This is a genomic window from Pseudomonas sp. B16120, assembly GCF_044218845.1.
Lineage (GTDB): Bacteria > Pseudomonadota > Gammaproteobacteria > Pseudomonadales > Pseudomonadaceae > Aquipseudomonas > Aquipseudomonas paracarnis.
On sequence record NZ_CP162588.1, the window covers coordinates 2966285 to 3023955 of the forward strand.

Annotated in this window: 45 protein-coding genes and 1 pseudogene (2 of these 46 running past the window's edge); 29 read left to right on the top strand and 17 right to left on the bottom strand. The window is 59.7% G+C overall.

Features of this window, described 5'->3' with window-relative positions:
- A protein-coding gene (locus AB4P90_RS13840; RefSeq protein ID WP_395606013.1) for a response regulator crosses the window boundary here: on the top strand, window positions 1–501 show its 3' portion. It extends 189 nt beyond the left edge of the window; only the last 501 of its 690 coding nucleotides appear in the window; its start codon lies beyond the left edge, outside the window; the stop codon is at window positions 499–501.
- A gap of 5 nt (window positions 502–506) precedes the next feature.
- Window positions 507–1392 (top strand): annotated as a pseudogene (locus AB4P90_RS13845) (sensor histidine kinase).
- Here AB4P90_RS13845 and AB4P90_RS13850 read toward each other — a convergent pair.
- From AB4P90_RS13850 to AB4P90_RS13895, 10 genes are all read right to left on the bottom strand, one after another.
- Window positions 1373–2218, bottom strand: a complete 846-nt coding sequence (locus AB4P90_RS13850) for a hypothetical protein (protein WP_395606014.1) — start codon at window positions 2216–2218, stop codon at window positions 1373–1375. The pseudogene AB4P90_RS13845 and the gene AB4P90_RS13850 overlap by 20 nt on opposite strands.
- A gap of 5 nt (window positions 2219–2223) precedes the next feature.
- Window positions 2224–2760: a fimbrial protein gene (locus AB4P90_RS13855; RefSeq protein WP_395606015.1), complete on the bottom strand. Its 537-nt coding sequence runs from the start codon at window positions 2758–2760 to the stop codon at window positions 2224–2226.
- Between the two features lie 9 nt (window positions 2761–2769).
- Entirely contained in the window at window positions 2770–3273 is a 504-nt protein-coding gene (locus tag AB4P90_RS13860; protein ID WP_395606016.1) for a fimbrial protein, read from the bottom strand.
- Window positions 3270–3755 (bottom strand): fimbrial protein, encoded by a 486-nt coding sequence (locus tag AB4P90_RS13865; protein WP_395606017.1) that lies wholly within the window; start codon window positions 3753–3755, stop codon window positions 3270–3272. Before AB4P90_RS13865 ends, AB4P90_RS13860 begins: the two co-directional genes overlap by 4 nt.
- 10 nt (window positions 3756–3765) lie before the next feature.
- Window positions 3766–4338, bottom strand: coding sequence for a fimbrial protein (locus tag AB4P90_RS13870; protein WP_395606018.1), 573 nt, complete (start codon window positions 4336–4338; stop codon window positions 3766–3768).
- A gap of 36 nt (window positions 4339–4374) precedes the next feature.
- Window positions 4375–5130 carry a fimbria/pilus periplasmic chaperone gene (locus AB4P90_RS13875; protein ID WP_395606019.1) on the bottom strand — a complete coding sequence of 252 codons (756 nt, stop codon included), beginning with the start codon at window positions 5128–5130 and terminating at the stop codon, window positions 4375–4377.
- A 24-nt stretch (window positions 5131–5154) separates the two neighbouring features.
- Entirely contained in the window at window positions 5155–7644 is a 2490-nt protein-coding gene (locus tag AB4P90_RS13880) for an outer membrane usher protein (RefSeq protein WP_395606020.1), read from the bottom strand.
- A 44-nt stretch (window positions 7645–7688) separates the two neighbouring features.
- Window positions 7689–8261 carry a fimbrial protein gene (locus AB4P90_RS13885; protein ID WP_395606021.1) on the bottom strand — a complete coding sequence of 191 codons (573 nt, stop codon included), beginning with the start codon at window positions 8259–8261 and terminating at the stop codon, window positions 7689–7691.
- A gap of 36 nt (window positions 8262–8297) precedes the next feature.
- On the bottom strand, window positions 8298–8852 hold the full coding sequence (locus AB4P90_RS13890) for a fimbrial protein (protein WP_395606022.1): 555 nt from the start codon (window positions 8850–8852) through the stop codon (window positions 8298–8300).
- A 175-nt stretch (window positions 8853–9027) separates the two neighbouring features.
- On the bottom strand, window positions 9028–9654 hold the full coding sequence (locus tag AB4P90_RS13895) for a response regulator (protein ID WP_395606023.1): 627 nt from the start codon (window positions 9652–9654) through the stop codon (window positions 9028–9030).
- A gap of 205 nt (window positions 9655–9859) precedes the next feature.
- Between AB4P90_RS13895 and AB4P90_RS13900 the strand changes: the two genes are divergently transcribed.
- From AB4P90_RS13900 to AB4P90_RS13910, 3 genes are all read left to right on the top strand, one after another.
- Window positions 9860–11071, top strand: a complete 1212-nt coding sequence (locus tag AB4P90_RS13900; protein ID WP_395606024.1) for an EAL domain-containing protein — start codon at window positions 9860–9862, stop codon at window positions 11069–11071.
- 124 nt (window positions 11072–11195) lie between these two features.
- Entirely contained in the window at window positions 11196–14846 is a 3651-nt protein-coding gene (locus AB4P90_RS13905; RefSeq protein ID WP_395606025.1) for a transporter substrate-binding domain-containing protein, read from the top strand.
- A 504-nt stretch (window positions 14847–15350) separates the two neighbouring features.
- Window positions 15351–15743, top strand: a complete 393-nt coding sequence (locus AB4P90_RS13910) for a hypothetical protein (protein ID WP_395606118.1) — start codon at window positions 15351–15353, stop codon at window positions 15741–15743.
- A 355-nt stretch (window positions 15744–16098) separates the two neighbouring features.
- Here AB4P90_RS13910 and AB4P90_RS13915 read toward each other — a convergent pair whose 3' ends face one another.
- A complete protein-coding gene (locus tag AB4P90_RS13915) occupies window positions 16099–16455 on the bottom strand; it encodes a type II toxin-antitoxin system RelE/ParE family toxin (RefSeq protein ID WP_102666174.1) in 357 nt (118 codons plus the stop codon).
- A 2-nt stretch (window positions 16456–16457) separates the two neighbouring features.
- The gene (locus AB4P90_RS13920; RefSeq protein ID WP_032891975.1) at window positions 16458–16748 is read right to left on the bottom strand and encodes a type II toxin-antitoxin system ParD family antitoxin; all 291 of its coding nucleotides are present in this window, start codon (window positions 16746–16748) and stop codon (window positions 16458–16460) included.
- 302 nt (window positions 16749–17050) lie between these two features.
- On the opposite strand from AB4P90_RS13920, the gene AB4P90_RS13925 reads away from it, so the two are divergent.
- Entirely contained in the window at window positions 17051–18034 is a 984-nt protein-coding gene (locus AB4P90_RS13925; RefSeq protein WP_395606099.1) for a 5'-nucleotidase, read from the top strand.
- A gap of 313 nt (window positions 18035–18347) precedes the next feature.
- On the opposite strand, the gene AB4P90_RS13930 is transcribed toward AB4P90_RS13925, so the two are convergent.
- Window positions 18348–18611 (bottom strand): hypothetical protein, encoded by a 264-nt coding sequence (locus tag AB4P90_RS13930; protein WP_395606026.1) that lies wholly within the window; start codon window positions 18609–18611, stop codon window positions 18348–18350.
- 287 nt (window positions 18612–18898) lie between these two features.
- Between AB4P90_RS13930 and AB4P90_RS13935 the strand changes: the two genes are divergently transcribed.
- The 3 genes from AB4P90_RS13935 to AB4P90_RS13945 are packed head-to-tail and all read left to right on the top strand — an operon-like array spanning window position 18899 to window position 26086.
- Entirely contained in the window at window positions 18899–24055 is a 5157-nt protein-coding gene (locus AB4P90_RS13935) for an AAA domain-containing protein (RefSeq protein WP_395606027.1), read from the top strand.
- Entirely contained in the window at window positions 23997–25070 is a 1074-nt protein-coding gene (locus AB4P90_RS13940) for a hypothetical protein (RefSeq protein WP_395606028.1), read from the top strand. Before AB4P90_RS13935 ends, AB4P90_RS13940 begins: the two co-directional genes overlap by 59 nt.
- Window positions 25067–26086 (top strand): hypothetical protein, encoded by a 1020-nt coding sequence (locus AB4P90_RS13945; RefSeq protein ID WP_102666178.1) that lies wholly within the window; start codon window positions 25067–25069, stop codon window positions 26084–26086. The genes AB4P90_RS13940 and AB4P90_RS13945 overlap by 4 nt, the downstream gene beginning before the upstream one ends.
- Before the next feature lie 327 nt (window positions 26087–26413).
- On the opposite strand, the gene AB4P90_RS13950 is transcribed toward AB4P90_RS13945, so the two are convergent.
- Window positions 26414–27328, bottom strand: coding sequence for a LysR family transcriptional regulator (locus AB4P90_RS13950; protein WP_032903409.1), 915 nt, complete (start codon window positions 27326–27328; stop codon window positions 26414–26416).
- 268 nt (window positions 27329–27596) lie between these two features.
- Here AB4P90_RS13950 and AB4P90_RS13955 point away from each other — a divergent pair, with 268 nt between their 5' ends.
- The 5 genes from AB4P90_RS13955 (at window position 27597) to pgm (ending at window position 35006) form a co-directional block, all read left to right on the top strand.
- Window positions 27597–28619, top strand: coding sequence for a zinc-dependent alcohol dehydrogenase family protein (locus AB4P90_RS13955; RefSeq protein WP_014718390.1), 1023 nt, complete (start codon window positions 27597–27599; stop codon window positions 28617–28619).
- A gap of 546 nt (window positions 28620–29165) precedes the next feature.
- A complete protein-coding gene (locus AB4P90_RS13960) occupies window positions 29166–30128 on the top strand; it encodes an IS30-like element ISPpu17 family transposase (protein ID WP_004577240.1) in 963 nt (320 codons plus the stop codon).
- 265 nt (window positions 30129–30393) lie between these two features.
- Complete coding sequence (locus tag AB4P90_RS13965) at window positions 30394–31818, top strand: hypothetical protein (RefSeq protein WP_172832665.1); 1425 nt, start codon at window positions 30394–30396, stop codon at window positions 31816–31818.
- A gap of 36 nt (window positions 31819–31854) precedes the next feature.
- Window positions 31855–33258, top strand: a complete 1404-nt coding sequence (locus tag AB4P90_RS13970; RefSeq protein WP_058410512.1) for a PLP-dependent aminotransferase family protein — start codon at window positions 31855–31857, stop codon at window positions 33256–33258.
- Between the two features lie 104 nt (window positions 33259–33362).
- Complete coding sequence (pgm, locus tag AB4P90_RS13975) at window positions 33363–35006, top strand: phosphoglucomutase (alpha-D-glucose-1,6-bisphosphate-dependent) (RefSeq protein ID WP_014718392.1); 1644 nt, start codon at window positions 33363–33365, stop codon at window positions 35004–35006.
- A gap of 72 nt (window positions 35007–35078) precedes the next feature.
- Here pgm and AB4P90_RS13980 read toward each other — a convergent pair whose 3' ends face one another.
- Entirely contained in the window at window positions 35079–35774 is a 696-nt protein-coding gene (locus AB4P90_RS13980; RefSeq protein WP_014718393.1) for a pirin family protein, read from the bottom strand.
- Between the two features lie 217 nt (window positions 35775–35991).
- On the opposite strand from AB4P90_RS13980, the gene AB4P90_RS13985 reads away from it, so the two are divergent.
- Entirely contained in the window at window positions 35992–38454 is a 2463-nt protein-coding gene (locus AB4P90_RS13985; protein ID WP_395606029.1) for a UvrD-helicase domain-containing protein, read from the top strand.
- 264 nt (window positions 38455–38718) lie between these two features.
- Here the strand turns inward: AB4P90_RS13985 and AB4P90_RS13990 are convergent, their stop codons facing one another.
- Window positions 38719–38991: a DUF1652 domain-containing protein gene (locus AB4P90_RS13990; protein WP_014718395.1), complete on the bottom strand. Its 273-nt coding sequence runs from the start codon at window positions 38989–38991 to the stop codon at window positions 38719–38721.
- A gap of 257 nt (window positions 38992–39248) precedes the next feature.
- On the opposite strand from AB4P90_RS13990, the gene AB4P90_RS13995 reads away from it, so the two are divergent.
- The 5 genes from AB4P90_RS13995 (at window position 39249) to AB4P90_RS14015 (ending at window position 43679) form a co-directional block, all read left to right on the top strand.
- Complete coding sequence (locus AB4P90_RS13995) at window positions 39249–40058, top strand: AraC family transcriptional regulator (protein WP_014718396.1); 810 nt, start codon at window positions 39249–39251, stop codon at window positions 40056–40058.
- A gap of 49 nt (window positions 40059–40107) precedes the next feature.
- Window positions 40108–41514 (top strand): NAD(P)/FAD-dependent oxidoreductase, encoded by a 1407-nt coding sequence (locus AB4P90_RS14000; protein ID WP_395606030.1) that lies wholly within the window; start codon window positions 40108–40110, stop codon window positions 41512–41514.
- Between the two features lie 26 nt (window positions 41515–41540).
- Window positions 41541–41882: a cupin domain-containing protein gene (locus tag AB4P90_RS14005; protein WP_014718398.1), complete on the top strand. Its 342-nt coding sequence runs from the start codon at window positions 41541–41543 to the stop codon at window positions 41880–41882.
- A gap of 60 nt (window positions 41883–41942) precedes the next feature.
- Entirely contained in the window at window positions 41943–43022 is a 1080-nt protein-coding gene (locus AB4P90_RS14010; RefSeq protein WP_395606031.1) for a polyamine ABC transporter substrate-binding protein, read from the top strand.
- A 189-nt stretch (window positions 43023–43211) separates the two neighbouring features.
- Complete coding sequence (locus AB4P90_RS14015; RefSeq protein WP_395606032.1) at window positions 43212–43679, top strand: M10 family metallopeptidase C-terminal domain-containing protein; 468 nt, start codon at window positions 43212–43214, stop codon at window positions 43677–43679.
- 2 nt (window positions 43680–43681) lie between these two features.
- Here the strand turns inward: AB4P90_RS14015 and AB4P90_RS14020 are convergent, their stop codons facing one another.
- Window positions 43682–44467 carry a helix-turn-helix transcriptional regulator gene (locus AB4P90_RS14020; protein ID WP_014718401.1) on the bottom strand — a complete coding sequence of 262 codons (786 nt, stop codon included), beginning with the start codon at window positions 44465–44467 and terminating at the stop codon, window positions 43682–43684.
- A 199-nt stretch (window positions 44468–44666) separates the two neighbouring features.
- Between AB4P90_RS14020 and AB4P90_RS14025 the strand changes: the two genes are divergently transcribed.
- The 9 genes from AB4P90_RS14025 to AB4P90_RS14065 all read left to right on the top strand — a co-directional run.
- Complete coding sequence (locus AB4P90_RS14025; protein ID WP_014718402.1) at window positions 44667–46031, top strand: APC family permease; 1365 nt, start codon at window positions 44667–44669, stop codon at window positions 46029–46031.
- Window positions 46032–46040: 9 nt separating this feature from the next.
- Window positions 46041–47144 carry a P1 family peptidase gene (locus tag AB4P90_RS14030; RefSeq protein WP_395606033.1) on the top strand — a complete coding sequence of 368 codons (1104 nt, stop codon included), beginning with the start codon at window positions 46041–46043 and terminating at the stop codon, window positions 47142–47144.
- 369 nt (window positions 47145–47513) lie between these two features.
- Window positions 47514–48947: a serralysin family metalloprotease gene (locus tag AB4P90_RS14035; protein ID WP_014718404.1), complete on the top strand. Its 1434-nt coding sequence runs from the start codon at window positions 47514–47516 to the stop codon at window positions 48945–48947.
- 48 nt (window positions 48948–48995) lie between these two features.
- The gene (locus tag AB4P90_RS14040) at window positions 48996–49364 is read left to right on the top strand and encodes an AprI/Inh family metalloprotease inhibitor (RefSeq protein ID WP_014718405.1); all 369 of its coding nucleotides are present in this window, start codon (window positions 48996–48998) and stop codon (window positions 49362–49364) included.
- A 100-nt stretch (window positions 49365–49464) separates the two neighbouring features.
- Window positions 49465–51216, top strand: coding sequence for a type I secretion system permease/ATPase (locus AB4P90_RS14045; protein WP_161906735.1), 1752 nt, complete (start codon window positions 49465–49467; stop codon window positions 51214–51216).
- A complete protein-coding gene (locus tag AB4P90_RS14050) occupies window positions 51213–52526 on the top strand; it encodes an HlyD family type I secretion periplasmic adaptor subunit (protein ID WP_014718407.1) in 1314 nt (437 codons plus the stop codon). The genes AB4P90_RS14045 and AB4P90_RS14050 overlap by 4 nt, the downstream gene beginning before the upstream one ends.
- Before the next feature lie 2 nt (window positions 52527–52528).
- Window positions 52529–53869, top strand: a complete 1341-nt coding sequence (locus tag AB4P90_RS14055; RefSeq protein WP_395606034.1) for a TolC family outer membrane protein — start codon at window positions 52529–52531, stop codon at window positions 53867–53869.
- A 125-nt stretch (window positions 53870–53994) separates the two neighbouring features.
- Entirely contained in the window at window positions 53995–56952 is a 2958-nt protein-coding gene (locus tag AB4P90_RS14060) for an autotransporter domain-containing protein (protein ID WP_395606035.1), read from the top strand.
- A 205-nt stretch (window positions 56953–57157) separates the two neighbouring features.
- On the top strand, window positions 57158–57671 hold the beginning of the coding sequence (locus tag AB4P90_RS14065) for an autotransporter domain-containing protein (RefSeq protein WP_395606036.1). Its footprint extends 2594 nt past the window's final position; the window shows 514 of its 3108 coding nt (coding positions 1–514); the start codon lies at window positions 57158–57160; the stop codon falls past the right edge of the window.

The window sequence follows — 57671 nt, forward strand, 5'->3', positions numbered from 1 at the left end:
GAGGTGTTGTCGGCCGCGTGCCGCAGTAGTGACACGCCGGTGATCATGGTCACGGCCATGGGCGACGAACCGGAAAAGCTCGGTGCCTTGCGTTATGGCGCGGACGACTATGTGGTCAAGCCCTACAGCCCGCGCGAAGTGCTGGCGCGGGTGCACGCGGTGTTGCGGCGCACCACCGGCAACCAACCGGTCGAACACCTGCTGCGCCATGAAAACCTGCGGGTGGACCTTGTTGCGTTTACCGCGGCCATTGAGCAGGGCGAAGCACCCCCGCAATGGCTGGACCTGACCCCAACGAAATTCAAGCTGCTGGTGACGTTGTTCAAGACGCCGTCCAAGGCCTTCACCCGTGATGAGTTGCTGGAAATCTGCCTGCCGGAAAGCGAAGCCCTGGCACGCGTCGTCGACACCCACGTGCACAACCTGCGCCGCAAGCTGGAAAACCACGGCATCACCGGCGTTCTGGTCACGGTGCGCTCCATTGGCTATCGATTCAGGTAACGCACATGCTTGAGCAACCGCGGGTCAACGACAAACCCATGTGGCGCTGGATCGGCCGGCGTAAGAGCCTGCTGGCGATCGGCGCGGTGGTGGTGATCTCGGTGTGCATGTGGATCAACGTCACACTGTCGGACTGGTATTTTGTGCAGCATCTGCCGCCGGGGCCGCGTTAGGAGCTGCTGGCGTTACGCGTCGAGCACGAACTGCGCACACCCTTGAACGCCGCCATGGGTCGCGTGCAGGGTATGCTCGATGAGGTATTCCCCAGCGATGCCACACAGTTGGGCATGGTCAAGCGTCAGCTCGATCAACTGAGAAAACTGGTGGATGACTTGCACCTGTTGTCGATGGCTCGTGCCGGCCGGCCGGCTGGTGCTGGAGTGCAGCGAGTCTTCTCTGGCGGCCCTGGTGGCAGAGCGGCTTGCGTGGTTCCAGCCGCAATTGGATGAGGCCGGCGTGCGTACGCAGGTCAGTATTACCGATGGGGTTCGTCTCCAGGCTGATCGCGATCGTTTGGGCCAGGTACTCAACATTCTGCTGGATAACCTGGTGCGCTATGCGGCCGGGGGAGGCCAGCTGAATATTACGGCGCGCCGGCTTCACGGTTTGGTGGTGATTGAGGTCGGTGACCGAGGGCCGGGTATCGAAGCGCAACACCTGTACAGCGTGTTTGATCGTTTCTGGCGGGCAGAGCGCTCCCGAGCGCGTTACTCGGGTGGCAGCGGGCTAGGCTTGTCCATCGCCCGCGCGATCTGCCAGGCCCATGGCGGGGCCATTACTGCAAGCAACCTGGCGGAGGGTGGGACGCTGATCAGGGCGCAGTTTCCGGTGTCCTCGCTGCAGTCGCCCGGCAATCCGTATCCATCGGCCCTCAAGGCGGTGAAATGGTGATGACCGTAGAGCCGGAAAAGCTGCCCGGGGCAACAGTGCCGTGCGTGATCAGGGTTGACGTGATGTCGACGAGAGTGGCCTGGTTGTCGCCGACCGGTAGGTATATGCCATAGCTGGCGTCCCTGCCGTTGACGGTGATCCTGGAGTAAAGACTGCCGTCGCTTCTGAGTTTTACGCCAAAGTAGTCTGTGGGTGTGGCCGTGACAGTGACGCTGGACTGACCCTTGCACATTACCTTCAACTGAAGCGAGGCCGTTGCACCATCAAGTTGGGTGTCAGGCAGATTCTTGTGATCAATGGTGTTATCGCCGCTGATCTCGCACTGCAACATGGGCGTCATAATCCGTGCGCAGGGGCCGAAGAGGTTGATAATACCACCTATCGCGGCCCCGATGGTTGACGCGCTGAAGCTGATACACATGTCACTGCTGGCAGTGCTTTGTTTGCCTACTAGAATCGATCCTTTGAACGGCATCGAAAAACCATAGCCGTTGAGAGTCGTAAGCATGTCGCCCATTGTGGCTTTGCCACGGCCAATCGGTACTCTCCATTCGTATCCTTTCCCTGTTGTCTGCGCAGTGGTGGGGTTCAGGCGCATGGCGAGTGCAACAACGCAAGTGGAGATCCCCGGGTTTTCGCTCCTGCACTGGCTGGGCGCGGGATCAGAAGTCGACCAATTCTCTACGGTGAAGTAATAGCGGATGCCAGATGACTCATAGCGGCTTTCAGTAGAGGTGATAGTTATGGCGCCTGCCTGACCCGTCACGGCGCACAACAGCACGCAAGACACCAGGCAGTGGCGCAGGGCGATCAACAAACAGTTCATGGCGATTACTCGTAACTCAAGGCAAAGGTAAGGGATGCATCAAAGGCGCCCAGGCCGAGGGTGCGCTTGGCCAGGGCCTCGGGCTCGCCTTGCAGGTAGGCGTTGAAGCTGACCAGGTTGTCGCCGCTGGCAAGCACCTTCATGGGGTGAGTCTTGTTCAGCGGCAAGGCGTCGCCGCTGGTGCTTTCCAAACCCACCAGCAGGCCGTGGACCGTGGCGCTCTGTAGCATCAATAGCCCGGGCAGCTCGGTACTTTCGGCGCTGCTGCTGAAGGTGATGCTGACCATCCGCTTGCCGACTTCCAGGTCGCAGTTGCGCAGGTGCAAATTGATCGGGCGCCCGCGTGTTCTGCCGTTCAGGTAGAGGTCCTTGTCGATGACTGTAGTGAAGTCCAACTCCACGTTCTCGTCCTCCACCGCCAGCACGCAGGGTTCATCCACCAGGACGCCGGAGAAGTGCAGGTTGTCCTCTGCTGCCTGCGCCGCGGACCACCAAACGGCGGTAGCGACCCAAACGCTGAGGGTCATGGCCCATTTGCTCATAGAGGTTCCTTAGTTGAGTTCGGCCATCAATAACGCCGAAGCGGTGAATTCGATGCTGCGCAACGCCGCGCCGGCGTGTTTCACCGGCACGGCTTCCAGCGTCGGGAGCGCCGCGGTGTTGAAGTCAATGTCCCTGGGTTCGCCGGGAATCAGCGCAGTGCCACCGAGCAATACCTTGATACCCAGGTCAAGCTCCGAGGTCTTCAGGGCGGTGGGATCGAAATGGGCGTACGCCCCTTTGAGGGTCAGGCGCATATGCCAGGTGACAGGCGCGTTGCTGGCACCGGGGCATTCGATCTGGTAAGGAATTGCCTGGCGATAGCGTTCGCCATCAATCCGGCTGATCGCGATATTGCCTTTGAAACGCACCTCCAGCCGTCCGCCCTGATCGCTGACCTGGCACACAGGAGGCGCCAGCAAGGTGCCGGAAAATTGCAGGTTGTCTGCGCCCAGACACGGCAGCGCCAAGGTCGCCACGCACAGGGTTGCCAGCCAACGATCAAACTGTCTCATCGGTAGTCCACCATCAAGGTTGCGCCTGCGCTGAAACTGCCGGCCTTGACTTCACCAGCGTTGCCCTTGACCAGGACGGCCTGCAGCAGCGGCTGCTTGTCGGTATCGAAGTCGCTCCAGGTATTGATCGCCAGCGGCGTGCCGTCTTTCGTGAGGGCGATCCCCAGGTTGTCAAACCCTTGCACCTGCAGTGACGCGGGATCGAACCCTGCGCTGTTACCGCGAACCTGCATCTGTAGCTCACGGGACGCCGACCGCGCGCAATCGAGCGTGTAGTTCAAGGTGATGGTTTTGTAATGACCGTCGATAGCGGCGATCAGCACGTCGCCAAAAGCGGCCGTAATGGGTTTGTTGTCATTGATCACGCAGGGGATCGCGGCATACACGACACCCTTGATCGTCACCACCTTCGGTTCAACAGCCTGTACAGACCCTGCACAGGTGAGCAGCGTGGCCAGAAGAACCCTGCACATACGCGTCATGCTGCAATCCTCAGTCATACGCCAGGTTTACATTCAGGCTGGCGTGAAAGCTGCCCGGGCGCAAAGGCGCTGCCGTGCGTTGCGGGCGGATGTAATAAGTCAGGTGGTTGTCGCCCGGCGAGACGAACCAGGCCGGGGCTTCACGCCCCAGATGCACGTCGTTGCCCTGTACATCGAGCAGGCGCAGACCGAAACCTTCTGCACCGCTGACCTTGATCAACTCGGGGCTGTCGGCGTCGGCCACGGCGCTGAAGGTCAGGGTGGCGACGGGCTCGATCGCGCTCCACACCAGCACACCATGGGCTTGGTCCCGTCGACCGCCTTCGCTGCGCATGCACCCCTGTAACTTGAGTTGCAGCGCCAGGGGGGCGCCCTGATCGCCGATGCGTGCCATCCGGACGGTGCTCAAATCGCCCATCTGCAAGGTCTGGTAGGCCGAGACTGGGTCCAGGTAGCAAGCGCTTTCAAGCAAGGTACCGGTGACCTGGATTTCGGCGGTCTGCGCGAGCCCATCCGCGGCTTGCGCCAGGATTGAAGCGCCGCACAGCAACACGCCGAGGCAACTGCGGATTGCAAACTTCATCGTTTCCACTCACGTGAGTACGTCATGGCTTTGGGGTCAGCGTTGACTGGTGACGGGCTTGGCGGTGCAGGTGTCTGCACGGCAGTGAAATTGCAACTGTGGTCTGCCGCCGTAGTCGTTGACGTAGGTCAGCACGGGCTTGTCGCCCAACGCCTTGGCGCTTACGCCCAGGTCGACCTGGGCCTTGGGGGCAATCATTAATGGCTTGAAGTCGCTGGTGCTGGCCGATTCCAAAGATTTCGTAGCGTCGATCAGCGTGACAAAGTACGGGGTAGGGTTATTGGCCAGGTAGCGGTCGCCCTGGCGGGTCAGGGTCAGCGCTTCCTGCCACGGCGTCTGGTTTGCTCCGGTTTTTGCGGCAATGGCCGCGGGCCGGTAGAACAGCTTTACACGGGTTTGCAGGGCGATCTGCAAGGTGTTCGGTTTATCGCTGCGCGGCGGAATTTCGCGCAGGTTGAAATAGAACAGCGATTCGCGATCCTGGGCCAAAAGGCTCAGCTCGGGCAGGCCCTGGATTTTAATCTGGCTGGTGGCGCCGGCTTCCAGACGCTGAATGGGCGGTAATACCACCAGCGGGCTGGTGATCTTTTCGGCTTGCTCGTTTTCGATCCAGGCCTGGGCCAGGTAGGGCAGTTGGGCATTCTGGTTACTGATGCCGAGGCTGACCGATTTTTCGCCACCAGGGAAAACCACTCGGGTGCGATCCAGCGATACCGCGGCCTGGCTCAAGGGCGCCGCGCAGGCGCTCAGCAGGGCGAGCAAGGGCAGGGTGTTGCGTGTTAAACGGGTCATACGTGGGCGTACCTGTGCAATGGGTTAAACGGCGGTTTCGTCCGCTGCGGGGATGGGCTGGCAAAGCAGCTCCAGTGGTTGGTCGGGTGAAACGACCTGCTCGGGGAGGGTGAATGTGCACTGGGCGCGGCCATCCCAATGCAGCGACATGCGTTCACCCGGCTTCATGCCGCTCAAGTATGTCGAGCCTTCCTCACCCACGATGCCGGTGGCCTGGCCCAGAGGGTTCTGGGCATTCGCGCCAAACGGCGGGGCGCTGCGGTCGGCCATGCGAATCACGACCATGGCCTTGCTGCCGGCGATGACATCGAAGCGGCGATAGCCGATGGCGCCTTCCGTCAGGGTCGCCTGGGTGGTGGACTGGGTGGCTTCGACATCGTCCGGCAGGCTGTCCAGTTCGATGCTTGCGTAGTTGCGGTAGTAGCTGTTGACGTCGGTGATCACCGCCTTGCCAAAGCGGTTGGTACGGGTGGTGCCGCCATTGCCGCGCACCGGTACATCCGCCACGCCCTGGGTATCCACCAGAAGACGAGTGCCGCCCATGACGTTGCTGCGGTGCAAGGCGGCGCCTTCGCCCGTCAACGTCGCGCCACCTTGCAACGATAGGCCGGCCGAGGTGTATTGCGCAGCCTGGTAGCTGGCGCTGGCCACTAACTGCGCCTGGTCGCCGTCATGGGCGATAAAACCGCTGGCCGTCTCGCCGCTGGAGGCTTTGCCGGCACTGAGCATGTAGTGGTTACGCTCATCGAGCCGGTCGTAATAACTCACGCTGTGGGTGCTTTCACCACGACTGACGGAGGAGCTGTAGCTGATCGAGCCGGTGCCGTCCCATGGAATACTGACCGACAAGTAGGCACCGTCATCGGATGTGCCGTTGGCCTGGTTCTGGTAGGCGGTCAATGACAGGCTGAGGTTTTTCAAACGGCCCACATCGAAGTAGCGTGACAGCGACAGGCTGTAGCGATCGCTGGCGCGGCTGTTCCAGTAGGTCTGGTGGTTGTAGTTGAAGTAGACGCTGAGGTCGGATCCGCGAAACTGTTTGCTCAGGCTTGCGGTATACAATTCCTTGCTCTGGTTCAGCGGCAGGGCACCACGCCGGGTTTCGATGAATTCGTTCATGCTCATGTAGTTCTTCTCGGAGAAGCGATAGCCGGCGAATGTCACCTGGCTGTCGTACTCGTCGAAGCGCTTGGAGTAACTGGCACGGTAGGATTTGCCGCTCAACGTGTCCTGGCCCGGCAATGTGGCCCTGGACTGGGTGACATCCACTGACAGCGCACCCAACTGCATCAGATCGCGGCCTACGCCGACGGCCAGGGAGCCATAATCCTTGGCACCCAGCCCCCCGCCATACAGTGACCAGCCATTGCTCACGCCCCAGGAAAACTCACCTGTGGCGAAGGCCGGGCTATTGCGCTGGTGGTCCCAGTCCGAAGGTTTGCCGACGGCCAGCTTGTAGCGCACCGTACCGGGACGAGTCAGGTAGGGAATGCTTGCGGTGTCGACCTGAAATTCCTGAACACTGCCGCCCTGTTCTTCGACGCGCACGTCCAGCTGGCCACTGACCGCGTTGTTGAGGTCCTGGATACGGAAGGCGCCCTGGGGCACCTGGGTGTCGTAGAGCACGCGGCCCTGTTGGCGAATCACCACCCGTGCGTTGCTGCGCGCCACGCCAGTGACTTCGGGAGCGTAACCCCTGAGGTTGGGTGGCAGCATATTATCGTTGCTGCTCAGGTTGGCGCCGGTATAGCGAAAACTGCCGAACAGGTTCGAATCCAGATAGTCCTCGCCCAGTATCAGGTTTGAACGCAACGAGGGCACCGCTCGCAGCGCATACAGGCGGCTCCAGGCAAACTGTGGTTGGGAGGGTTGGTCGCCACTGCGTTGCAGCTGGGTTTGCCAGTCGCCGCGCAGGCGCCAGGCACCCAGGTTGATCCCTGCGGTACCGTTGCCGCTCAGGTTGTCAGTGCGCCCTTGGCCACGCTGACGCTGGGTGGTCTGGGCGTTGAAGTTGTAATCCAGCAATACCCCCGAAACGCCTTCGTCCCAGCGCGAAGGTGGGTCCCAGTTGGGTGCTGTGTATTCCAGTTGATCCTGGGGAATACTCAAGTACAGGCCGGAACTGCTCAGGTCAGCACGCGCCTGCATACCGGCCACACTGTTGAGATCCAGGCAAGCGCCGTCGTGCCACCAGGTCAGGGCGTCGAGCACCGGTTGTTTCAAGCCCAACTGCTTGACCAGCGCCGGCGACAGGCAGGCCAGGCTGCTCTTGGTATCGTTCGGCGCCGGCATGAATGCGATGGGAAATTCCACCAACGTATCGCGATTGACGTGTACCAGCAGGTTGTACTCGCCAGGCATGATGAAATTGGCCGAGGCAAATACGCCCAGGTCCAGGTTCTGGCGATCCTTGAGGTCCAGTACATCCGTATTGAATTGGAATTCTTCGGCTGCACTTGCCCACGTCGCAACGCAGCACAATGCAGTGGCAGCCAGTACCTTTGCGTGATCCACGTGACTAAATCCTTGAGTGACACAGCACGAAGCGTGTCTGCAGTTCAGAAGTGCTGAATGCTCAGCTTGATCGTGGCGTGATAGTCGCCCGCTTCCAGCGCATGCCCGGTTCCGACCAGGGTCAGTGAGTAACTGAGCATCAGCAGATCGCTGGATGCGAAGTTGTGCTCAAGCAACATGCCGGGGGACACCGACTTGCCTTCCTTGTCCTTTATCTGCAGTGCGACGCCATGGGCGCTGCCTTGCATACTGAAGTACTGGCCTTCACCGTCACCTTCGAAGGTCAGTTTGAAACGCTTTGACGGATCGGAGTTACGCTGCGCAGTTGAAGCCAGGCAATCACCGATATAGAGCTTCAGCGATTGTTGAGAGGCGTTATTGCCATGTATCAATCCATTGAGTGCCGTGGGTTTGAAGGTGACTGTTTGACTGTCGCTGCTCATGGATAAAGTGCAGGCGCTGTCAACAATACTTCCGGTCAATTGCACCCGACCCTCGAGCGCATTACTGGTCGACGGCTCGGTTGCACAAGCGGGTTGACCCAGGGCGCAAAGCATCACCAACACTGCGGTTGTGCGGGTCATCCAAACCTCCGCAAGCTCCCCGGGAGCGCGCATGGGTGCGCACTCCGGGGGCCTGAGTGACGATGCGTGTTATTGGTAATCGAGGGTGAAGTTGGCGAAGGTCTCGAAGCTGCCCGGAACAACCGCTGCCGCAACTGCTTCGCCACCGCCTGCAGGGGCGCTCATGTCACCTTGCAGGTAAGCGTTGAACAGCAGGTAGTTATTGCCGTCAGCCAAGGTTTGGGCGGCCGATTCAGTGCCCAGGTCAAGCAGTTCGCCGTTGTGGTCGGCAATGGCGAGGCTTGCACCTTTAGCGCTGCCTTTGAGGGCGAGCAACTTGGGGTTGGAGGCAGGCGAACCGGTGAATTTGGCGGTTGCGGACTTCAATGTGCCCATGTCGCAGCCCAGCAGCTCAATCTTGAAGGGGGTCAGTTGGGATTTGCCGCCGTTCTTCAGGGCGACGTTGGCAACCTGGTCCATCTCGACCGTCTGGTACTGCGAGTTCTGGGCGATAGAGCAGGGTGCGTCGATGATCGAGCCTTTGAAGGTGATGGTGCCGTGCCCCTTGTCTGCCGCCACGCTCACAGCCGAAGTTGCTGCGAGGGTGATTGCCATGATCGCGCCAGCCAACGTACTTACTTTCATTTTCTTACTCCTGATTAGATGTTCAAGTCTTGGAAGTGGACTTAACGAAACGCTCTTTCAGCTCTGGCCTCTGTGTGCCGTTGAGCTGGAGCGAGTCTAGGAGTGAGAGGGGTGAAAGGGAGTGGGACGTTGCCTACGTATCCATCGGACGTTTCCTACGTTTGCTGCAACGGTATCAAGAGGTCAAGGCGTTGCGCTTGGCAAATTCGGCCAGATCCACCAGGGAAGTGGCGCCCAACTTTTGCAGCAGGCGGGTTTTATAAGTACTGATGGTCTTGTTGCTGAGAAACAGCATGTCGCTGATCTGTTTATTGGAATAACCCTGCGCCAGGTATTGCAGCACCGTGACTTCTCGATCGGTCAATGAATGTATCTGCTCAAGTTCAGTCAATTGTTCTGCCGAATTGACACTGTCAAAGGTAAGTGCCGGAAAAAACGTATAACCGGCGTCCACCGCCTTGATGGCCGTCACCAGGCTGGACAGGTCTTCTTCCTTGTTGACGAAACCACGGGCGCCCAGCTGGATACAGCGTCGGCACGCGGCGTCCGCAGGCTGAGACGTCAGTATGAGGATCTCGCTGCGAACATTCAGCGCCTTGATACGGGTGATAACGCTGAAACCATCGAGTTTTGGGATGCCGATATCAAGAATAACCACTTGGGGGGTCAGCTCGCGAACCAGTCGAACGGCATCCAGCCCGTTGTCGGCTTCACCTACCACCCGCATTCCGTGCTTTTCCAGGACCACTTTGACGGCGAGCCGAATCACCGGGTGATCGTCGACTATAAGGACACTGTGCATAGTTTTAATTAACCTTCAGAACGCGTGTATTACCGGGGGGTATAAGCAGATGTGTAAAAGATTAACACCATCTGCAGGTTAGGGTAGGGATGCGTAACCGGATAGTCCGGCTTCGGAAATTTCTCTTTTGATGTAGGAAATTTCTCATAGAGGTGTCAGAGCCGGCTCTTCCACACTGGTCCTCCCCTTTGTGTGTAGAACTGCGATGCAAGACTTGATTGTGCTGGTGTTGGAGGACGAGCCCTTCCAGCGCCTGGTGACTGTGACTGCATTGGAAAAAAACCTGGCGCAGCCCATTCTGCAAGCGGCGGATGGCGAGGAAGCCGTGGCCATCCTGGCAGCCAGCAGTCATGTGGACATCCTCCTCTGTGATCTGAAAATGTCGGGCATGGATGGCCTGGCTTTCCTGCGTCATGCCAGTAGCAGCGGCAAGGTGCGTGCAGTGGTGTTGTGCAGCGAGCTGGACGCGGTGCTGCGCCAAACCGCCATATCGATGATCCATTGCCTGGGACTGAACTTGCTCGGGGACCTGGGCAAGCCCTTTAACCTGGGTGACTTCAGCCAGTTGGTCAAACGCTACCGTGCACAGGACAGCGTCGTGCCCAAGCTGTTGGAGCCTGCGGAGTTGGCAAGCTTTGCGCAGGTGCAACGCGCCCTGAACAACGGCGAATTTGAAGCCTATTACCAGCCTAAGGTCACCCTGCAAGGGCAACGCTTGGTGGGCGCCGAAGTGCTCGCGCGCTGGGCGCACCCGCAGTGGGGCGTGCTGGCCCCCGCGCACTTTCTGCCGGTGATGGAGGCGCATGGCCTGATTGACCAGATGTTCTGGCAGTTGTTCGAACAGGGCCTCGCACTGCGCCAGCGTTTGATGTCACAGGGCGTGACGATTGAACTGGCATTCAACCTGCACCCGGCACAGTTAGCGTGTGGCAAGCTCACGGAAAAAATCCCCGAGCTGCTCAAGCGTTACCAGGTGCCTGCGCACAGCGTCATGTTTGAAATTACCGAGTCCGGCCTGATCAGCGTACCTGCCAGCAGCCTGGAAAACCTGGCGCGCCTGCGCATGCTTGGATGCGGCCTGGCGATGGACGACTTCGGCGCCGGTTATTCGTCACTGGGGCGGCTCAGCGATTTGCCGTTCAATCAGATTAAGCTTGATCGCGCCTTCGTTCTTCAGATGCAAAACCGGCCTCGAAGCACCGCGATCATCAGCTGCGCGGTGGCCCTGGCAAAGGCGCTGGAGATGTCGCTGGTTATTGAGGGGGTGGAAACCGCCGAGCAACAGGCGTGTCTGATTGAGTTGGGAGGCACCGTGGCACAAGGCTTCTTGTTTGCCCGACCCATGCCCGAAAGTCACTTTATCGCGTACTGCACGCACCAGGCCGTTCGAGAAGGCGCGACCCTGGCCGATGGATGACTGCCGGGAAATCAACGGCTTTGAACTATCATGCCTACCATCCCCACTTAACACATTGAGTGCCTGCGCAGCTGCACCTGCCAGCGTTTTTCCAGTGCGCCCACACTTTCGGTCCTGATTTCCCATGCTTTTACGTTATTTCTGGTTGCCCTTATGCCTGTCGCTGATCAGCACCCACATTGGGGCTGTATCGCTGCCGTTGGCGCCGCAGGTGCTGTCCAGCCAACTGCGCATCGACCGTCACGACATCGAGATTTCAACTGAGGACTGGCACTGGCTCAGGCACAAGACCGAGCTTCGGGTGGGCATTTCAGCCGACGAGTCGGCGCCGTTTTCCGTGAACGCAGAGGACCATCAGTACGAAGGCATCAGTGCTGATGTAACGGCGTTGGTGGCGCAGTTGCTGGGCGTGAAAGTCAAGATTGTGCCCTTTGCCAGCGCCCGTGACGCCGAGCAGGCGGTGCAAGCAGGCAGTGTAGATATGATCAGCAGCCATGGGGCGATGTCGCCAAACAAGAACCTGATCTTCAGTGCGCCTTATGCGCGTGATCGGCTGGCGTTGTTCAAGCGCAGCGCCGAGCCGCGCTATTCACCGACCGATCTGGTGGGGTTGCGCGTGGCGGTCACCGAGGAGCACAGCGGCGAACTGATCAGGCGTTTTCCGCGCGCCGACTTCAGGGTTTACAGCGATCATGACAAAGCCATCGCTGCCGCGGCATTCGGTCAAGCCGATGTCTACGTCGACGACTTGTACAGTGCTTACTATCGCATCAACCGCGCGTTTTATGGCTTCGTGCGCTATGAGCGTTTTATCGACTTGCCTGTTGGTGGCTATAGCTATGCCATGCGCGTCGACAACACGCAGTTGCAGCGGCTGGTCAACGTTGCAATCAAGGCCATCGGCGAAGATCAGTTGATCAACCTGGCCAAGCGCTGGGTCGGTAACAGCTTCATCCCCAGCGAAGAACCTATCGACCTGACTTCGGAGCAGCGGCGCTGGATAGAACGTCACCCGGTCGTGCGCCTGGTGATCAACGATGACCTGGCGCCCGGGGCGTACTTTGATGCCAACGGGGTTTTTTCGGGCGGGGTGGCCGATCTGCTGGAAGTCATCACGCTTAGCACCGGGTTGAATTTTCAGGTCGTGGTCAATAGCGGTAGTTACCCGCAGATCATTCAGGCACTGCAAAACGGCGAGGCTGAGCTGGCGCTGATGACGGCAAGCCCCGAGCGTGAGGAACTCCTGCGTTTTTCCAGGCCGCTGGTGGGCGGCCCTTTTGTACTGCTGAGCAATCTGGACCAGCAAGGCAAGCTGGGCAACCTGGCGGACAAACGCGTGACCATACCTGCCGGCCATGTGGCGTTGACGCAATTGCGCAAGCACTACCCTGAGGCCATCGTGATCGAGGTGGGCGGCTCGCTGGATGCGATGAACAAGGTGTATCAAGGCGAGGCGGACGCAGCGGTGGTGTCACTGCCGGCGGCACGCTATTACATTGAACGTCTGTTCCGAGAGAAGCTGGCCATCAACCAGGCACTGGATGTAGGGCCTGCGAACCTCAATTTTGCCCTGCGCCGTAGCGATGCGGAGCTGCAATCGATTATCGACAAAGTTCTGCAAAGCATCTCGCCGGATGAGTTCAACGCGATCTCCAATCGCTGGCGCTCGCCGCCCGGCATGAGCGGCCAGACGTGGGTCGACTATCAACGAGTGATTATCGAAGTGGTTGCCGGTGCTGCGCTGCTGTTATTGCTGTCGTTGATCTGGGTGGTTTATTTGCGACGCCAGATCCACGCCAGGCTCAAAGCCGAGCGCATGTTGAACGACCAGCTGCAGTTCGTGGAAACCCTCACTGATTGCATGCCGCCTGCGCTCTACGTGCGCGATATCAACGGGCGTATGTTGTCTTGCAACCGCAGCTACCTGAGCAGCACGGGGCTGCGTGCCGAGCAGGTGCTGAACAAAACCGTCAGCGAGTTGCCCAGCGAATGCTTCGAGGCCATCCCCGACCTGCATCGCCAGTACCTGCAAGCCATGAGTGAAGGCCAGACGCTGGAGTCGGTGCATGCCATCGTGCTGCAAGGTCGCGAAGTCTGGATCAATCACTGGGTACAACCTTTCCAGGATTCGCAGGGTGTCACCAAAGGCGTGATCTGCGGCTGGATGGATATCACCGAGCATCGCCAACTGGTAGATCAGCTGCAGGAAGCCAAAAACCTGGCCGACGAAGCCAGCCGGGCCAAGACCCATTTCCTCGCGACCATGAGCCATGAGATTCGCACGCCCATGAACGCGGTGATCGGCATTCTTGAACTGGCGCTCAAGCGTGTCGACAGCGAACCCATCAACCGGGCCAACATTGAAATTGCCCATGTTTCAGCCAAAAGCCTGTTGGAGCTGATTGGCGACATTCTTGATATTGCGCGTATTGAATCCGGACGTCTGAGCCTCTCGCCCAAGCGCTCCAACCTGCGTGAGCTGGTTGAGTCAGTTGCGCGCGTATTTGAAGGGTTGGCGCGACAGAAACGCCTGAACCTGCTGCTGGACATTGAATCGAGCATCAGTTGCGATGTGCTGGTCGATGCTCTGCGCTTCAAGCAGATCCTGTCCAACCTGGTCAGCAACGCGATCAAGTTCACGGAGGAGGGCACGGTCAAAATCAGTATTGCGGGAGTATTGAGCGACGACAAGCTGCTGAGTGTCAGGCTCGGGGTCGAAGACACCGGTGTAGGTATCAGCGCCGCCGACCAGGCGCGACTGTTCCGTCCATTTGTCCAGGTGCAGCGTAATGTGCAGAGCGGTGAAGGCACTGGCCTGGGCCTGGTGATCTGTCGATCACTGTGCGAAATGATGGGCGGCCGGGTTGGCATGAGCAGTGAGCTTGGTCGTGGCACGCGTGTGGATGTTGAGTTGCGCCTGCAAGTACTGGAGCGTATCAGTGCAATCCAGCCGGCCGCGATACCGCCACCCCGGCAGCGTTATCGACTGCAGGTGTTGGTGGTGGATGATCATCAGATCAATCGGCAAGTGCTGCGTCAGCAACTGGCCTTTCTGGGGCACGATGTGCGCGAGGCGGCCGATGGCGAGTCGGCGCTGGCAGTGTGGCGTGAGCAAGCGTTCGACGTGGTCATCACCGACTGCCACATGCCTGTCATGAGTGGCATCGCCCTGGCCCAGGCGATTCGCCGGATCGAAACCGAACAGACGATCGAACCCACCGTCATCCTTGGCCTCACGGCCGATGCCCAGCCGGAAGAAATCGAGCTGTGCATCCAGGCGGGCATGAACGACTGCCTGATCAAACCGATTGGTCTGGATGAGCTGGACACGCGGTTGATGGCCTATCAGCACAGTCACCACAGCGAGGAAGAAGCTACGCTACCGACGGCGCAGCAATTGATCGCAGCGCCCGAACCAGCCCGTCTGCTGGACCTTGGCCCGCTGGAACTGCTGATCAGTAGCGAACCGGTAAAATTCCGCCAGATTCTGAATGAGTTGATCAACAACAATCGCAAGGATCGCCAGCGCCTCGGCGCGTTATTACAGGTGGGGGATACCGACAAGCTGATCGAACTGGCCCACCGGATCAAGGGCGCTGCCCGTGTGGTTAAAGGTGAGCAACTGGTGGAGCGGTGCCGGGCCCTGGAGGTTGCCGGTGCAGGTCCCGATGTCTCGGGCATTGCTCTTGGCGCAAGCGTGGCCGGGGTCGAAGACGCGATAGATGATCTTGAGCAGGCGTTGTTGAGTTTTCAGCAGGGTGGGGCGGAGGGCTGAACGGTGCTCCTGCCGGTTTTGGTGCGCTCAAGGGATCCGGGGCGGCGTCTGTTTGCCGATAGACGCACCAGTGCGTCATTAGTATGTGGCTAGATTCCTGATTAGTTTAGGTAGGCGAAGGACAGGCCTAATTAGAGAGTCGAGATGTTTTAAAGATATGAAGTCGAACGATGATGAGTCGTCAGTATTTGGGGGGCGTTAATGGGGTGTTTTGCTCGGAAATTTCCTACACAAATTCTGCTTAGGGTTTGCTACGCGCTATATAACGACAGTATGTCGTTGGTTGTGCTACTGCCATCAATGTTGGGGGCGTCTGAGCCAGTTTAATATAGATCTCGATTGGCGAGAGTGCGCGTACCCAGTGTCTTAAATGATTTCGGCAAAGGCTCGGAGAGGTAGGGTTGTGCGCTGGGAGATGATCGATGCCGTGTGCCGGGCAGGGGGCGGTGTGTGGCCTCCCAGGGTGTCGGCACGCCTGGATATATTGGGTTGGCTGTTCGGCCAATGGCAGAGATACTGCGCAGCCTGGAAGTCCCACGCTCGGCGTTAGCCGCTCTGGCCAGCATGGACAAAAAGTTGGAGGGGCTGGCACGGCTGTTGGTTAGCCAGAGGCATGAGCCTCCGGTCATGCTGCAAGCGTTACGTCAGCAGCTCGGTGGATTGATGCAGCGCTTGGCGCGTCGTACCCAACCGGATGGGCGACCGCCAGTCACCAGCCCAACGCCGGCGTTGACGCCTTCAGTGCCCGTGGTGATTGTGCCAATTGAACCGTCGCCTGAGAGGACTCCTGAATGCCTACCTGCGGGTGCGCTTGTGCGTAAGCGCACCCTGTTCTGGTGGCTGCTGGGAGTGGGCGCGGTCATTGCCCTGACGTGTGGGGGCTGGTGGTGGGTATAGCCGGTATCCACCGTTCTTCTTTTCGTGTTTGAACCCGTAATAAACAAGTACACCCTCAAGAGCAATTGAGCCCGTGCGTACACTGCCCCGAGCGCACCCAGCATTCGGTGGGATGAAGACAGTTCAAGCACGATAGGATCTGGTCTTATCGGACTTAATGGAATTCCATTACAGGCTATCGGGATCCCCAAAAAACATTTGACTAGGCCCTGGGACAATATTTTCAGGTCGATAACACGTTTGTTTGCCCCCACTTTTGCCCCCATTCATACCGAGTGTGCGAGTGATCGCAAGTGGCGATCTCCGACGGACTTCGCTATTCCTGGCCAGTTAAGCCGTTGGGCCAGGTCGCTGATCAGTCGTTAGGCAAGTGCAACTGCACTTCCATGGCGTCATGAAGGAGTCTGACGACCTCGATCACGTCGTCGTTTGTCACACGATAGAACACGATATGGCGTGGGCTTTTGACTGTTCCATGGGGGTGTTTGGTCTGCTGGCGTGAATAGATGAGGTGATAGCTGCGAAGGCCCGGTGCAAGTTCATCGCGGTCGTGGCTGCCAATGGGATAAGGCGTGTCGGCAAGCGCTTGCAGCGCCGCGAGGATCAGCGCCTGGTAGCGCTGGCGTGCTTGATCGCCGAACTGCGTCTGGGAGAGCCTAAGGATGTCGACAATGTCGGCACGAGCCGCGTTGGAGATCCTATACTGCGGCATGCTCAGTGTTTCTCTCTCGCTGGGAGGGTTGCCTCCAGGCTCAAGCTCTCGAGGTAGTGCTCCAGATCACCCTCGTTCACCTGAGTAAAGCGCCCGTGCTCAAGATCCATGATGCCGATCGAGGTCGCCTGACGCAGTGCCTCAATTTTGGCGGTGTCTTCGGCGACGCGCTGCTCCAATAAACGTAAACCTTCTCGCATCACTTCGCTGGCATTCTGATAACGGCCGGACTGCACCAAGTCATGGATAACCTGTTCCTGGTGAGGGGTGAGCACAACGTTTCGCGTCGCCATAACTAGCTCCAGTTCTGTGCAAACAGGTACTTTTGATGTTGGCATATTATGCCAATTTCGCTCAGGAGAATAGCTTGGGGCCGACATCCGGCGATCAGGTGACGGCTGACTCGGCGCCAATCAGCAAGGTTCAAAGTCATCCTTCCATAATGAAAGCAACCGGCAGATTGATTTGAAGATTGATATGCCTGACTGTGCGTGGGAGGAGGCGTGCGATGTGTGCTTCTCGATCCGCCCTGAAATCGATCGGCATGTTCGATGCCCATCAATATTTGCGTTTAGAGGCATCAAGAGAGGTTCCAATGCCCTACGAGTTAGAAAATCGCCTAGTGATCGGCGTCGCTTCCAGCGCTGTGTTTGATTTGCTGGCATCGGACGCAGTGTTTCAGAGTCAGGGGGAGGAGGAATACCGCAAGTTTCAGCAAAAAAATCTTCACGTCCCGCTTCCTAAGGGGATAGCGTTCCCCTTCATCAAGCGCTTGCTGTCAGTGAATGACCTGAGCGTCGATCCTACGGATCCGCTCGTCGAGGTGATACTTCTTTCGCGCAATGATCCCGACACTGGGCTGCGCGTACTGAAGACTATCGAGCACTACGGGCTTGGGATGACAAGGGCGATTTTCATGCAGGGAAAATCTCCTTATGAATACATACCAGCACTGAATATCGCTTTATTTTTGTCGGGTGACAAAAAAGACGTGGAAGCGGCTATCAGGGCCGGGTATCCGGCTGGCCAAGTTCTCGATTCAAAATTTGAAGACGACGAGACTGATAAAACCCTACGCATCGCATTCGACTTTGACGGCGTGCTCGCTGGCGATGAGTCCGAAACAATCATGCAGGCCTCTGGATTGTCTGAATTCCATGCGCACGAAGTGACGAATGTCATGCAGCCCCATAACCCTGGGCCGCTGAAGGAATTCATGGTGCGGATATCCAAAATCCAGTCGGTCGAGGAGAAGCACAAAAAGCTCAATCCTGAATACGAAAACCGCATACGCGTCTCGATCGTCACAGCCCGCAATGCTCCGTCTCATGAGCGTGCGATGAATACACTCAAGAGTTGGGGGGTCATGGCCAATGACGCATTCTTCCTAGGCGGCATCGAGAAAGGAAAAATTTTAGGTGTATTGAAACCACACATCTTTTTCGATGACCAATCAGGGCACCTTAGATCGACTAGCGCAGTTGCTCCATCCGTGCACATTCCTTTCGGTATCACCAACAATGTCGCTACTGTGGATGCGCTAGAGCCTGAAGCGGATCAGGTCCAGCAGGTGGTGTAACACGGTGGCTTGAGCGCGTAGTGCCACAGGAATTCGTATCGGTTCTGTGCTTGAACTGGCCTAATGATCCCGGACACCTCTTACGGGCGATATGATTCGCCCAATCAGGAGGTTTGCAAGAGCGATAGACCTACACCCGCGAGTTCAAGCAACGTGCTGCAAGCATGGTGCTTGATGATAGCTGCTCAGTTCCGACGTCTGTGCATCTATGGACGTTGGGCCTACGGCTCTGCGCCGCTGGAGTGGTCAGGTCCAATCGTTGTGTAGATACCTATGCCGATCAATGGGCCGATCAATGGGTTAAAACACGTGGCTACCAGCCACCGGGAAACCATTGCCGGGCGAGCTGCACCGTTACGCGCAAGGTGTGCTGGCTTTGTTCGCACGCAAGCGCCTGTTCTTCAGGCGACGCCGGTTTGCTCCACTTTGGCAGGGTTGCCAAGCGCTGTGCATAGCTAGCTTTAAACGCAGGGCTGGCCTCGCCAGTCAGCCGCATCGCTTTAGCATAGTCCGCCTCGAGATCGTCGGGGAGCGAACCACAGGCCAGTTTGGCTTGCTGATAGCGCACGGCATACATGAAGCCATCGGTGGGGGGGGACGTCGTAGGAGTAGAGGGAGGGTTCTGCGGCCATGGCAGTACCGGTGAAGAATAGCGCGATGAGGAGGGGGCGTCCGTGCATGGGCGGGAAAGTCTCGGGTGATTGACAGTGCGTTTGACCTAAACACGTGTTGTATAGCATTGAACAGGTCACTCGTTAACTATACGTACCCGGCTTGAATTGCAGTGATCAAGGCAAGCGGCCATCATTGTTGGCCGCTACGAGCCATTCTTCGTATGCCGTTCGGATTTAAAGGGTGTAAGAAATGTTTAGGCGTCTCATGGACTTGAGCAAGCGGTTGCGCAAGGATTTTGCTGCTGTAGCGGTCTCCAAGGAACAGGTTCTGCACTCGATGGAGGTGGACCCTCAGGCAGGACCCGTCGGGAGTTTGCCCGCGAATGTGCTGGACTACTGGCACAGAGCGTTGATTGCCGATGACTTGGGTGGCCTCCAAGCCACTGATGTCCGCATCCCGGTGACAAATTTCGCGGGGCTGGCCTGGCCCAACTTCAATCTCGGTTTCGGCAAGCGTCGGGCGCTGGCACTGGGCATTCTCACTGAGCGTGCCGCAGAGGCCCGGCGAAAACAGCAGGCGCAGGCGCTTGAGGCCTCAGAGGACGACGCAGAGGGTGCGCAGGAGGCGGACGAGCCGGATGACGATCCGCGTATTCCTATGGCGCTGGTGTTCCATCAAACCACCTCATCAAGCGAAGAGGTCCAGGTCACGTGGCCCGACCCGGATAAAAAGCCTGCGCCGGGCGCGAAAAAAAACCGCCTCAAGCCCGACCGGCTGAATATCGCGTTCTGGTTTCCTTTCGACCTGAACGACAAAAACCAAATATGCCTACCACGCGACCCCAACGATTGCCGGCCGCGTGTGGTCCGCCAATGGCTTGAACCGCAGCCATTGATGGCGGCCAACGACCTGCCGCCGGCCATTGGCCACTTCGATTGCTATCGCGACGAGCTCAAGCTATTTCTCGCGACGTTGAGCCAAAGCGCCAATTTGAGCAGTTATGTCGACGCCTGTTTTGCCTTGTTCGCCCGCGTTCAAGCGGATGGGGTTGAGACGGGAATGGCGCCGATCACGGGGCAATGGGTTGCGGTGCCGCGACAGCCTGGCTATGCAACACGTGCGCTCGCCAACGTGTATGAAGCGATCCCCAATGCGCCGTCCATCGGCGCACTGGAGCAGCTTATAGGCGCCGGACGACACCGTTCGGCTGTCCAGGCAGGCGGCATGGCAGCGCCGCAGGTGACGATGCGGCACATGGCCATGGTCGATAAGGCCACACACCTCGACAAGCCAGACGTCAATCGCGGCGCAGACCCTTTGAACGAATCGCAGCGCCGCGCATTGCACGCCCTCGGCCGGTTGGGTGAGCAGGTCGGGGTGGTTGCAGTCAGTGGGCCGCCGGGCACAGGGAAGACGGCCATGCTGCGTGCGATGATTGCCAACCAATGGGTGTTGGCGGCTTACGATAACCGCGAACATTGCCCCGTCACGTTTGTGTGCGGGGCGACCAACCAGAGTGTCGAGAATGTGATGGGCACGTTCAATGGTGCCGTAGGCAGGAAGCATGCCCTGGCACGTCGTTGGTTGGACCCTACGGGCAAGCCACTATTGGGTTTCACCGCCAGCGCACCGTCCAAGGCCAAGGGGAAAACCCATCGCAGCAAGTTCACCACGCTTGAAATCCGGCAAAAGCAGTTGCGCATCTTGGGCGTCGGGTCCTCCAGCCTCAAGCAATCATACGAAGATGGTGTTGCGGCAGCCCTTGCTTTGGCGCGGCACTTTGAAAATGCCTTCCGCGAGCTGCCAGAGTTGTTCAATGCGTTGTTTAGCGTTGAGCAGAAACATCAGGTCAGTGATGCCACGCGTTTTATCTATCTCATGCAGAAGAGTGCTTCGACAACGCCTACGGCGTCGACCCTCTGCGAGCACTTGAACACGCTGACCCAGGTATTGCACAGTGGGTTGGCCTCGGCAATCGAGCGTCAGGCTGACATCGACGCGTTGATCGAGCCCGGTGAACTGGCTGCGCGCTTTCCCAGTGAGGCATGGGCATCTTCCTGGGCCATCGACATCCTCGCGGATTTGCGCGTGGCCGCAACCCCCGAGGCGCGCCAGGCGCAGCAGCAGAAATTGCTGGACGTGGTGTGGCGGCCGATTATTTTCCAGTTGGCCGCGCGTTACTGGGAGACGCGTTGGCTGGCCAGTGTGATCGCAACCCCCGAGCCTGGCAGCCGAAGGAACGCGCTCAGGCACGCAGCCATGCTGTTTCCGTGCATTGTCGCCACCTTGCATAGCGCTCCACGGTTACTGGGAGAGGGCCGTAGGCCGCTGTTCGCGTTCCTGGATTTGTTGATTATCGATGAGGCGGGGCAGGCTGCGCCGGAGCTGGGTGTGCCGGTGCTTAGCCTGGCTAAAAAAGCCGTGGTGGTCGGCGATATGAAGCAGCTCTCCCCCGTGTCTTCGGTAACACCCGAGGTCGATACGCGCCAGGTGCAGGACCGTTGGGCCGATCCGTCGTCTTTGGGCGCCTTGCTCGTGCGTGGAGCGGACTCCGCCACGGGTTCAATCATGAAGCTCGCCGCAACTGGGGCATCGTTTGCCGAGGCCATGCCGGACGGACGGCTACGGGACGGGCTGCTCCTGCGGGAGCACTACCGTTGTGCAGAGTCGATCATCAATGTGTGTATTGATTTGCTGTACCACGATCACGACCGTGATGCCGAGGGCAGGTTGCTCTGCAAAGAGTTGGAGCCCAAAGTACCTAACCCGCTGGCAGGGCTGTTCGCGGATGCCGAGTTGCCCTTGCTCGAGGGCGAAGCTGAAATGCAGTTGCGCAAACGCATGAAGGCAACGTTCCCGCTACCGCCGCTCGGGTTCTATCAGACCGGTGGCCCGAACGATGAGCCCTGCAAAGGCGACTCATGGTCCAACCCTGGAGAAGCCAAGGCCATCGTGGACTGGCTTAAAGAGCACGGACCGCGCCTGGCGAAGTGGGCCGCCAGGCTCGAAGGCCACCCGGAGCAGCCGATAGGGTTGGAAAAACTTGTCGCGGTCGTCACGCCATTTCGAGGCCAGGTCGAAGCGATAAAGCGTCGGGTGCGCGAAGAACTCGATCCTGATGACGCTGACCTGAGTGAGCGTTTGACCATCGGCACGGTTCATACCCTTCAAGGAGCGGAGAAACCTGTGGTGTTATTCAGTGCCGTGAATCGGGAAAGCCGCGCCAGCCGTCGAACTGATACCAATCATCGTGAGCGGGTGTTTATCGATCGTGACGATGGGCGCCTGCTCAACGTAGCGATCAGTCGTGCGCAGAAAAGCTTCATTATGTTTGGCCATTCCGATCTGTTTTTTTCCCAGCAGGCGATGGACCCGAACAATGATTTGCCTTCGGCTGTGGTAGGACGATGCTTGGCCGGTGTGCGTGAGCCAGTGCATGAGCGGCTCACCTGCGCCCCGCGGGTGCCAGCGTGCAAGCTCGGTCCCGCTACGCTTATGGTTGTCGAATCCTTGCACAAGGCGAAAATCATTCAAGAACTGGTACCTGGCGGTACTCAGGTGTTCGGCTGTGGCGGTCATATTCGTGATCTCCCAGGCCCCGGTGCGATCAGTTGGCGTGATGGGCTCAAACCGCACTGGCAATTGAGCGAGCGCGAGGGCAGTGACCTGGCGGCGTCCCTACGCAATACCGGCAGCCGTTTACTGCAATGCACTGAACTGGTGTTGGGGACGGACGATGATGCCCAAGGCGAAGCGATCGCCTGGCACATGATCCAAGTACTCAAGGAAGCACCGTGGTTCATGCATATCCAGAGGGTGCGCCGGGTAAGGTTTCATGCATTGACCACCCCCGAAATGGCCCGATCATTTGAGGAGGGTCGGTGTGTACAGGTCGAGGGCGCTACCGCCGACGAGCGAGCTGGCAGCGCTTGCCGGGCCTTGAATATGGGCTTGGCATATGGAGCCATTGCCCAGCGGGTGCTGGACAACCTCATCGGCTCGGTCTACATGCGTCACGGTATTGTCGGAGGCGGACGGGTCAAGGGGCCCTTGCTCAGGGTACTGGCGGGCCATGGTGACTCCCCAGGGTTGCCCGGTAAACGGTTGGGTGTCGCGATAAACCTGAAAGTGAACGATACCCTCGTGCCGGCTCGCTTGATGGTGCGGCGCGGCAGCGAAGCCTGGCGCGCGTGGGGCAGTGACCGCACAGAGAACGTTCATACCTTGATCGGCCAACTGAGCGACGCGGTGGTTTCATCGACACCTTGCCTGCTCGAGCATGAGGACTTGCTGCTGGCACCTGCTCAAAGCCTGGGCACTAACCTGGTCCTGCAAGAGGCGTTCAGGCGATTTGGCTGGATGCCGTCGAGCACCATGAGCACGTTGCAAAAACTGTATGAGATGCGCGAGGGGCAGGACGAGCCCGAGTCAGCACCGAACGACAATGGTTGGGCTGCATTGGATGCGCAGGGGCGCCTGTTCCTGACCGAGTCCGGACGGCGCCAGGCAGATAAGGTGCTGAACAACCCTTGGCTGAACACAATCAGCGCCAATGCGCTGTTGATGGCCTTTGATGATGCGCTGACTCACCTGTCCCAATTGCCCGATGCAGGGGAGGCGGACTACCTTGCGTTCGTGCACACCTGGGCGGCGCAGTTTGATGATCAGTGCGGCGCGCATCCGGTTGCGGGCCCTTATGCACCAACGGTCGATGCACAAGGCGCTGAGGTCGCACTGTTTTCCCTGCAGCCCGCCGTCGAGCTGAATACGTGGCGCGCGCCTGCCGGTTCTCCTCCACCCGCTGTGGCCGAGCAGCACGACGATGATCCCGTGCCTGGCGCGCAAACCCACCCGGTTTCGGGCGGCGGCCGCAGCGGTGCCCACGGAGCACTGGTGCCTCTGGACATCAGCCTGGAGGGCGACAGCCCCAAGATGGCCGCGCTTACCCCGAGGCAGCGGCAACTTTACGACCTGATGTCCAAACTGATGTTGGCCTCTTCCCTGCGAGATGGACAGTTTCAGACTGTACGCCGGATTTACCCTCTGACGTGGCCGGGTAAACCGGCTATCCGGCAGGTTGAAATTGGTGTCGAGGTGATAACAGGCAAACCGGGCCGCTACCCAGGTTGGTTTGCGCTGGACCCCGATGGCCTGCACCAGCACACGCGCAATTGGGCGTCGGCAGAGATGGAAGCAGTGCTCGATGAGCAAAGCCCTCGCTTGCAAGTGATAGTGCAAGACCACGGCATGCGCACCCGCTCGCTGCTTGAGCCGACAGTCGATCATTTATTGGCGTGGATGCAAGCGCGTGGACATGGTAGGCCCTCGACATTCGGCAAGCACATCGATGATCTGGTACGTGGCAATACGTCGAACACGCGCGCGGAGGGCACTGCCGATGAATAGCAGTTTTGCCGCCATGGCCCTGATGCGAAACGCTTATGAGGCCGCATTGCGCGACCCCTCGGACGCCGTTGCCCAGGCAGCGTTCGTCGCTGCGCACCAAGCGCAACAGCATACGTTCGTTGACTCATTCGACGTCGCGGGCATTACCTACCCGCGTACTGAGGGGCACACACTGAGTGAGCGTGAAGCGCGCGAGGTGATTTCCAGAATCCTGTCCAACCCGGCGTACAGCGTATCGGACCTGCGGCCCAGCGTCATTGAAGCGGCCTACCCGCTACAGGCAGACGTGCTGCGTGCGGAAATCGAAGCCACGGTCGCGTTGGCCAATAAAATCAATGGGCTCGAATGGCGCACCGATGCGCTCGATGCGAGCACCAAGCAAGCGATGCGTGAACTGCTACGCATGCCCACCTTGGCGGGCGGCTACAAAATAATTTCCCAGGTCAAGTCCGCGGCAAACGCCCAGGTGTTGAATATCTACCGTGGCTACGATGCCGATCACTTGATCCCCGACAAGGCACTGCGAGGGTCACTGCACAGGGGACAGTCTTTCAGCCTTGACCAGAGCTACGCGACGTTTATGCAGGATTCACAGAATAGAGGATCGCAGCATAAATTTGTGACGGACGCCCAGAAACACACACGCAAACGGCTGCGCGGCGATCCGACACTGCCCGCGAAAAACCCAACGACTGGCGAGTACCTGGAGCATGTGCTTGAGTGGATGACCCATGTCTACACCACCGCGGATCTGGGGGTGGATGTGGCCGTCAGGAACAGTGGCCTTGCCAACTCGGATGAATTCAAACGTTTCAACGTCAAAGGTTTTGCCTTGGCGCAGGCAGGGTTCATGACGTGGAATGAACGCAAAAGTGTCGGCCGCGCTGTCGCCATGGTGCTCCTGATTGAGGCGCGTGAGTTCTACACGGCGGCCGGCTGGCCAATGGACAGGGAGTTGCCTTTGTTCTACGACGTACCTTCTACAGTGACCCAACAACCGGTGCCTGTGACATGAGCGACAACATAAACCCATCACCCGCCCATGGCGCCCGGCGCTACCAGCTTGCCGACCTGACAATGGCCGCCGGGGTGCCCTGGTTTGCCGTGCACGTGTCGGACGAAAGCGGTCATACATCGTCCTGGATTATCAGGGGGGAACTGGGCGGTGAGCATTTACGCCTGCAACCACAGGTTTGGGTTCCAGATGCCATCCAGGCCATCGTCAGTGATAGCGACGGCCAAGTCTGGGCGATCACTAGCGAAGATGAGCTGATCACCAACACCAGCCTTGGACAGGTGGCTGGATGGCGGCAGGTTACGCCCCATCCACAGCTCAACGCGCGCGATAAGTGGTACTCCCGCACACTGGGTTATGTGACCACGGATGGCCAGAACGTCGAGCTTGCTGAATGCCTGTGTTGGGCGAACGATGGCTTGTTGATCGGTACGTTCAGCCGCCGGTTGTATCGTTGGACATCGGGCGATGTTGCTCGCCTTGAACACGACGATCATGTTGTCGGAACGCTGGGTGGTGTCAACAACATGGTCCAGACGCAAGACGCAATATACGCGCTGGGGTATGCGGGCCTGATCCTGCGTCGGCCGGTGGGCAAGACTTGGCAGCGAATTGATGGACCATGGCCGACTGAGGCCGGCGCGTTCATCAATATGATTGCCGGTGTCGAAGGTCCTAGAGGGGAATTGTGGGCCATTGCGGCGGGCGGTTCGGTCGTCAGCGTTGCGGGTGACGTGACCCGCACCATTGCACATGTACCCGGTGAGCCTCTGGGCATCACCCGGTTCCAGCGCCAGTGGTTCGTGTCGACCCTCGACGGTTGCTACGAACTACCGGGGGATGGTGACACGCTCCTGATCAAACGCGATATTTTGATGGGTAAATCGATTGATGCCGGGAACTGCCTGATTGCCGTAGATGCCGAGCCACAACACGCCGATCATGCGCAGGTCCACCTGTGGTTGCGCACCAGAAACCGCGATGCTTGGCTGCGCCCAATCATTTGCCGGGCCTGATTGAGGCGTTAAGGCGCAAGCGCGAGGGGATACGGGCTTGCTTTCGAGGCGCAAGCCCGTGGTTTAACCTTGAGCTAGCCGGTTGCAGGTTATTCACTCTGCTGCTTATCGGCCATCCCAACCTGGGTAGCACCCAGCCCAGGCCATCGATACACCCGGCCAAGTGATGGATGAGCCCATCGAAGGCATAAGGGGGGCTGCGGTCCTTTTGGACGCGTTTCAGTGGCAGTACGACCCGGCTGATGTAGCAATCCACTGGAAGTGAATGGAGCTCCATGGTTTGTGGAAAGGCAGAAATGATCAGCCGAACAGCCTGCCAGACGACGCCTAAAGACTGTCAGGGTCGCCAAAAAACATCTGAATCCGCGACCTCAACCACCGCTCCCCCGGGTCATTATCCTGCGAACCCCGCCACGCCATATGCAGCTCAAACGAGCGCACCGGCAACGGCGGGTCTTCGGCCCGCAACCCACCCGCCGAGGTCAGCGCTTCCGCCGCATAATCCGGCACCGTTGCCAGAATGTCCGTACCCGCCAGCAACGTACCCAAGCCGTTGAACTGCGGCACCGCGAGTACAACGTGGCGCTTGCGGCCGAGTTTTTCCAGCTCTTCATCGATAAACCCGCTCAAGTCGCCGGCAAAGGACACAAGGGCGTGGGGCCGTGAGCAGAAGTCATCCAGGCTCAGCGAGCCCGGTACGCTGTCGGCGCGTAGCAGTTTGGGCAGGCTGCGGCGCAGTACCTTGCGTTTGGCGTTGGCGGGCAGGTCGGCGGTGTAGCTGACGCCGATGGAGATTTCGCCGGAGGCGAGCAGGCTGGGCATCAGGATGTAGTTGACGCGGCGTACCACCAGCACGATGCCGGGGGCTTCGGAGCGCAGGCGTTTGAGCAGTTGCGGGAGCAGGGCGAATTCCACGTCGTCGGACAGGCCAATGCGAAACACGGCGGTGCTGGTGGCAGGGTCGAATTCGGCGGCGCGGCTGACGGCGGTGGAGATCGAGTCCAGGGCCGGGGAGAGCAGGGCGAAGATTTCTACGGCGCGGGCCGAGGGTTCCATGCTGCGCCCGGTGCGCACGAACAGGGGGTCATCGAACAACCCGCGCAGGCGTGACAACGCCGCGCTGATGGCCGGCTGGCCGAGGAACAATTTCTCGGCGGCGCGGGTCACACTGCGCTCATGCATCAAGGTTTCGAATACGATCAAGAGGTTAAGGTCGACACGACGCAGGTCGTTACGGTTCATCTTGTGTCCTGGAAGAGTCAGCAAACTTGATGTGAGCGGTCATGTAGCAACCCCTGAGGTTCGATTCAGAGGGATGACCGGCATGAATCTTACGGGGAAAGGCTGGTACTCTGCACCGGCTAATTGATTTTTCCTACGATAGTTGAGGGGTGTTCCTCCTTCGCGGAATCAATGACAGGCATGTCGACTATTAATGGTGACCGGTGGTCTTACCCCCAAAGCCCAGATAAAGTTCATGGCATTAGAGGTTACTTTGACGAGGTTTGCGATGTCCCGCACGATCCGTTTTCACAAGTTTGGTCCGGCCGAGGTGCTCAAATGCGAAGAGCATGCGGCCGCGCAGCCCGCACCGGGCGAAGTGCAGGTGCGTGTCGATGCGATCGGCATCAGTTGGTACGACATTCTGTGGCGCCAGAACCTGGCGTCTTCCCATGCGCGCCTGCCTTCTGGCCTGGGCCATGAGATGGCCGGGGTTGTGGTTGCCCTCGGCGACGGCGTGGATGACCTGGCGGTGGGCGATAAAGTGGCCAGTTTTCCGGCCGAGAGCCCCAATGATTACCCGGTGTATGGCGAGCAGATCGTCTTGCCCCGTTCGGCCCTGACCCGTTATCCGGATGTCTTGAGTCCGATTGAAGCGAGCGTGCACTACACGCCACTGCTGATTGCGTACTTTGCCTACATGGACCTGGCGCGGGTCAAACCCGGCCAGTTCGCTTTGGTGACCGATGCCAGCCACTGTGCCGGCCCTTCGTTTGTGCAGTTGGGCAAGGCCCTGGGTGTGCGGGTGATTGCCGCCACCAAAGACAGTGCTGAACGTGAATACCTGCTGTCCCTCGGGGCAGAAAAAGTCATCGTGACCGAAGAACAAGACCTGCTGATGCAGATCAACAAGTTCACCGACAACCGGGGCGTCGACGTAGTGTTCGATGGCCTGGGTGGCCCGCAGATGTCGCTGCTCGGGGACGTCCTGGCGCCGCGCGGCAGCCTGGTGCTGTATGGCCTGCAAGGTGGCAACCAGACGCCATTCCCGGCCTGTGCGGCGTTCCAGAAGAACATTCAGTTCTTTGTGCACTGTATCGGCAACTTCACCGGCAAGCCGGAGTTGGGCATTATCCAGGATCACGTGGCGTTGCAGCGCGCGTTGCGCGATATCAACCAGCTGACAGCCGACCGGGTGCTTGTCCCACTGAAGACTACGGTATTTCCATTCAGTCAGTTCGTCGAAGCGCACCGATACATGGACGAATGCCCGTGCCGCGAACGGGTGGCGTTGCAGGTTGAAGCTGTTTGAGCTGTAGGAGTATTCGCAAATGAATACGCTGGCGCCTGAGCTGATGAGGCAAATGCGCCATTTGACAGGGCTTAACCCGCACCGGGGGTGAGCCGCCGCAGGGGCGTTCTGCCCCGTAAACAATACTGTTATTGCCTTGCGCCGCCCTGAAATCCAGTGCGGCGCTTGTGTGTGGGCGTCATTTAAGTTGGGCAGGCACGTCATCTGAGCTGCTTTTTGACGCTGTTCTGTATCTGTTAATCATTATTTGAGTGCCGATAATTGAGTCTTCATTGTCATCTCAAGGATTGAGCCATGATTGATTACACGGCAGTTGCGTCACGCACCTTCAGAACTAACGAGGCTCGGATTGTTTTTCCCGGCAAGTGCAAAACGAATACCCTTTTGCTTTACGCGTACCCAAGGTGCGCAGGTGATTAATATTTGTCGGACAATTCTCTAATTGCTTAGCCTGAATTCATAGAATAAGCGCAACGCTTGAAACGAGAGGCAGAGAGCCAGCCACCGGTAGAATCCAGGCTCTCACACCGAAGGATTCAAGCGCAGATGACTACGCATTACCGGCAGCTGACTCAGGGACAACGTTACCAGATTGAGGCTGGCTTGAGCGCCGCAGAGAGCCAGGCGAGCATTGCAAAGCGGGTCGGCGTGCATCCCTCGACGATCAGTCGCGAGGTTCGCCGCAACAGCACCCAGAATATCTACAAGGCTGTTTCTGCGGCCCATGAAAGTGATGCTCGTCGAGCGGGTGCGCGCAAGTTTTGCAAGCCGGCGACATGGCTCAGCCATCATCTCCCGGTGTGGCTCAAGCATGGCATGAGTCCGGAGCAGATCGCCCAGCGGTTGAAGCAGGAGCAGCCAAGCCGGGCGGTCAGCCATGAGTGGATTTATCGGTTCATTGCCGCCGAACAGCGCGCCGGTGGTGAGCTTTATACCTATCTGCGACATCGCCGAAAGCGCTACCGGAAACGCTATGGAAGCCACGATCGGCGCGGGCAGCTGCGTAATCGCGTGTCAATCAGTGAACGCCCAGCCGAGGTCGAAAGCCGCGAGCGCCTGGGGGACTGGGAGGGCGATACGGTACATGGACTGGGCGGTAACCTGGTGACCCTGGTTGATCGCAAAAGCGGCTATCTGAGCGCCTATCCGGTCAAGCGCAGAACGCGCCGGCAGGTAACGCGGGCGATCAATCTGATGCTTCAGGGCCATGCCGCTCACACGCTGACGCTGGATAACGGAAGGGAGTTTGCCGGGCATGAACGCATCGCGCTACGGAGCCAGTGCCAGGTCTTTTTTGCAGACCCCTATTCATCCTGGCAACGTGGCACCAATGAAAACACCAACGGTCTGCTCCGCCAGTATTTCCCCAAGGGCAGCGACTTCAGCAAGCTGACCGTCGAAGCCGTCAATCGGACAGTAGCGAGGATCAATCTACGCCCGCGCAAGCGCTTGGGCTGGAAGACGCCGTACGAAGTGCATACAGGGGTGAGCGTTGCACTTATGTGTTGAATTCAGGTAGTTAAAACAGTGTAGGACGTTGTCGGAACATTCCTAAGGCTAATAGCTATTTCGCTAGAGCCCGCGCAGGCGCTGGATTCTCCGGCGGGGCGGCCATAGGCCCCCTCAATGCTCTCACCTGCGCTTTTGTTGCAAGGTGCTAATGTTGACTCAAACTTGTGCTGCGCACTGGATGACAAGCCTACAGATGTAATAAGTCGAGCAACGCTGTTTGGTAGTTGCTTGAAACTGATATTTCAACTCGGGTAGTAGAACGATGAGCACTATTCATGAACAAGCCATGAGCTATGTTTACCAGCAAGTTCTGCAACGTTTAATCGGGCACTTTACGCGTGCCGAACGAACGTCACTTCAATTGCTCGTTCAACGCATCGTGGTGGCCGCAGGCGGCATGGAACAAGTGGGCAATTACAAAGTACTGATCGCCCACGGTGGCGGCGAAGTGAGCAGCTACACCCTCGCGTTGCTGCGTGCGGCGCAACTGACCATTGCCGGCCGCTCGCCCAAGACTTTTCAGATACGGGTGGCAACATTGCGGCATGCGGGTATGACTCAAGCAACGCTCGACTGCCTGAATCAGGGCTACGCAGCGCTGTTCTTCCATGACGACCCACGGGTAGAGCTGTTGATGGTGGAAAACCATGAGGTGCTGCCGTTCAACCATCAGCGCCCGGCGTCCAGTGCCGCTCGGGAAATCAGCCAGCGTAACAAACTGATGATCGGGCACCTGACGTCCGGCGATATCCGCGCCGCCCTGTGCGATGACACGCTCCTGGCCCTGGGCGATTTCTACCAGCGGGTCGCTACCTGGAACGGCGGCGTGCATGCCCTGGTCAGCGGTGATTCAGTGCGCAAGCAAAGCCAATACATCGCGTGGCTGAAAAAAAATGCGCTGGCGACCGGCCTTGCATTTGCGCCCGGCAAGCCATCGTCGCTCAACGGGTGGTTTGCACGCATGGAGGAATGGAGCGTGGGGTGCTACCGCGACCTCTATGGCGAGCACTATGCCGGCAACGAAAGTCCGGGCCGGGGCGGGCATCGTCATTTGGCCTATATCGGCATCGCTGATCTGCTCAAGGACGCCGATGTCGCCCATGCGCCACTGCTCACCGGGTTCCTCGCCTACAAACGGGACCCGTTCGAGTTCCATTTCAGCCATCCCGCCTATCCCAACCCATTGCTCATGGCGCATTTGCACGGCGTGCAGGCCCAGTGTCTGCGTGAGCTGTCCTACGAACATGGCGTCGCGGGGTTTGTTCGGCGTGCGGCAGACTTCCTGCACCGCAGGCAAGTACCGGTCGCGCTGATCAAAGAAGCGTCAGGGCCAGAGGGGCAGTTGCTGTCCACCGCCTACATTCAGGAGTTCTCCGGCCTGGACGACAGCCAGTTGACGTGCCTGTTGTTTGCGCCCTTCGTTCAACATGGCGAACGGTTGGAGAGCTTCTTGCGTCAATGCCATCCCGGCATGCTGGTGGCACTTCCTGAACTGCACAAGGCACTACAGGGCAAACCCGCTGCGGACATCCTGCACCAGTGGCTAGTGGATACCAGTGGGCTGCCGCTGCCGCTGTTGCAGCACCTGTATCGTAAGCGCCCGCTGCTGGGAGGGCGCGGCATGCGGGTATGCAAACAAACGCTGGCGCGGCCCAAGGTGCGCATCGCCCAAGTGTCGGGGCGTTAGCAGCGTGTATTCGCCAATCAAAGCCGGTGATCAACAATGAACCTTCGGGGGGAGCGGCAAGTAGACTTTGCCTATCAGGCGGTGTACCGCTACATGATCAATCTGATCAACGAAGTCAGCCGGGAAACGCCAGTGAAACTGCCTTCCCTGCGGCAGTTATCGACGCGCATGAATGTGTCGATCTCGACGATTCAGTACGCCTATTCGTTGCTGGAAAAGGAAGGACGAGTGTACTCGGTGGCCAAGTCCGGCTACTTCGCCTGGCCCGTGGCTGCAAACGCGCCCCTTATGGCGGGTACAGACTTGCTCGAGCGCTTGTACACGGCCGCCCGGCGCCCGGCGATGGTGGTGCTCAGTGGCGATGAACCGGCGCTGTTGGGGTCGCTGGATGGCGCTTTGCTGGCGCTGGAACGTCAACTGGTACGCCGGTATCCCCATCACCTGCAGCCTTCGCAACCCTGTGGTGTGTGGGAGTTGCGCGCCGCCTTGGCCGCACGCTATACCTCGTCGCCCACCCGTTGTTGGCAAGCGGATGAGGTGTATGTGGGGGCCGACCTTCAAGGCGTACTGGACATCCTGATTGATGCCCTGGGCCTTAAAGGCACCGTGGTGGTGGTTGAATCTCCCTGCGATTACCTGGTGTTGCGCCTGCTACAGGCCGCTGGTGTGCGGGTCATTGAATGGCCCTGGCGCGCCGACGGCCGCCCCGATTTGGCCACTTTTGAGCACCTGCTGCGCCATGAGCCGGTGCACTTGGTGCTGCTCTCGTCCGTGGTCAGCATGCCCTCGGGTAACGCCATGACCGAGCCCGAGCGGCTGCACGTAGCGCGTCTGCTCGACCAGCACGGCTGCTGGTTGCTGGAGAACGATACCTTTGGTGACCTGAGCTTTGCGCCGCCCGGATCGGCCTTGCGCGGCCTGGTCAACCCAGAGCGGCTGATTGTGTTTTCTTCGTTCGAAAAGGTGTTGGGCCCGGAGGCGCCCTTTGGTTACCTGCTGGCGCAGCAGATGAGCAGTGAATTGCAGCGCCAATTCCTGCTGCGTTCGTTTCGACTGTCCGCTATCCGACAACGCGCCATTGCCCGGCTGTACGAAAGCGGTCGGTTCGACCAGCACCTGCAGACGTTGCGCCAGCGCCTCCATGAGCAGGCGCACGCCATGAGTCACCGCTTGGATGCGCGTATGCAAGGGCGTGTGCACTACCGCATGCCCGTGGCCGGGGCGAGTTTCTGGTTGCAGTCCATGGCGCCGGTGGACATGCGCCTGGTATTCCAGCGCATGCTCGCCCAGCAGGTGGTGATTGCCCCCGGCGAGCTCTTCAGTCTCAGTGGTTTACATCACCAGCATATGCGCTTGAGCCATACCTTCAGCGGCCATCCCAACCTGGACATCGCCCTGGATACGCTGGCGCAGTCACTACGGCAGGCGCAGACTGACTAGTGTGTGAAATTTCTCTTTAGGCCGTCGGATCGATACCGTCGCGCAGTAGTCCAAGTCCCAGTAAACTGTCATTTTTTCCGAATCCTTCTTTTCGAGGTTTATGCATGACTATCAGTCCTTTTGCGGGCAAACCGGCGCCAGCCCAGTTGCTGGTGGATATCCCGCGACTGGTCACGGCCTACTACACCGGCCAGCCTGATGCAGCGATCTCCACTCAGCGCGTGGCTTTTGGTACTTCCGGGCACCGCGGCAGCTCGTTTGAACTGAGTTTCAACGAGTGGCATGTGCTGGCTATCAGCCAGGCCATCTGCCTGTACCGCGAAGCGCAGGGCATCACTGGCCCTTTGTTTGTCGGCCTGGATACCCATGCATTGTCGACGCCAGCCGGTGCCAGCGCCTTGGAAGTACTGGCGGCCAACGGCGTGCATGTGATGCTGGCCGAGGGCGACGAGTACACGCCGACGCCGGCGATTTCCCACGCCATCATCTGCTACAACCGCGGCCGTACCAGCGGCCTGGCGGACGGCATTGTGATTACACCGTCCCACAATCCGCCGCAAAGTGGCGGCTACAAGTACAACCCGCCTAACGGTGGCCCGGCTGATACCCATGTCACCAAGTGGATCGAAGCCAAGGCCAACGAACTGCTCGCCAACAAGCTGGCCGGGGTCAAGCGCATCACTCACGCCCAGGCGCTCAAGGCCGACACCACCCATCGCCATGACTACCTCAACAGCTATGTGGCTGACCTGATCAATGTGATCGACATGGACGCGATCCGCAGCGCCGACCTGCGCTTGGGCGTGGACCCACTGGGCGGAGCAGGGGTGCGCTACTGGTCGGCGATTGCCGAGCACTACCGCTTGAACCTGGAGGTGGTGAATACCGAGGTCGACGCAACCTTCCGCTTCATGAGCGTCGACTGGGACGGCCAGATTCGCATGGACCCGTCTTCCAGCTACGCCATGCAAAGTCTGATCGGGCTCAAGGAGCGTTTCGACGTTGCCTTCGCCTGCGACCCGGACCACGACCGCCACGGCATTGTCACGCCTTCCGGAGGTTTACTGGCGCCCAACAACTACCTGGCGGTGTCCATCGACTACCTGTTCCAGAACCGTCCGGACTGGCGCGCCGATGCAGCCGTAGGCAAGACCGTGGTGAGCAGCGGCCTGATCGACCGCGTCGCAGCGCGTATTGGTCGTCGCCTGTACGAAGTGCCAGTGGGCTTCAAATGGTTTGCCGATGGCTTGTTTGAAGGGTCGTTGGGGTTTGGCGGCGAAGAAAGCGCCGGTGCCTCGTTCCTGCGCAAGGACGGCAGCGTGTGGAGCACCGACAAGGACGGCCTTATCCCGGCCTTACTGGCCGCCGAAATGACCTCGCGCAAAGGTCAGGACCCCAGCCAGATCTACCGCGGCCTGACCGATGCCCTCGGTGAGCCGTTCGCTATCCGTGTGGATGCCAAAGCCACTCCAGCGCAAAAAGCCCTGCTGGGCAAACTGTCGCCGGAGCAGGTCACGTCCACGCAATTGGCCGGGGAGACCATTCAGCAGATCCTCAGCCATGCGCCGGGCAACAACCAGGCGATTGGCGGCTTGAAAGTCATGACCGAAAACGGTTGGTTTGCCGCACGGCCCTCGGGCACTGAGGACATCTACAAGATCTACGCCGAGAGTTTCGTTGGCGAAGAGCACCTCAAGCAACTGGTGGAGGAGGCGCAGGTGTTGGTTGATGGTGCAATCAGCCAATAACTGACACTCATGCGGTAGAAGTGTGGGAGGGAGCAAGCCGCCTCCCACATTAGATAGCAACAAGAGTTGAGATCAGGCCAGGTCCACCAGCACGATTTCGCTGTCCTCAATCGCCGTTACCCGCAATACCTGTTCATCCTCAACCGCCACACCATCTCGCGCCTTTGCCTGCACGCCATTGACGTCAATCACGCCCGTGGCGGGCACCAGGTACGCCCGGCGGCCACTGTCCAGCCGGTACTCCGCACTTTCTCCAGCTTTCAGGTTAGCTGCCACCAAGCGTGCATCCGCACGAATTCGCAAGCTTTCACTGTCGCCAGCCTTGCCGCTGGCCAGGGTTACAAAGCCCTCGCGGTTGCCCTGTGGAAACGGTTTGGCGCCCCAGGACGGCGGCAAGCCAGCCTCATTGGGAATGATCCAGATCTGAAAGATCTTGGTTGGCGTAGCCTCCAGGTTGTACTCGCTGTGGGCAATGCCGGTGCCTGCGCTCATTACTTGCACGTCGCCGGCTTCGGTGCGGCCTTTGTTACCCAGGTTGTCGGCATGGCTGATGGCCCCTTCGCGCACATAGGTGATGATTTCCATGTCGCGGTGCGGGTGCTGGGGAAAGCCGCTGCCGGGGGCGATGATGTCGTCGTTCCATACCCGCAAGTTGCCCCAGTGCATGCGCTGGGGGTCGTGGTATTCGGCAAAGGAAAAGTGGTGATGAGCGTCAAGCCAGCCATGGTGGGCGCCGCCCAGTGTGTTGAAAGGTCGAAGTTCAAGCATGATCGTCTCCTGTTGATGAACCTATCATCCAGCAGCGCATGATCGAGAAAAAGCGTAAAAAATGCCTGTTTATGATTCATTTATTCGATGTTTAACCCCGGTGTTCACTTTCACTTCATCGCCTAACTGCATGACAACAAAGCATTTGGCTGGAACTGAGCGGCGTTTCCGGCGACCATGACGGCTTGGTCAAAACAAGCTCACCGCAGGAGTCCGCGTGTCGCAACAACAGCCTGATCTACCCCCCGAACTGCGCCCCTTGGCTGAAATGCCGTTGTTGAAGCGGCTTGCCGCGCGCCTGTTCGGCCATGGCCTCACCCGTTTGCGTGCGCAGCACAGGTTTTCCTGGTTGCATGGCCAGGCCGACGGCTTTCGCAGTGGGCATGAGGCGGGCGTTGAGTACGGTTACCGTGAGGGTAGGGCTGATGGCATCGAGGAGGGCCGACAAGTCCTGCTGATTCGTGACTTTCGCCCCGATGAGCACCGTGCGCCAGGCATAGATGACAGCCTGTTCGACGATTGGCGATTGCCGCTCACCGCAGAGGTGAAGAAGCGCATGAAGGCCGATGTCGCGCGCCTGCTGCCAGCCCATGCGCAGCCAAGCGCGGCGCAATGGAAGATGATCTTCAGCGACACCCCCTCGACCTCAGTGATTGCGGGTGCCGGCGCCGGCAAGTCGACGTCCCTGGTGCTGCGCATCCTGCTGCTCAGCCATTACCTGGGCTTTGAACTGAGTTCGATGACTGTGGTGACGTTCACCCGCGAGTCGCGCAAGGACTTCATCAACAAACTCATGGAAATTCTCAACCTGTGGGGCCAACCCCTTGGCAGCAAGGAAGCCCAGGCGCTGGTGCGCACCTTTCACTCGCGCATCCTGCCGATGGTGCGCAGCCTGCCGGGTTTTGAGCGGCTGCAGGCCTTTGAGAACCTCAGCGGTGGTTTTGAAGACGCCGACAGCAACGCCTTCGACCTGCGTATCAGTGACGCCCAGCGCCAGCAGATGAACGCTTGTTATCACCGCTTGTATGGCAGCCATCAGCGTTTTCGCGAGTTGATTGCACCCTTGGCCCGCCATGGCCTTCAGCTCAAGGAGCTGGAGCGCGATCATCCTGACGTGCAAAAGCGTATGGCCGTGACTGAATTGGCCGCCAAGCGCGATGAAGAACTCTGTGATGTGATTGAGGACCTGTGGTTTCGCGCCGGTGCCTGGCCGATCAAAGGTATCGAACCCAGCCGTCAGACCTTTGAAATCAACGGCGCGCGATTTCATTGCCACGGCTACATCCCGGAGCTGGACGCCTGGGTGGTACTGGGGTTCGATGGGCGTGAAAACCCGCAGATCAGTCGGCCGAATTCGAAACTCTCGGTGCGTGCAGAATGGGCAGTAAAGCGCACGTTGTTTCAAGCTTTCTGTAATAAGCCACTGATATGGCTGGATAATTACGAATCTTCAAAGCGCCTTCTGAGCAGTCTGGGCGGCGATGCCACGGCCGGGCCAGGCTTCGATTACAAGGTCAAAGGCGAACTCGCTTCGGCGCCCCTGTTGGACAGTTTTGTCATGGCAGCCGGGTTTATCGAGAACCTCGGCCTGGATGTCCCCACGGCGGTTGGCCAGATGAGTTTTGCCAAGGACGACCCGGATCGGCTGTTCTTCGAGGCCCTGAGCATTTTCTGGAAGGCGCTGGAAGATCACCTGCTGGAACAATCGCCGCCGATCATGACCTACAACCGGATGTTCTCGCTGTTTGGCGAAAACACCCCGGAGAACCTCAAGCTGCTGAGTGATCCCTTGTTGCGGCCGATGTCGCACTTGATGATCGATGAATTCCAGGACGTATCGCCGCAGATCGTGTCCTGGATCCGCGCCAGCCTGCGCGAAATCCGCAGCCGTGGGCCGGCCATGCACGTCGGGCGCGCAGCCCAACGCTCATCCTTGCTGTGCGTGGGGGATGACTGGCAATCCATCTATGGCTGGCGCGGCAGCTCGCCCAAGTACTTCATGGAGTTCAACAAGGAGTTTGTTTCGCCCAGCACCACCCGCGTGATGCTGGGCGAGAACTACCGCAGCCACCAGCACATCATCGACGCTGCCGAACATATCGTCCGTAGCGCGCCGGCCATCCCGGGCAAGAAGGCCAAGGCCAGTGGCGAGCCCAAGGTATTGGTGCCCGTCACGGTGTTGGAGCGTGACGACGCGGCACTGGGGCAGCGGTTGCTCGAGCACTATCAGCGGGGCGATTCGATCCTGATGCTTTATCGAAAAAGTAGCGATAAGTTATTGATTCAAGAGCATATTCAGTCTGTAGTTAATGTGGATTCTAGCTCGGCGCCTCAGGCGCGCAGGCTTAAACAGCTGACTTATCACAGTGCCAAGGGCTTGCAGGCGGATGCGGTGTTTTTGCTGGGCGATTGTCAGCATGTCACCAGCTCGCCGTATAAGAATCAGGTCTATCGCATGGCGGGCTTGGGTAAGGATGGCGACAGTGAGCCTTATGACAATGCCCAGAGAGACGAGGTGTTGCGCCTGGCCTATGTGGGGATCACCCGGGCGGTCAGCCATTGCTATTGGTATGTGGAGAAGCCGGAAGGCCAAGGCGTGAATGTGCCCAGGGCGTCTGAGCGGGTGGATGGCAGGAAGGTGTTTTTTGATGATCAGCGTGCGCCGAAGGGGGCTGGCTGACCTGCGATAAGAGCCCGACAGCCGACGCGTCTCTACCTGACAACACGGGATCGAACATGTGGGAGCTGGCTTGCCTGCGATGGCGGCCTGACAGCCGACGCCTATCTACCTGACACTCCACGATCCAACTGTGGGAGCGGGCTTGCTCGCGACGGCGGCCTGACAGGCGACACAGTTGGAACGGGGCGCCTGAGATCAAAAGCAGATCAAGAGCGACTCGCTTCGCATCGTGGTTACCGTCAGAGTGGGGCGGTTAGCCCCGCCTCACGCCCGCAACGAAACCGGCGGCACGAAACTCTCCAATTCATCCTCCACGGCCTCGATGATGCGCTCCACATCAGCCGCGTTCATCACCGTAGCGCACGGAATCCCCGCGATAGCGATCAACGTCTCGCCGCTGGCCCGGTCGAACAGGCGGGCGATCATGCTGCCGGGGGCGTCCATGCTGCCCTCGAAGCCCATGGGGTGAAAATGCCAGCGCATCAGCTGGCAGGCGTTGGGAAATGTCACTTTGTTCATGTTGCCCACCTTGTTCATTGAGCGCTTCCTTTAGCTCGCGGCAGGGGCCAGGACCTTCGCTGGTCATGACATCTAGGGCTTAAAAATAGCATTCGTTCGCAACGCCAAGGTGACTTTTTTGCGCCCGTTCGGCGGTTCTTTCGCCTGGTTTTGATATAGATCATGTCCTACAGAGGAATAGGCAAAAGGCCATTAGTCAGGCGCTCGATTTGACCATTGAAGGGGCGGGTAAACTTCGGCACTCTCAAACATTTTCTCCCGTCGTAGAGCCCAATATGCCCGACATCGCCCCAGACGATGAGTGTCAGAATTCCCACGCTACCGGCCAGTTGGTGCTGCGCCATCACCTGTGCTGGCGTCATCGCGATCTGGACGGGGTGATGGCTTACTACCATCCCGAGATCCAGTACCACGATTTTTTCCAGAACCGTGTGGTGGGCTATGCCGAGTTGCGCGAGTACTTGCAAGCCAGCATGCCCCGTGAGGCGGATGAGGCCATTGAACACACTGACCGCATCCGCGCCGATGGCGATACGGCGTTTATCCAGTACCGCATCACCTTGCGTGGCGGCCAGGGCCTGGTGTCGTTTCGTACCAGTGAGGCCATTACGGTGCGCGACGGGTTGATTTGGCGGGTGAATGAATATGCGTCCCTGGTGCACGAGCAACCAGCCCAGGCCTTGCGCCCTACGGTCAGCCGCCTGGGCCTGTCGCCCCAGCAGTTGGGTTATATGGCCAATGACCTGCAACAATATTTTGAGCGTCAGCAGCCGTATCTGGACCCGGAGCTGGATCTGCAGCGGGTCGCCAAGGCCTGTGGCTACAGTCGCAACCAGATGTCCTACCTGCTGAACCAAGTGCTGGGGCAGAGCTTCTATCGCTACGTCAACCAGGCGCGACTCCAGCATTTACTGGCCGCGCTGGATCACGCCACCGCGCCGGTCAAAGTTGATGAGTTGGCCTTTGCGGCCGGTTTCAATTCACTCTCGGCGTTTTACAGCGCTTTTCGCCAGCACACCGGGCAATCGCCCAAGGCGTACCTCAAACAAATTTCCCTGCGTGCACGCGCGCAAGACAGCCCCTGACACTGCACTCTAGGATCGGCCCTATCGAACCGAGGTAGGGGAAGCTGGCATGCCGGCATGGCGCAATATCAGTTTATGGATGGACCAGTTGGACGACCCGCTGTTAGCGCGTCCATCGCTGGAGCACGACCTGGACGTCAATGTGGCGATTATCGGCGCCGGCTACACCGGCCTGTGGACCGCCTATTACCTGAAGCGCCAGGCCCCCGAGCTGAAAATCGCGATCATCGAGGCACAGACTGCTGGGTTTGGCGCATCCGGTCGCAATGGTGGCTGGTTGATGGGCAACCTCTTGGGGGAAGACCGACTGCTGGCTGAGCTTGCCCCTCAGCACCGGCGCGCTTCGTTTGACCTGCTGCACGGTATCCCTGATGAAGTGGCCCAGGTGCTGGCCCGCGAAGGCATTGACTGCGACTACCGCAAAGGCGGCGCCTTGTATTGCGCCGCACGCTACCCCGAGCAGGAAGTCAGCCTGCGCCGCTATCTGGACAAGCTGTACGCCCAGGGCCTCACCGAAGACGACTACCGCTGGCTCAGCCCGCAGCAATTGGCCGAGCAGGTCCGCATTGCCAAGCCTTATGGCGGCATCTATGCCCCCCACGTCGCGACGATCAACCCGGCAAAGCTGGTGCGTGGCCTGGCGCGGGCGGTTGAGAACCTGGGCGTGACCATTTACGAAAACAGCCCCGTGACCCATTGGCAGTCCGGCGGCCTGCGCACCGCCAAGGCCAGCGTGCGCGCCGCCTGGGTGGTGCCTGCTGTCGAGGGTTACGCCAATACCTTGCCCCCATTGGGCCGCTACCAGTTACCGGTGCAGAGTTTGATCGTCGCCACCGAACCGCTGCCGGCCAGCACCTGGGCAGACATCGGGCTCAGCCAGGGTCAGGCCTTTGGCGAGAGCAGCCGACAGGTCACCTACGGCCAGCGTACGGCCGACAATCGTCTGGTCTTCGGCGCCCGTGGTGGCTATCAATTTGCCGGCAAGTTGCGGCACAACTTCGACCTGACCGACAGCGAAGTGGAGTTGCGTCGCTACCTGTTTGGCGAACTCTTCCCACAGCTGAAAAAGGCCAGGATTACCCATTCCTGGGGCGGCAACCTCGGCATGTCGCGCCGTTTTCGTCCGCACATGCTCTGTGACCACGCCACGGGCATCGCACTGTCCGGCGGCTATGGCGGGGAGGGCGTGGGCGCCACCCACCTCGGCGGCCGCACCCTGGTCGATTTGATCCTCGGCCGCGACACCTTGCTGACCCAACAACCCTGGGTGATTCGCGAAGGCGGGCTCAAAGCACTCAAGGCCTGGGAGCCGGAGCCGTGCCGCTGGCTGGGTTACAACGCGATCATTCGTAGTTTTGTCCATGAAGACCAGGTCTTGGCCAACCCCAACACTGCGCCCTGGCGCCGCAAGCTGGCGACCGGCATTGCCGGTTTCATGGAAGGTTTCATGCACTGACTCGTTCCACCCACAGGGGAAAACCCATGAGCATCATGCAATTCAAAGACACGCTGAACACCCCTCTGCCAGATTCATCACCGGTGGCGGTGCCCCTGGGCGAGCCCATCGCCGTGGCCTCCACCTTGAGCGTGGAGCGCAACGACGGGGTCGAGACCGGCATCTGGGCCTGCACCCCGGGGCGCTGGCGTCGGCAGATCACGTCCCAGGAGTTTTGCCATTTCATCCAGGGGCGCTGCACCTTCACGCCTGACAATGGGGAAACCCTGCACATACAAGCCGGTGACGCACTGATGTTGCCAGCCAATAGCACCGGTATCTGGGATATCCAGGAAACCGTGCGCAAGACCTATGTCCTGATTCTGTAACGCTTTGATCCTTGATCGCCTGCCATAAAAACAGCCCTAAAACCGCCAGGAAATCGAACCATGAAAGCCATTGCCCTGTTGCCCTTGATGTTGGTGGCCTCTATCAGCCAGGCCGCCGAGACCGTGAAGATCTATAACTGGTCGGACTACATCGCGCCGGACGCCACCAGGAATTTCCAGAAAGACACTGGCATCGGTTTCACCTATGACGTGTACGACAGCAACGAAACCCTCGACGGCAAGCTGATGACCGGTAAATCGGGCTATGACGTGGTGTTCCCCTCCAACCATTTCATGGCGCGACAGATCCAGGGCGGCGCCCTGAAAAAACTCGACAGGAGCCAGTTGCCCAACTGGAAAAATCTCAACCCCGTGCTGCTCAAGGCCCTGGAAGACAACGACCCCGGCAATGCCCACGGCTTCCCGTATCTGTGGGGCAGCACCGGTATCGGCTACAACATCGACAAGGTCAAGGCGGTACTCGGCGACAACGCCCCGGTGGATTCTTGGGACTTGATCTTCAAACCGGAAAACATGGCCAAGCTGCAAAAATGCGGCGTCGCCATTCTCGACAACGGCCCCGAACTGCTGCCAGCCGCGCTGAATTACCTGGGCTTGCCGCACCACAGCAAAAAAGCCGAAGACTACAAGAAGGCCGAGGCCTTGCTGATGAAAGTGCGACCTTACGTGGCGTATTTCCATTCCTCGAAATACACCGCCGATCTGGCCAATGGTGACATCTGTGTCGCCGTCGGTTTCTCCGGCGACATCCTGCAGGCCGAAAGCCGCGCCAAAGAAGCCAAAAACGGCGTGAATATCGGCTACAACATTCCCAAGGAAGGCGCGGCAATCTGGTTCGACATGGTCGCCATGCCTGTCGACGCACCGAATGACAAAGCCGGCTATGCGTTCATGAACTACCTGCTGCGCCCGGACGTGATGGCGAGTATCACCAACTACGTGCATTACGCTAACGGCAACGCGGCGGCCGACAGCCTGGTAGACCCGGCGATCAAGGCCGATACCAAGGTGTATCCAAGTGCGGAAATGATGGGCAAGTTATTTGCACTGCAAGCCATGCCGTTGAACATCGACCGGGTGCGTACTCGGGTTTGGAATACCATTCGTACGGGGCGTTAAATAACAGGAAAACAGCGCCACCAGGAAGGCCGATAAGTCATCGGTACTGGGTGGGATAAATAATCACGTCATAGTTAAGACATGTGATGTCAATTATTTGGAGTGGAAAGTGTTATTGCCTGCGTGAGAGATTTCAATCCGCAACGCGTAACACTTTCACATACACTCATGATCTGACAGGTGACTTATATGTCTTCCATACAAAGCCTTCCCACTGGCGGCACGTGGACCCACCCGGAAAACAGCCCGCCCACCTTACGCGGCACAGACCAGCGTGAGCGCCTCGAAGCCAGGCGTGGCGAGCCCTCGGTCCTCATCGGCGGTGGCGGTGGCGACCAGCTGGTGGGGCGCCAGGGTGAAAACACATTCAAATATGAAAAAAGTACCGACTCCCTTAGCGATGACCCTGACACCCTGTTGAATTTCAACCCCAAGGAGGATGAAATCGATGTGGCCGGGGTATTAAAAGACCACAACATCTCAGCTATTAATATTCAGCCAGGCCCGCCCGTGGAAGTGGGGGATGTGCAACTGACTCATGAGTTTGGCGTGAGCACTTTGACTATCAAGGTCGACCCTGAAGGGCCGAACTTTTCTATACGCGTTGATGGCGTAAATCTTTTGCCGCAGCATATTAATTTCTTTCATTCGGACTAAGCCTATGGATTCTCCAAGTCATGCCCCAACGACTGAATGAATAACGAAAACAACTCGGGTTGCGACGAAATGTCCAGCTTGGCGTACAAATGCCTGCGGTGCACCTTGACGGTGTCCGGCGAGATCTTCAGGCGTTCGGCCATGGCCTTGGAGGAGAAGCCCCGCAACACCAGCCGGGCGATTTCCAGTTCGCGGTCCGACAGTACACCGCTGCCGAAATGACTCAGGGCATCGCGAATCTGGCTGTCCATGGCCGGTGCCCGCTCGGTGCTTTGCTGCCAATGCTGCTGCATGAGCGGCAACACCCAGGCCGACAGCGTGGTCAACAGCCCGGTTTCTTCAAAGCTGAAGCGCCGTTGCATGCCCAGTGACAACGACAGGGTGCCGGCGCCAGGCAATTGCAGGATCAATTGCACTTCGTCTTCCAGCACATTGTCATGGAAATAATTGAGGAAGTACTCACTCTGGCGAAAATGGTCCGGCGCCACTTCCTCCAAGCGGTATACGCCGCTGGCGTAGTTTTCGCGGCAGGCCTGGTAAAACGGGTCGAGCAGGTACAAGCCGTTGAGGTACACCAGCATCGACGCCGGCTTGCTGCTGGGCTGGGCGTCGTACTCTTCCAGGGCCTGGGGCGGGCCATCCAGCGGGTAGAAAATCGCCAGAGCATTATCGAAGGGCAGGCATTGGTGCAATAACAGCACCAATTGCTTCCAGAACCGTTCGGTGCCGATCTGAGACAGGGTGCGGCCCAACCCCGCGTGCATACCGATTTCCCGGAACAGGTTCATCTCAACATCCCCACCCTCAAATGATCGGCCAAGGGTTAGGCTTCTGGGGGGCACCGTCAAGGGGAGTACGCCAATAGGGGAATTGGCCGACAGCCCCGCCAGCCGATAACGTCGTCACTGTCCAACGGGAAGCATATCCCGAGGAAAAATCATGTTTCGTTTCTGCCTCACACCAAAAACAACGACAGAGGATAACGATATGAGTGCTTCCCCCGCGCCCGATGGCGTGCTCAAGCCCACCCTGAGCGTCTTCGATGTAGTGGCCATTACCGTTTCAGCGGTAACGCCGGCCAGTTCCGTCTTCGTGATCGCCCCGTTTGCCATCCAGCAGGCGGGCAGTGGCGTGTTCCTGGCGTTTGTGATGGCGGCGTTGCTCGCGTTGATGTTTGCCTTCTGTTACGCCGAGCTCGGCCGCGCCCATAACAGCGCCGGTGGCGAGTACGTGTATGCCAAGCGCGTGTTTGGTGGCATGGCCGGTTACGCCACCTTCCTGACGGTTCTGGTGATGTTGCTGTTTATTCCGCCGGTATTGGCGACCGGTGCGGCGACTTATCTGAATAACGCTCTGGGCACGACATTCGACGCGCAAACTGTCGCCCTGGTGATCGTGGTATGCAGCTACGCCCTGGGCATCCTCAATATCAAGCTCAACGCCTGGATCACCGGCACCTGCTTGCTATTGGAAGTGGCGGCGTTACTGGTGATTGTGGTGATCGGCTTCGGTAATCCGGTGCAGCCGGCCAGTGTGTTGCTGCAGCCGCAAATCGTCGAAAACGGCGTGTTGCACCTGGCGCCCTGGGCGTTGGTGATCGGCGCCGTCGGCATCGGCCTGTTCTCGTTCAACGGCTACGGCCCGGCGGTGTTGCTGGCCGAAGACATGAAGTGCGGCGGCAAGGGCGTGCACAAGGCGGTGCTCTGGTCGTTGGGGTTGGTGGTGGTGATTGAGTTGGTGCCGATCACCGCGCTGTTGATCGGCGCGCCGTCCCTGAGCGAGATGATCAGCAGCCCCGACCCGATCGGCTACCTGTTGACCAGCCATGGCAATGAAACCCTGTCGCGGTTGGTGAGCGCCGGGATCTTCCTGTCGGTGTTCAACGCCATCGTTGCCATCGTGATCCAGATTGGCCGGGTGGTGTTCAGCAGCGGCCGCGATGCGTTGTGGACGCCTGGCATCAACAAGCTGTTCACGCGTATTCACCCGCGCTGGGACTCACCGTGGCTGGCGACGCTGTTTCTGGCGATCCCTTCGGCGCTGTTGAGCTTCAGCTCCAACCTGGCCGACCTGACCTCGTTCAGCGTTCTGCTGATCATGCTGGTGTACCTGGTGGTGGCGCTGAGCGCGCTGATGAGCCGGGTGCTGCTGCGTGATCGCGAGCATCCCTATCGCATGCCGTTATGGCCGCTGCCGGCATTGCTGGCGGTGCTCGGTGCCGGTTACCTGCTGGTCACCTTGATTCTTGAGGCCTCGGTACGCGACATCATGATCATCATCGGCTTGCTGGCCCTGTCGGTGATTTTGTATTGCATCAGTGGCCGGTTGAGTCCGGCGTTTCAGAAATTGTAAGGAGTGGGTATGCGTGCACGTCAATTGGGCATCACGTTGGGGCTGGGCATGCCCGGCGAATTGAATGCCATCACCGATGTTCCCGGGGTTCGCGTCGGCCATGCCACGCTCAAGGCACAGGTCGACGGCAAGCAGGTGCGCACCGGCGTTACGCTGATCCAGCCGCGTGCCGGGGAAGCGCGACATCAACCGTGTTTTGCCGGCTATCACGTGCTCAACGGCAATGGCGACGCCACGGGGCTTGAATGGATCAGCGAGGCGGGGCTGCTGACCACGCCGATGGCCATTACCAACACCCACAGTATCGGGGTGGTGCGCGACAGCCTGATCGCCCTGGAGCGCGAGCGTATGGCGGACCCGGCGGTGTACTGGTGCATGCCGGTGGTCATGGAAACTTATGACGGCCTGCTCAACGACATCTGGGGCCAGCATGTTCGCCCTGAGCATGTGCGCCAGGCCCTGGACCAGGCTGAAAGCGGCCCGGTGCAGGAAGGCGCGGTAGGCGGTGGCACCGGCATGATTTGTCACGAATTCAAGGGCGGCATCGGCACTGCGTCACGGCGCTTGCCAACGGAGCAGGGCGGCTGGACCGTGGGCGTACTGGTGCAGGCCAACCATGGCAAGCGCCAGGAGCTGCGGGTCGATGGCTACCCGGTGGGCCGACATTTGATGGACATTGCTTCGCCCTTTGCCGAGCGTGGCACTCCCGGCATGGGCTCCATCGTGGTGATCATCGCCACGGACGCCCCGTTGCTGCCGCACCAATGCCAGCGCCTGGCACAGCGCGCGTCCATTGGCATTGCGCGCACCGGTGGCGGTACCGAGGATTCCAGCGGCGACCTGTTCCTGGCGTTTGCCACCGGTAACCGTGATTTGCCGCCGGCCGACTATGGGCGCAAGGACCTGCCGCTCAGCACCGGCTTGCAGATGGTCAACAACGACCATATTTCGCCGCTGTTCAGCGCGGCGGCAGAGGCGGTGGAGGAGGCGATCATCAATGCCATTTTGGCAGGTGAAGACATGACCACTCAAGACGGCGTCACGGTGCCGGGCCTGGCTGGCGAAACCCTCTTGGCAGCCATGCAACAGTGTGGCTGGAGTATGTCCCGGTAATGGGGGACAGCGCACTTTAATAGTGCGAATAGTGGCTCTTTAATGTTGCTAATGACACCGTGACAATATATTGGATCCATTAATCAAGTGGGCCGCTCACTTAGAGTGGCTTTACTTGTATTTAATATTTAAATAGTGGTGTGCGCCGATTCGGCCACACAAACGCAACGGCCCCCAATAAACACTGCGTGCGACTTCTTCAACTTGAACCTGCGTCACAAGTGTGCGATGGAAATAGATGTAGACGAAAGATTTCAAGTTGTGTCAGTTTTCTTACGCCTTCAAAAGAGGTGAGTGATAGGACTATCCTCGCCCGCGAGGTTCCTATCGAACAAAGACTGATGCACTTGCAAACAAGGAAGTACGTTTATGTCAAAAGTAAAAGACAAAGCTATTGTATCTGCCGCGCAAGCCAGCACTGCTTACTCGCAAATCGATAGCTTCAGCCATTTGTATGACCGTGGCGGCAACCTCACGGTCAATGGCAAACCGTCCTACACCGTAGACCAGGCAGCGACCCAGCTGCTGCGGGATGGTGCTGCGTACCGGGACTTTGATGGCAACGGCAAGATCGATCTGACCTACACCTTCCTCACCTCGGCTACCCAGAGCACCATGAACAAACATGGCATCTCGGGGTTCAGCCAATTCAACACCCAGCAGAAAGCACAGGCCGCACTGGCCATGCAATCCTGGGCGGATGTCGCCAACGTGACCTTTACTGAAAAGGCTTCCGGCGGTGACGGCCACATGACCTTCGGCAACTACAGCAGCGGCCAGGACGGCGCCGCGGCCTTCGCTTACCTGCCCGGCACCGGTGCGGGCTACGACGGCACTTCGTGGTACCTGACCAACAACAGCTACACGCCGAACAAGACCCCGGACCTGAACAACTATGGCCGGCAGACCCTGACCCACGAAATCGGCCACACCCTGGGCCTGGCTCACCCTGGCGACTACAACGCCGGGAACGGCAACCCGACCTATAACGACGCCACCTATGGACAGGACACGCGTGGCTATAGCCTCATGAGTTACTGGAGCGAGAGCAACACCAACCAGAACTTCAGCAAAGGCGGTGTCGAGGCTTACGCTTCCGGCCCGCTGATCGACGACATCGCCGCGATCCAGAAGCTCTACGGTGCCAACCTCAGCACCCGCGCCACGGACACCACCTACGGGTTCAACTCCAACACCGGGCGTGATTTCCTCAGCGCCAGTTCCAATGCCGACAAGCTGGTGTTCTCGGTATGGGACGGTGGCGGCAACGACACCCTGGACTTCTCCGGTTTTACCCAGAACCAGAAGATCAACCTCACTGCCACCTCGTTCTCTGATGTGGGCGGCCTGGTGGGCAATGTATCCATCGCCAAGGGCGTCACCATCGAGAACGCGTTCGGCGGTTCGGGCAACGACCTGATCATTGGTAACCAAGTCGCCAACACCATCAAGGGCGGGGCCGGCAACGACCTCATCTACGGCGGCGGCGGTGCGGACCAGCTGTGGGGCGGCACTGGCAGCGACACTTTCGTGTACGGTGCCAGTTCCGACTCCAGGCCAGGGGCTGCGGACAAGATCTTCGACTTCACCTCCGGTTCGGACAAGATCGACCTGTCCGGTATCACCAAGGGTGCGGGCGTGACCTTCGTCAACGCCTTTACCGGGCATGCCGGCGATGCTGTACTGACCTATGCCTCAGGTACCAACCTGGGCACCTTGGCGGTGGACTTCTCCGGGCACGGCGTGGCGGATTTCCTCGTCACCACCGTTGGCCAGGCGGCTGCCAGTGACATCGTAGCCTGATGTAAAGCGCGCGGCGCTTCGGCGCCGCGCTCCAGGCTGGAGTTGGATATGCCACGTTTTTCCCATTTGATCGCCTGTGTTGTGCAGGTGTTGTTCGTGTCGGCAGGAGCCCACGCAATGGCTAGCAGTCTTGTATTACCCACCTCCGCGCAGCTTGCCGGGCAGTGGGAGCTGAAGCAGCAGGATCAGGTGTGCGCGCTCAAGTTAGTGGAGCAAGCCAACGCCCTGGAGGGCGATATCGCCTGTGCCGAGCAATGGCTGGGCGACAAGCCGCTGACGTGGTCGCCCACCCCGGATGGTATTTGGCTGTTTAACGCTGAAGGCTCAGGGATCACCCATTTGAATCGCCAGAAAGAGGGCGACTATCAAGCCCGCACTAAAGCAGGCGAAGTTGTAAGGCTGCAACGAAAACTTTAATTAAAAGTTATAAGCATATAACTCGATTTGTTAGGCGGCCGTACCCTACTTGGTAGGGGTGACCCTTTTGCGTAATTCGCTGCAAGGAAAAACAATTAATATGGCGAAGTCCCATGGGGTGGCGCCCTTATTCAGGGCGTTGGGTGAATACAAGAGTATTTTGATCAGCGTTGGCTGTTTCACGGCATTGATTAACCTATTAATGCTGGTGCCCTCGATTTACATGCTGCAAGTGTATGACCGGGTGTTGTCCTCCCAGAATGAAACCACCCTGGTGATGTTGACGCTGATGGTCGTGGGCTTCTTTGCGTTTATCGGCCTGCTGGAAGTGGTGCGCAGCTTTATCGTGATCCGCATTGGCAGCCAGTTGGAGCGACGTTTCAACTTGCGCGTGTACAAAGCCGCGTTCGAACGCAACCTGCAGCGCGGCCAAGGGCACGCCGGGCAATCCTTGGGCGACCTGACCGCTCTGCGCCAATTCATCACGGGGCCAGCGCTGTTCGCGTTTTTCGATGCGCCCTGGTTCCCGATCTACCTGTTCGTGATTTTCCTGTTCAATGTGTGGCTCGGCGTGCTGGCCACGGCCGGCGCGGTGCTGTTGATTGGCCTGGCGTGCCTTAACGAATACCTGACCAAAAAGCCATTGGGCGAGGCCAGCGGTTATTCGCAGCAGTCCACCCAACTGGCCACCAGCCATTTGCACAACGCCGAAACCATCCAGGCCATGGGCATGCTCGGTGCGCTGCGCCAACGCTGGTTTGGCGTGCATTCGCAGTTCCTGGGCTTGCAGAACCAGGCCAGCGACACCGGTTCGATCATCACCTCCTTAAGCAAATCCTTGCGCCTGTGCCTGCAATCCTTGGTGCTGGGCCTGGGCGCCTACCTGGTGATCAAGGGCGACATGACCGCCGGCATGATGATCGCAGGCTCCATCTTGATGGGCCGCGTACTCAGCCCCATCGACCAACTGATTGCAGTGTGGAAGCAATGGAGTTCGGCCAAGCTGGCCTATCAGCGCCTCGACGAACTGCTGCGCGAATTCCCGCCAGAGGTCGAGCACATGGCCTTGCCTGCGCCCAACGGCCAAGTCAGTTTCGAGCAGGTCAGCGCCGGCCCGCCGGGGCGGCGCGTGGCGACCCTGCATCAGGTCAGCTTTAACCTGGCTGCCGGTGAAGTGCTAGGCGTGCTCGGCGCGTCGGGCTCCGGCAAGTCCACCCTGGCTCGCGTGCTGGTGGGCGTGTGGCCAACCCTGGCCGGTACCGTACGCCTGGACGGCGCGGATATTCACCGCTGGAACCGCGACGACCTCGGCCCGCATATCGGCTATTTGCCCCAGGACATCGAGCTGTTCAGTGGCAGCATCGCCGACAACATCGCGCGCTTTCGCGAGGCCGACCCGGAACTGGTGGTCAAGGCCGCGCAACAGGCCGGCGTGCATGAACTGATCCTGCGCCTGCCCCAAGGCTACGACACCGTGCTGGGCGACAACGGCGGTGGCTTGTCCGGCGGCCAGAAACAACGCGTGGCCCTGGCCCGCGCCCTGTACGGCGGGCCGCGCCTGATCGTGCTGGACGAACCCAACTCCAACCTCGACACCGTCGGCGAAGCCGCATTGGCCAGCGCCATCATGCAGATGAAAGCCCAGGGCAGCAGCGTGGTGCTGGTCACCCATCGTTCCTCGGCATTGGCCCAGGCCGATAAGTTGCTAGTGCTCGGCGAAGGCCAACTGCAAGCGTTCGGGCCCAGTCAGGAGGTGCTGCGGGCGTTGTCCGGGCAGCAGGAAGCGCCGAAAGAAAAAACCGGTGTCAGCTTCAGCCGTCACTACCAGGCCGGAAGGAATCCAGGCGCATGAGCAGCCTTACTGTTGAACCTCAAATCAAAGAACGCGATGCCGGCTTTTTCGTAAAAATGGGCTGGGTGATGACCATCGTCGGTGCCGGCGGGTTTTTCCTCTGGGCCAGCCTCGCACCCTTGGACCAAGGCATTCCGGTCCAAGGCACCGTGGTGGTGTCTGGCAAGCGCAAGGCGGTACAAACCTTCAGCCCCGGCGTGGTCAGCCGCATCCTGGTGAAAGAGGGCGAGTTGGTCAAGCAAGGCCAGCCGCTGTTTCGTCTCGACCAGACCCAGAACCAGGCCGATGTGCAATCGCTGCAAGCCCAGTACCGCATGGCCTGGGCCAGCGTGGCGCGCTGGCAGAGCGAGCGTGACAACCTCTCCAGCATCACCTTTCCTGCAGAACTGAGTGCCAACCCCGATCCGGCCTTGATGCTGGTGCTAGAAGGTCAGCGCCAACTGTTCAGCAGCCGTCGCGACGCGTTTGCCCGTGAACAAGCCGGGATCCGCGCCAGCATCGAGGGCGCCAACTCTCAGCTAAGTGGTATGCGCCGTGCCCGCAGTGACTTGACCGCCCAGGCCCAATCTCTGCGCGCGCAACTGAGCAACCTGCAACCCTTGGCCGACAACGGCTACATCCCGCGCAACCGCCTGATGGACTACCAGCGCCAGTTATCCCAGGTGCAGCAGGACCTGGCGCAAAACGCCGGTGAAAGCGGCCGGATAGAGCAGGGCATTGTTGAGTCGCGGCTCAAATTGCAGCAGCACAGCGAGGAATATCAAAAAGAGGTGCGCAGCCAATTGGCCGACGCGCAACTGCGCAGCCTGACCCTTGAACAGCAACTGACCTCCGCCGGCTTCAACCTGCAACACAGCGAGATCAACGCGCCGGCCGATGGCATCGCGGTCAACCTCAGCGTGCACACCGAAGGCGCCGTGGTGCGTGCCGGTGAAACCCTGTTGGAGATCGTGCCCCAGGGCACACGCCTGGAAGTGGAAGGGCACCTGCCGGTGCATTTGGTGGACAAGGTCGGCACACACTTGCCTGTCGACATCCTCTTCACCGCCTTCAACCAAAGCCGCACGCCACGGGTGCCGGGCGAAGTCAGCCTGATCTCCGCCGACCAGATGCTCGATGAAAAGACCGGTGCGCCGTACTACGTGCTGCGCACCAGCGTCAGCGAGGCGGCGATGGAAAAACTCAACGGCCTGGTGATCAAGCCCGGCATGCCCGCCGAGATGTTCGTGCGCACCGGCGAGCGTTCACTGCTCAACTATCTGTTCAAGCCGCTGCTGGACCGCGCCGGCTCTGCGTTGACTGAGGAATGAGCATGAAGCCAGTGTTCATTTCGCTGTTGCTGGTGTGTGGCAGTGCCCAGGCCGCGATGGGGCCCTTCGATGTGTACGAGCAGGCGCTGCGCAACGACCCGGTGTTCCTCGGCGCCATCAAGGAGCGCGACGCCGGCCTGGAAAACCGCACCATTGGCCGTGCCGGCTTGCTGCCGCGGCTGTCCTACAACTACAACAAGGGCCGCAACAATTCCGAAGCGCACCTGCCCGACGGGCGCGGCGGTAGTTACCGCGACGACCGTAACTACAACAGCTATGGCTCGACCTTCAGCCTGCAACAGCCGTTGTTCGACTACGAAGCCTATGCCAACTACCGCAAGGGCGTGGCCCAGGCGCTGTCCGCCGATGAAAGCTTTCGCGACAAGAGCCAGGCGTTGCTGGTGCGGGTGTTGAGCTATTACACCCAGGCGCTGTTTGCCCAGGACCAGATCGACATCGCCAGGGCCAAGAAGAAGGCGTTCGAACAACAGTTCCAGCAGAACCGGCATTTGTTCCAGCAAGGCGAGGGCACCCGCACCGATATCCTTGAAGCTGAGTCGCGCTACGAGTTGGCCACCGCCGAAGAGATCCAGGCCCTGGATGAGCAGGACGCCTCGCTCCGGGAGTTGGGCGCATTGATCGGTGTGCAAAGCGTCAACATCAACGACCTGGCACCGCTGAACCAGAGCTTTGCCGCGTTCACCCTGACCCCGGCCAACTACGACACCTGGCATGAGTTGGCGCTGACCAACAACCCTGTGCTGGCTTCGCAGCGCCAGTCCCTGGAAGTGGCGCGCTATGAAGTGGAACGCAACCGTGCCGGGCATTTGCCCAGAATCACCGCGTATGCCACCTCGCGCAAGCAGGAGTCCGACAGCGGCAACACCTATAACCAGCGCTACGACACCAACACCATCGGCGTCGAAGTGAGCATGCCGCTGTATGCCGGTGGCGGTATCTCGGCCTCCACCCGCCAGGCCAGCCGCGCGATGGAGCAGGCGGAGTACGAGTTGGAAGGCAAGACCCGGGAAACCCTGATCGAATTGCGTCGCCAGTTCAGTGCGTGCCTGTCGGGCGTGAGTAAGTTGCGCGCCTATCAGAAAGCGCTGGCATCCGCCGAGGCGCTGGTGGTGTCGACCAAGCAGAGCATTCTCGGCGGCGAGCGCGTCAACCTCGATGCCTTGAACGCCGAACAGCAGCTGTACAGCACCCGCCGCGACCTGGCTCAGGCGCGTTATGACTACTTGATGGCCTGGACCAAATTGCACTACTACGCGGGCAACTTGCGTGACACCGACTTGGCCAAAGTGGACGAAGCCTTCGGCCCGGATGGAAAACTGTAGGAGCGAGCTTGCTCGCGAAAAACGTCAACGATGACGTGGACATCCTGGCTATACGCGGTGCCAGTGAGTTCTTCGCGAGCAAGCTCGCTCCTACAGGGGGAATAACAATAATAGGGAGTGTGCACATGATCACCGATTCACCACGTTTCAAACCCTTCACCGCAGGTTCCTTGCTCTTGCTGTCCGTTGCGGCACAGGCGCAATACACCGAGACCGGCCAACCGGGTAACCCCGCCAGTTGGCGCTCCGCCGAGTACCAGAGCGACTGGGGCCTGGGCCGCATGAAGGCCGATGAAGCCTACGCCGCCGGGATCAGCGGCCAAGGCGTGAAAATCGGTGCGCTGGACTCAGGGTTCGATACCAATCACCCGGAAGCTTCCAAAGACCGTTTCCACCCGGTCACCGCCACGGGCACCTATGTCGATGGCAGCGCCTTCAGCACCACGGGCGCGCTCAACCCGAACAATGATTCCCACGGCACCCACGTCACCGGCACCATGGGCGCCGCCCGCGACGGCGTGGGTATGCATGGCGTTGCTTACAACGCGCAGGTCTATGTGGGCAACACCAACGCCAACGACAGCTTCCTGTTCGGCCCCACGCCAGACCCCAAATACTTCAAGACCGTGTACACCGCACTGGTGGATTCCGGCGTGCGCGCCATCAACAACAGCTGGGGCAGCCAGCCCAAGGACGTCAGCTACCAGACCTTGGACAATATGCACGCGGCGTACGCCCAGCATTACAACCGTGGCACCTGGCTGGACGCGGCCGCGGACGTGGCCAAGGCCGGTGTGATCAACGTGTTCAGCGCCGGCAACAGCGGCTATGCCAACGCCAGCGTGCGCTCGGCCTTGCCGTATTTCCAGCCGGAACTGGAAGGCCACTGGCTGGCCGTGTCGGGGTTGGATAAGGCCAATAACCAGAAATACAACAAATGCGGCGTCGCCAAGTACTGGTGTATTTCTACCCCCGGCGCGCTGATCAACAGCACCATTCCTGACGGGGGGTATGGGGTCAAGTCCGGCACCTCGATGTCAGCGCCCCATGCCACCGGCGCGTTGGCGCTGGTGATGGAACGTTATCCCTACATGACCAACGAGCAAGCCTTGCAGGTGCTGCTGACCACCGCCACGCAGCTCGACGGCTCGATCACCCAGGCGCCCAACGCCATTGTCGGCTGGGGCGTGCCTGACCTGGGCCGGGCGATGCACGGTCCTGGGCAACTGCTCGGGCCCATGGAGGTCAACCTGGCCGCCGGGCAGGGCGATGTGTGGAGCAATGGCATCTCCGACCAGGCGCTCATCCAGCGCCAGGCCGAGGACCGCGCCGAGCACACGGCCTGGCAGCAAACCCTGATCGACAAGGGTTGGCAAAACGGCGTGGGTGCCTCTGCCAGCCAGCAGGACCAGACTGATTACGCCATCGGCAGTGCCCGCGACCAAGCGGCGGCCCAGCGTGTGTACGAGGGCAGCCTGATCAAGGCCGGTGCCGGTAGCCTGGTGCTCAGCGGCGACAGCACCTATCGCGGTGCGACCCTGGTCAACGGCGGACTGTTGGCCGTCAATGGCTCGCTGGCCTCGGCAGTGACGGTGAATGACAGCGGCACCCTCGGCGGTTCCGGGCGTATCGCCGCGTTGTCGGTAAACAACGGCGGCAGTGTGGCGCCGGGCAATTCCGTGGGCACCTTGCAAGTGGCAGGGGACGTAAACCTCGGCGCCGGCTCGACCTATGCCGTGGAGCTGACGCCCACCAGCAGTGACCGCATTGTCGCCGGTGGCCAGGCGATTCTTGGCGGCGGCACCGTCACACTGGCGCTGGAAAGCAGCCCGACCTTGCTCAGCCAGAGCGAGGCCCAAAGCCTGATCGGCCGGCAGTACTCGATTCTCGAGGCGGCGGGCGGCATTCAGGGCCAGTTCGGGCAAGTGCTGCCCAACTACCTGTTCCTCGGTGGCACCCTCGACTACGCCGCCAATGCCGTGCAACTGAACGTGGGGCGCAACGACGCCAGCTTCGCCAGCGTCGGCGCGACCCGCAACCAGCGCAACGTCGCGGTGGCCGCCGAGCAATTGGGCGCCGGCAACCCGGTGTATGAAAGCCTGCTGCAGTCGCAATCGGTTGCCGTGGCCCAGCAGGGCTTGCAGCAACTGTCCGGGGAAATCTACCCGGCTGTGGGTGCGATGCTGATCAACGACAGCCTGCAACTGCGTAACGCCGTGGGCGAGCGCCTGCGCCATGTGCCAGTGGCCGGTGAAAGCAACCTGTGGTTCAAAGCACTGGGCGCCTGGGGCAAGACTGATAGCCGCACTGAAACGGCGGGGTCCACCACCTCCATCGGCGGCCTGTTGGCGGGTGTGGACGGCGCGCTGGATGAGCAGACCCGCGTGGGTGTGGTTGCCGGCTACAGCGACAGCTCCTTGAACATGGGCAGCGGTACCCATTCATCGGCGTCCATCGACAGCTACCACTTTGGCGCGTACGCCGGGCGCGAGCTGGGTGATTGGCGCCTGAGCGTCGGCGGTGCCTACAGCTGGCATCGCGGCGACGTGAAGCGCGACCTGCAATGGGGGGATGTCAGCGGCAAGCAAAAAACCAAGCTGGACGCGACCACGGCGCAAGTCTTCACCGAAGCCGCGTACCGCATCCGCCTGCAAGCGGTGGCCCTGGAGCCGTTCGCCAACCTGGCCTATGTGCATCTGAACAGCGAGTCCTTCCACGAAAAAGGTGATGCCGCTGCCCTGGAACGCGGCAGCGACCGGCGTGATGCGGTGCTCAGCACCCTCGGTGTGCGCGCCCTGAAAACTCTGGCACTCAATGACCACCAGCAACTGGACCTGTCCGGTTCGTTGGGCTGGCAACACAGCCTGACGGCGGTGGAGTCAGAGGAACACCTGGCGTTTGTCGCCGGCGGGCCTTCATTTGCGGTGCGCAGTGCGCCATTGCTGCGCGATGCTGCCCTGGTGGGCGTGCAGGCCAGCCTGGCGTTGAATGCGTCGACGCGGGTCAACCTGGATTACAACGGCCAGCTGGGTGGGCGCGCGAAAACCCAGGGCGTGGGCTTGAGCCTGAACTGGCAGTTCTGAAGACACCGCGAACCTGATCGTTCCCACGCTCCGCTGATCGTTCCCACGCTCCGCGTGGTAACGCCTCCTGTGACGCTCCGCGTCTCGCTTTGGGACGCAGAGCGTCCGGGGCCGCATTCCCACGCGGAGCGTGGGAATGATCAGCGGCGGTGTTCTGGAGAAAGTGATTTACACACGTGCAATAAGAAAACTAAGGAAGGTCACCGTGAAAAAAAGCAAGTCAGGGTTAACTACCGCCATCCACACAGGCCCGGGCTATCCGCTCAAGGCGCTGAGCTGCGTGCCATACGGCGCGTTGCTGTGTTGCCTGGCAAGCCTGGGGACCGCCCAGGCTGCACCCTATGTGGAAACCGGCAAACTGGGCGACGCCGCCAGCTGGCGCAGCAATGAGTTCAAGGCCGACTGGGGCCTGGGCGCCGTGCACGCCGACACCGCCTATGCGGCTGGCTATACCGGCAAGGGCGTCAAGCTGGGGATCTTCGACCAGCCGGTGTACGCCCAGCACCCGGAGTTTGCCAGCCCCGACAAGGTGGTGACGATTGTCACCGAGGGCATTCGCCAATACACCGACCCGTATATCCCAGTGAAGGCCGGCGACGCGTTCCGCTACGACGGCACGCCGTCCAAGGACTCCAACGGCAAGCTGGGTAACCACGGCACCCATGTCGGCGGCATTGCGGCCGGTAACCGCGATGGCGGGCCGATGCACGGCGTGGCGT

Bases quoted from the DNA above. Each gene is read 5' to 3' on its own strand.
- AB4P90_RS13850 (WP_395606014.1), bottom strand. From the start codon at position 2,218: ATGAACTGTTTGTTGATCGCCCTGCGCCACTGCCTGGTGTCTTGCGTG.
- AB4P90_RS13855 (WP_395606015.1), bottom strand. From the start codon at position 2,760: ATGAGCAAATGGGCCATGACCCTCAGCGTTTGGGTCGCTACCGCCGTT.
- AB4P90_RS13860 (WP_395606016.1), bottom strand. From the start codon at position 3,273: ATGAGACAGTTTGATCGTTGGCTGGCAACCCTGTGCGTGGCGACCTTG.
- AB4P90_RS13865 (WP_395606017.1), bottom strand. From the start codon at position 3,755: ATGACGCGTATGTGCAGGGTTCTTCTGGCCACGCTGCTCACCTGTGCA.
- AB4P90_RS13870 (WP_395606018.1), bottom strand. From the start codon at position 4,338: ATGAAGTTTGCAATCCGCAGTTGCCTCGGCGTGTTGCTGTGCGGCGCT.
- AB4P90_RS13875 (WP_395606019.1), bottom strand. From the start codon at position 5,130: ATGACCCGTTTAACACGCAACACCCTGCCCTTGCTCGCCCTGCTGAGC.
- AB4P90_RS13885 (WP_395606021.1), bottom strand. From the start codon at position 8,261: ATGCGCGCTCCCGGGGAGCTTGCGGAGGTTTGGATGACCCGCACAACC.
- AB4P90_RS13890 (WP_395606022.1), bottom strand. From the start codon at position 8,852: ATGAAAGTAAGTACGTTGGCTGGCGCGATCATGGCAATCACCCTCGCA.
- AB4P90_RS13895 (WP_395606023.1), bottom strand. From the start codon at position 9,654: ATGCACAGTGTCCTTATAGTCGACGATCACCCGGTGATTCGGCTCGCC.
- AB4P90_RS13900 (WP_395606024.1), top strand. From the start codon at position 9,860: ATGCAAGACTTGATTGTGCTGGTGTTGGAGGACGAGCCCTTCCAGCGC.
- AB4P90_RS13905 (WP_395606025.1), top strand. From the start codon at position 11,196: ATGCTTTTACGTTATTTCTGGTTGCCCTTATGCCTGTCGCTGATCAGC.
- AB4P90_RS13910 (WP_395606118.1), top strand. From the start codon at position 15,351: ATGGCAGAGATACTGCGCAGCCTGGAAGTCCCACGCTCGGCGTTAGCC.
- AB4P90_RS13915 (WP_102666174.1), bottom strand. From the start codon at position 16,455: ATGCCGCAGTATAGGATCTCCAACGCGGCTCGTGCCGACATTGTCGAC.
- AB4P90_RS13920 (WP_032891975.1), bottom strand. From the start codon at position 16,748: ATGGCGACGCGAAACGTTGTGCTCACCCCTCACCAGGAACAGGTTATC.
- AB4P90_RS13925 (WP_395606099.1), top strand. From the start codon at position 17,051: ATGCCCTACGAGTTAGAAAATCGCCTAGTGATCGGCGTCGCTTCCAGC.
- AB4P90_RS13930 (WP_395606026.1), bottom strand. From the start codon at position 18,611: ATGTATGCCGTGCGCTATCAGCAAGCCAAACTGGCCTGTGGTTCGCTC.
- AB4P90_RS13935 (WP_395606027.1), top strand. From the start codon at position 18,899: ATGTTTAGGCGTCTCATGGACTTGAGCAAGCGGTTGCGCAAGGATTTT.
- AB4P90_RS13940 (WP_395606028.1), top strand. From the start codon at position 23,997: ATGATCTGGTACGTGGCAATACGTCGAACACGCGCGCGGAGGGCACTG.
- AB4P90_RS13945 (WP_102666178.1), top strand. From the start codon at position 25,067: ATGAGCGACAACATAAACCCATCACCCGCCCATGGCGCCCGGCGCTAC.
- AB4P90_RS13950 (WP_032903409.1), bottom strand. From the start codon at position 27,328: ATGAACCGTAACGACCTGCGTCGTGTCGACCTTAACCTCTTGATCGTA.
- AB4P90_RS13955 (WP_014718390.1), top strand. From the start codon at position 27,597: ATGTCCCGCACGATCCGTTTTCACAAGTTTGGTCCGGCCGAGGTGCTC.
- AB4P90_RS13960 (WP_004577240.1), top strand. From the start codon at position 29,166: ATGACTACGCATTACCGGCAGCTGACTCAGGGACAACGTTACCAGATT.
- AB4P90_RS13965 (WP_172832665.1), top strand. From the start codon at position 30,394: ATGAGCACTATTCATGAACAAGCCATGAGCTATGTTTACCAGCAAGTT.
- AB4P90_RS13970 (WP_058410512.1), top strand. From the start codon at position 31,855: ATGAACCTTCGGGGGGAGCGGCAAGTAGACTTTGCCTATCAGGCGGTG.
- pgm (WP_014718392.1), top strand. From the start codon at position 33,363: ATGACTATCAGTCCTTTTGCGGGCAAACCGGCGCCAGCCCAGTTGCTG.
- AB4P90_RS13980 (WP_014718393.1), bottom strand. From the start codon at position 35,774: ATGCTTGAACTTCGACCTTTCAACACACTGGGCGGCGCCCACCATGGC.
- AB4P90_RS13990 (WP_014718395.1), bottom strand. From the start codon at position 38,991: ATGAACAAGGTGGGCAACATGAACAAAGTGACATTTCCCAACGCCTGC.
- AB4P90_RS13995 (WP_014718396.1), top strand. From the start codon at position 39,249: ATGCCCGACATCGCCCCAGACGATGAGTGTCAGAATTCCCACGCTACC.
- AB4P90_RS14000 (WP_395606030.1), top strand. From the start codon at position 40,108: ATGCCGGCATGGCGCAATATCAGTTTATGGATGGACCAGTTGGACGAC.
- AB4P90_RS14005 (WP_014718398.1), top strand. From the start codon at position 41,541: ATGAGCATCATGCAATTCAAAGACACGCTGAACACCCCTCTGCCAGAT.
- AB4P90_RS14010 (WP_395606031.1), top strand. From the start codon at position 41,943: ATGAAAGCCATTGCCCTGTTGCCCTTGATGTTGGTGGCCTCTATCAGC.
- AB4P90_RS14015 (WP_395606032.1), top strand. From the start codon at position 43,212: ATGTCTTCCATACAAAGCCTTCCCACTGGCGGCACGTGGACCCACCCG.
- AB4P90_RS14020 (WP_014718401.1), bottom strand. From the start codon at position 44,467: ATGAACCTGTTCCGGGAAATCGGTATGCACGCGGGGTTGGGCCGCACC.
- AB4P90_RS14025 (WP_014718402.1), top strand. From the start codon at position 44,667: ATGAGTGCTTCCCCCGCGCCCGATGGCGTGCTCAAGCCCACCCTGAGC.
- AB4P90_RS14030 (WP_395606033.1), top strand. From the start codon at position 46,041: ATGCGTGCACGTCAATTGGGCATCACGTTGGGGCTGGGCATGCCCGGC.
- AB4P90_RS14035 (WP_014718404.1), top strand. From the start codon at position 47,514: ATGTCAAAAGTAAAAGACAAAGCTATTGTATCTGCCGCGCAAGCCAGC.
- AB4P90_RS14040 (WP_014718405.1), top strand. From the start codon at position 48,996: ATGCCACGTTTTTCCCATTTGATCGCCTGTGTTGTGCAGGTGTTGTTC.
- AB4P90_RS14045 (WP_161906735.1), top strand. From the start codon at position 49,465: ATGGCGAAGTCCCATGGGGTGGCGCCCTTATTCAGGGCGTTGGGTGAA.
- AB4P90_RS14050 (WP_014718407.1), top strand. From the start codon at position 51,213: ATGAGCAGCCTTACTGTTGAACCTCAAATCAAAGAACGCGATGCCGGC.
- AB4P90_RS14055 (WP_395606034.1), top strand. From the start codon at position 52,529: ATGAAGCCAGTGTTCATTTCGCTGTTGCTGGTGTGTGGCAGTGCCCAG.
- AB4P90_RS14060 (WP_395606035.1), top strand. From the start codon at position 53,995: ATGATCACCGATTCACCACGTTTCAAACCCTTCACCGCAGGTTCCTTG.